The following is a 45,204-nucleotide window of genomic DNA, read 5'->3' on the forward strand; positions in this document are numbered from 1 at the left end:
GTGGCCGGAAACCTTCTCGGTTTCCGGCCACCCCGGCGGCACGTTTCTGCTGAGGGCTCCCGAACGGGCTCAGACTTCTTCGTGGGCGACGGCCCGGCGCGCGTCCGCGTCCAGGACGCCCCAACTGATGAGCTGCTCGGTGAGCACCGAGGGCGACTGGTCGTAGATCACGGCGAGGGTGCGCAGGTCGTCCTGGCGGATGGAGAGCACCTTGCCGTTGTAGTCGCCGCGCTGCGACTGGATCGTGGCGGCGTACCGCTGCAAGGGGCCCGCCTTCTCGGCCGGGACGTGGGCCAGGCGCTCCAGGTCCAGGACCAGCTTGGGCGGCGGCTCGGCGGCGCCGCCGGGCGGGGTGCCCGGAAGCAGTTCCTGCACGGGAACGCCGTAGAAGTCAGCCAGCTCGGCAAGGCGCTGCACGGTCACGGCGCGGTCGCCACGCTCGTACGACCCCACCACGACCGCCTTCCAGCGCCCCTGGGACTTCTCCTCCACGCCGTGGAGGGAAAGGCCCTGCTGGGTACGGATGGCGCGGAGCTTGGCCCCGAGCTGTTTGGCGTATTCGCTGGACATATAGCTCCCCGGACGCTGTGACAACGTGCGGCTCCGCCGCGCGGCTTGGTGACTCACTGTGAGGTTACGCAGCGTTACTTGGCTGCGTCAAGCCGAATGGGTCCGAGGGCCTCTTCCGGGGGGAGGTGACGGCCCGCGTTGCCGATGCTGGTACCGTGAAAGACGCTGTGGCGCCAGTCGGCGCACCTCAGCAGACATTCGACGTCCTTTAAAGTCCGTCCCGTGAGGCGGAGAAGGAGGTCCGTTTTCATGGACACGCATGCCTCCGGTGTGCCGCGGCCCGTTCTCGAAGGCCCGGACATCGCACGGGTGTTGACCCGTATCGCCCACGAAATCGTGGAGCGCGCCAAGGGCGCCGACGACGTGGTGCTGCTCGGCATTCCGACCCGCGGCGTCTTCCTCGGCCGCCGGCTCGCCGCGAAGCTCGAGGAGATCACCGGCCGCAAGGTCCCCGTCGGCTCGCTCGACATCACGATGTACCGCGACGACCTGCGCATGCACCCACCGCGTGCGCTCGCCCGTACCGAGATCCCCGGTGACGGCATCGACGGCCGCCTGGTCGTCCTCGTCGACGACGTGCTCTTCTCCGGCCGCACCATCCGTGCCGCCCTCGACGCCCTGAACGACATCGGCCGCCCGCGCGCGGTGCAGCTCGCCGTGCTCGTCGACCGCGGCCACCGGGAACTGCCCATCCGCGCCGACTACGTCGGCAAGAACCTCCCCACGTCGCTGCGGGAGACCGTCAAGGTCCAGCTCGCCGAGGAGGACGGCCGCGACGCCGTGCTGCTCGGTGCCAAGCAGGCCGCCCCGGCCGGCGAGCAGTAGCCTCCGCCCTTCCCCGACGCACCCCGCCCCCCGCGGACCGTGCGCGCGCTGCCGCGCGCCCGCGTGCCCGCCGTCCGGCACGGGGCGCCGCCAGGCACCCGCACACCCGTCATCCCTACGGAGCCCACCCGATGATGCGACACCTCATCTCGGCCGCCGACCTCACCCGCGACGACGCCGTCCTCATCCTCGACACCGCGGAGGAGATGGCCCGCGTCGCCGACCGGCCGATCAAGAAACTGCCGACGCTGCGCGGCCGTACCGTCGTCAACCTCTTCTTCGAGGACTCGACGCGCACCCGGATCTCCTTCGAGGCCGCCGAGAAGCGCCTGTCCGCCGACGTGATCAACTTCAGCGCCAAGGGGTCGAGCGTCTCCAAGGGCGAGTCCCTGAAGGACACCGCCCAGACCCTGGAGGCCATGGGTGTCGACGCCGTCGTCATCCGGCACGGAGCCTCCGGCGCGCCGTACACACTCGCGAACTCCGGCTGGATCGACGCGGCCGTGATCAACGCCGGTGACGGCACCCACCAGCACCCCACGCAGGCCCTGCTCGACGCCTTCTCCATGCGCCGCCGCCTGGTCGGCAAGGACGCCGGGATCGGCCAGGACCTCACCGGCCGCCGCGTCACGATCGTCGGCGACATCCTGCACAGCCGCGTCGCCCGCTCGAACGTCGACCTGCTGCACACCCTCGGCGCCGAGGTCACCCTGGTCGCCCCGCCCACGCTGGTGCCGGTCGGCGTCGGGAACTGGCCGTGCGAGGTCTCCTACGACCTGGACCGGGTGCTGCCCAAGTCCGACGCCGTGATGATGCTGCGCGTGCAGCGCGAGCGGATGAACGCCGCGTTCTTCCCGACCGAGCGCGAGTACTCGCGCCGCTACGGCCTCGACGCCGAGCGGATGGCGAAGATGCCCGAGCACGCCGTCGTGATGCACCCCGGCCCGATGGTCCGCGGCATGGAGATCACCGCCGAGGTCGCCGACTCGCCCCGCTGCACCGTCGTGGAGCAGGTGGCCAACGGCGTCTCCATCCGCATGGCCGTGCTGTACCTGCTGCTCGGCGGCCAGGAGCCCGCCGCCGCCTCCCACCCCCGTACCGAGGAGAAGTAAGACCATGAGCAAGATCCTGATCCGCGGTGCGCGCGTACTCGGCGGCGAGCCGCAGGACGTGCTGATCGACGGTGCCGAGATCGCCGAGGTCGGCCAGGACCTCGCGGCCGACGGCGCCGAGGTCGTCGAGGCCGGCGGCAAGGTGCTGCTTCCGGGCCTCGTCGACCTGCACACGCACCTGCGCGAGCCGGGCCGCGAGGACTCCGAGACCGTCCTCACCGGCACCCGCGCCGCCGCCAGCGGTGGCTACACCACGGTGTTCGCGATGGCCAACACCTTCCCGGTCGCCGACACCGCGGGCGTCGTCGAGCAGGTCTGGCGGCTCGGCAAGGAGTCCGGCTACTGCGACGTCCAGCCGATCGGCGCCGTCACCGTCGGCCTGGAGGGCAGGAAGCTCGCCGAGCTCGGCGCCATGCACGAGTCGGCCGCCGGGGTCACCGTCTTCTCCGACGACGGCAAGTGCGTCGACGACGCCGTGATCATGCGGCGCGCCCTGGAGTACGTGAAGGCCTTCGGCGGCGTCGTCGCCCAGCACGCCCAGGAGCCCCGGCTCACCGAGGGCGCCCAGATGAACGAGGGCGTCGTCTCGGCCGAGCTCGGGCTCGGCGGCTGGCCCGCCGTCGCCGAGGAGTCGATCATCGCCAGGGACGTGCTCCTCGCCGAGCACGTCGGCTCCCGCGTGCACATCTGCCACCTGTCCACGGCGGGCTCCGTGGAGATCGTCCGCTGGGCCAAGTCCCGCGGCATCGACGTCACCGCCGAGGTCACCCCGCACCACCTGCTCCTCACCGACGAGCTGGTGCGCAGCTACAACCCGGTCTACAAGGTCAACCCGCCGCTGCGCACGGAAGCCGACGTCATGGCGCTGCGCGAGGCCCTCGCCGACGGCACCATCGACATCGTCGCCACCGACCACGCCCCGCACCCGCACGAGGACAAGGACTGCGAGTGGGCCGCGGCCGCCATGGGCATGGTGGGCCTGGAGACCGCCCTGTCCGTGGTCCAGCACACGATGGTCGACACCGGCCTGCTGACCTGGGCCGGCGTCGCCGAACGCATGTCCGTCAAGCCCGCCGAGATCGGGCGGGCGACGGGCCAGGGCCGCCCGGTCGCGCCCGGCGAGCCCGCCAACCTCACCCTCGTCGATCCGGCATACCGTGGCACCGTGGACCCCGCGGGCTTCGCCTCCCGGAGCCGCAACACCCCCTACGAGGGCCGCGAGCTGCCGGGACGCGTCACCCACACCTGGCTGCGGGGTCGGGCCACGCTCGTCGACGGGAAGCTCCAGTGACACCGCACCTCCGCACCTCCTCCGCCCTGCCCCAGCTCGCCGCCGACGAGAAGTCGGCTCAGGTCACCGACTGGGCCGCCCGGCTCGGCTGGGTCGTCGGCATCCTGCTCTTCATCGCGCTCGTCTACTGGCTGATGCGCGAGGGCTGGAAGTGGCGCGGCACCCTCCAGAGCGACCTGCCGGATCTCCCTGGCGTGCCGTCCGACCCCGGCCCGGTGAGACTGGAGCTGACCGGCCGCTACCACGGCTCCACCACGGCGGGCCAGTGGCTGGACCGCATCGTGGCGCACGGCCTGGGCACCCGCAGCCGGGTGGAGCTGACCCTGACCGACGCGGGCCTGGACGTGGTCCGCCCCGGGGCGCGGGACTTCTTCATCCCGAGGCAGGCCCTGCGCGAGGCCCGGCTCGACAAGGGCATCGCGGGCAAGGTCCTCGCCGAGGGCGGCCTGCTGATCGTCACCTGGGCCCACGGCGACAAGCTGCTCGACTCCGGCTTCCGCTCCGACCGCGCCGCCGAGCAGGCGGAGTGGGTCGAGACCCTCAACAACATGATCAACAGCACCGAGATCACCGGCGCCGGCGCCGCGATCGACAGCACGACGGAAACGGAAGGCGCACGATGACGACCTCCACACGGGGAGCCACCAAGATCCCCGCCGTACTCGTCCTGGAGGACGGCCGAGTCTTCCGCGGCCGCGCCTACGGCGCGGTGGGGGAGACCTTCGGCGAGGCCGTCTTCTCCACCGGCATGACCGGCTACCAGGAGACCCTCACCGACCCGTCGTACCACCGCCAGGTCGTGGTGATGACCGCCCCGCACGTCGGCAACACCGGCGTCAACGACGAGGACCCCGAGTCCCAGAAGATCTGGGTCGCGGGCTACGTGGTGCGCGACCCCGCCCGGGTGCCGTCGAGCTGGCGCTCGCGCCGCACCCTGGACGAGGAGCTGGCGCGCCAGGGCGTCGTCGGCATCAGCGGCATCGACACCCGCGCCCTCACCCGCCACCTGCGCGAGCGCGGCGCCATGCGCGTCGGCGTCTTCTCCGGCGAGGCCCTCGCGCCCGACGCCGAGCTGCTCGCCCGGGTGCAGGGGCAGCCCCAGATGAAGGGCGCGGACCTGTCCGCCGAGGTCGCCACCAAGGAGGCGTACGTCGTCCCCGCGATCGGCGAGAAGAAGTTCACCGTCGCCGCGATCGACCTCGGCATCAAGGGCATGACCCCGCAGCGCATGGCCGAGCGGGGCATCGAGGTGCACGTGCTGCCCGCCACCGCGACCGCCGAGGACGTGTACGCCGTCGAGCCCGACGGGGTGTTCTTCTCCAACGGCCCCGGCGACCCCGCCACCGCCGAAGGACCCGTCGCCCTCATGCGCGAGGTCCTTCAGCGCGGCACGCCGCTGTTCGGCATCTGCTTCGGCAACCAGATCCTCGGCCGCGCCCTCGGCTTCGGCACGTACAAGCTGAAGTACGGCCACCGCGGCATCAACCAGCCCGTGCAGGACCGCACCACGGGCAAGGTCGAGGTCACCGCGCACAACCACGGCTTCGCCGTCGACGCGCCGCTCGACCGGGTCTCCGACACCCCCTACGGCCGCGCCGAGGTCTCCCACGTGTGCCTGAACGACCAGGTGGTGGAGGGGCTCCAGCTCCTCGACCGACCCGCGTTCAGCGTCCAGTACCACCCCGAGGCGGCCGCGGGCCCGCACGACGCCGCGTACCTCTTCGACCGTTTCACTTCCCTGATGGAGGGCCAGCGTGCCTAAGCGCACCGATATCCAGTCCGTCCTGGTCATCGGCTCCGGCCCGATCGTCATCGGCCAGGCAGCGGAGTTCGACTACTCGGGGACGCAGGCGTGCCGCGTCCTGAAGTCCGAGGGACTGCGCGTCATCCTCGTCAACTCGAACCCCGCGACGATCATGACCGACCCGGAGATCGCCGACGCCACGTACGTCGAGCCGATCACCCCGGAGTTCGTCGAGAAGATCATCGCCAAGGAGCGCCCCGACGCGCTCCTGCCCACCCTCGGCGGCCAGACCGCGCTCAACACCGCGATCTCCCTGCACGGGCAGGGCGTCCTGGAGAAGTACGGCGTCGAGCTGATCGGGGCGAACGTCGAGGCGATCAACAAGGGCGAGGACCGCGACCTGTTCAAGGAGGTCGTCGAGGCCGTCCGCGGCAAGATCGGCCACGGCGAGTCCGCGCGCTCGGTGATCTGCCACTCCATGGACGACGTCCTGAACGGCGTCGAGGAGCTCGGCGGCTACCCCGTCGTCGTCCGCCCCTCCTTCACCATGGGCGGCGCGGGCTCCGGCTTCGCGCACAACGAGGACGAGCTGCGCCGCATCGCAGGACAGGGCCTCACCCTCTCGCCGACCACCGAGGTGCTCCTGGAGGAGTCCATCCTCGGCTGGAAGGAGTACGAGCTGGAGCTGATGCGCGACAAGAACGACAACGTCGTGGTCGTCTGCTCCATCGAGAACTTCGACCCCATGGGCGTGCACACCGGTGACTCCATCACCGTCGCGCCCGCGATGACCCTCACCGACCGCGAGTACCAGATCCTGCGGGACGTCGGCATCGCGATCATCCGCGAGGTCGGCGTCGACACCGGCGGCTGCAACATCCAGTTCGCGGTGAACCCGGCCGACGGCCGCGTCATCGTCATCGAGATGAACCCGCGCGTCTCGCGGTCCTCTGCGCTCGCGTCGAAGGCCACCGGCTTCCCGATCGCGAAGATCGCTGCCAAGCTGGCCGTGGGCTACACCCTCGACGAGATCCCCAACGACATCACCGAGAAGACCCCGGCATCCTTCGAGCCGACCCTCGACTACGTCGTCGTCAAGGCCCCGCGCTTCGCCTTCGAGAAGTTCCCGCAGGCGGACTCGACGCTCACCACCACGATGAAGTCGGTCGGCGAGGCCATGGCCATCGGCCGCAACTTCACCGAGGCCCTCCAGAAGGCCCTGCGCTCCCTGGAGAAGAAGGGCAGCCAGTTCGCCTTCACCGGCAAGACCGGCGACAAGAACACCCTGCTGCGCGCCGCCGTGCGCCCCACCGACGGCCGCATCAACACCGTCATGCAGGCCATCCGCGCCGGCGCCACCCCCGAGGAGGTCTTCGACGCCACGAAGATCGACCCGTGGTTCGTCGACCAGCTCTTCCTGATCAAGGAGATCGCGGACGAGCTGGCCGAGGCCGACGAGCTCACCGCCGAGCTGCTCGGCGAGGCCAAGCGGCACGGCTTCTCCGACACGCAGATCGCCGAGATCCGCGGCCTGCGCGAGGACGTGGTGCGCGAGGTGCGGCACGCCCTCGGCGTGCGCCCCGTCTACAAGACGGTCGACACCTGCGCCGCCGAATTCGCCGCGAAGACGCCGTACTTCTACTCCTCCTACGACGAGGAGAGCGAGGTCGCGCCGCGCGAGAAGCCCGCCGTGATCATCCTCGGCTCCGGCCCGAACCGCATCGGCCAGGGCATCGAGTTCGACTACTCCTGCGTGCACGCCTCCTTCGCGCTCAGCGACGCGGGCTACGAGACCGTCATGGTCAACTGCAACCCGGAGACCGTCTCCACCGACTACGACACCTCCGACCGGCTCTACTTCGAGCCGCTCACCCTGGAGGACGTCCTGGAGATCGTGCACGCCGAGTCCGTCGCGGGTCCGGTCGCGGGCGTCGTCGTCCAGCTCGGCGGCCAGACCCCGCTCGGCCTCTCCCAGGCCCTGAAGGACAACGGCGTCCCGGTCGTCGGCACCTCGCCCGAGGCCATCCACGCCGCCGAGGACCGCGGCGCCTTCGGCCGCGTGCTCGCCGAGGCCGGCCTGCCCGCGCCCAAGCACGGCACCGCCACCACCTTCGCCGAGGCCAAGGAGATCGCCGACGAGATCGGCTACCCGGTGCTCGTACGGCCCTCGTACGTCCTCGGCGGGCGTGGCATGGAGATCGTGTACGAGGAGGCCCGCCTCCAGGCGTACATCGCCGAGTCCACCGAGATCAGCGCCGACCGCCCGGTCCTCGTCGACCGCTTCCTCGACGACGCCATCGAGATCGACGTGGACGCGCTCTACGACGGCCACGAGCTGTACCTGGGCGGCGTCATGGAGCACATCGAGGAGGCCGGCATCCACTCCGGCGACTCGGCGTGCGCCCTGCCCCCGATCACCCTCGGCGGCCACGACATCAAGCGCCTGCGCACCTCCACGGAGGCCATCGCGCGCGGCGTCGGCGTCCGCGGCCTGATCAACATCCAGTTCGCCATGGCCGGGGACATCCTGTACGTCCTGGAGGCCAACCCGCGCGCCTCGCGCACGGTGCCCTTCACCTCCAAGGCCACCGCGGTCCCGCTGGCCAAGGCCGCCGCCCGCATCTCGCTGGGCGCGACCGTCGCGGAGCTGCGCGCCGAGGGGCTGCTGCCCGCCCACGGCGACGGCGGCGAGCTGCCGCTGGACGCGCCGATCTCCGTCAAGGAGGCCGTCATGCCCTGGTCGCGCTTCCGCGACATCCAGGGCCGCGGCGTCGACACGGTGCTCGGCCCGGAGATGCGCTCCACCGGCGAGGTCATGGGCATCGACTCCGTCTTCGGCACGGCGTACGCCAAGTCGCAGGCGGGCGCCTACGGGCCGCTGCCGACCAAGGGCCGCGCGTTCATCTCCGTCGCCAACCGCGACAAGCGCTCGATGATCTTCCCGGCCCGGGAGCTGGTCGCCCACGGCTTCGAGCTGCTCGCCACGTCCGGCACGGCCGAGGTGCTGCGGCGCAACGGCATCAACGCCACCGTCGTGCGCAAGCAGTCCGAGGGCGAGGGCCCGAACGGCGAGCGGACCATCGTCCAGCTCATCCACGACGGCGAGGTCGACCTCATCGTCAACACGCCCTACGGCACCGGCGGCCGCCTCGACGGCTACGACATCCGCACCGCGGCCGTCGCCCGGTCCGTGCCGTGCCTGACGACGGTCCAGGGCCTCGCCGCCGCGGTGCAGGGCATCGACGCGCTCCACCACGGCGGAGTGGGCGTGCGCTCGCTCCAGGAACACGCACAGCACCTGATCGCCGCCCGCGACTAGGCGCTCCGCGGGTTGCGCTGCGCCCGGCGTCGTTCGTCCGCGACTCCGTCGTGGCTGGTCGCGCAGTTCCCCGCGCCCCTTCGGGGCGCATCCGTACCGCAGCCGACTTCGCACGCTCGCCCAGCAACCCATGAGGGGGACACCGAACGCGGTGTCCCCCTCCTCATGAGGACTCCAGCATGTACGTACTCTTCTTCCGGCTCTTCTTCCAGCGCATGGACCCCGAGCGCGCCCACCACCTCGCCTTCGGCTGGATCCGGCTCGCCGCGCGCGTCCCCGTCCTGCGCACGTTCCTCGCCGCCGCGCTCGCGCCCCGCTACAAGGAGCTGCGCACCGAGGCCTTCGGCCTGCGCATGCACGGGCCCTTCGGGCTCGCCGCCGGGTTCGACAAGAACGCCGTCGCGATCGACGGCATGGCGATGCTCGGCTTCGACCACGTCGAGATCGGCACCGTCACGGGCGAGCCGCAGCCCGGCAACCCCAAGAAGCGGCTGTTCCGCCTGGTCCAGGACCGCGCCCTGATCAACCGCATGGGCTTCAACAACGACGGCTCGGCCGCGGTGGCCGCCCGCCTCGCCGCCCGCGAGCCCGTCTTCAAGGGCGTCGTCGGCGTCAACATCGGCAAGACCAAGGTCGTCCCGGAGGCCGAGGCCGCCGCCGACTACGTGAAGTCCACCGAGCGCCTGGCCCGCCACGCCGACTACCTCGTCGTCAACGTGTCCTCGCCCAACACGCCCGGCCTGCGCAACCTCCAGGCCACCGAGTCCCTGCGCCCGCTCCTGACGGCCGTGCGCGAGGCCGCCGACCGCAGCGTCGAGGGCCGCCGCGTCCCGCTGCTCGTGAAGATCGCGCCCGACCTGGCCGACGAGGACGTCGACGCGGTCGCCGACCTCGCCGTCGAACTCGGCCTCGACGGCATCATCGCCACCAACACGACCATCGCCCGCGAGGGCCTCGGCCTCGTCTCCGACCCGGCGCTCACCGCCGAGACCGGCGGACTCTCCGGCGCGCCCCTGAAGGAGCGCTCCCTGGACGTCCTGCGGCGCCTCTACGCGCGCGTGGGCGACCGGATCACCCTCGTGGGCGTCGGCGGCGTCGAGACCGCCGAGGACGCCTGGCAGCGCATCCTCGCCGGCGCCACCCTGGTGCAGGGTTACAGCGCCTTCGTCTACGAGGGCCCGTTCTGGGCCCGCGCGATCCACAAGGGGCTCGCCGCCCGGCTCGCCGCCTCCCCGTACGCCACGCTCGCCGAAGCGATCGGCGCCGACACGCGAAAGGCCTCCACCGCATGAGCCATCAGGAACCCTTCGGTACGCGGCTGCGCCACGCCATGGACACCCGCGGCCCGCTCTGCGTGGGCATCGACCCGCACGCCTCGCTCCTGGCCGCGTGGGGCCTGGACGACGACATCCAGGGCCTGGAGACCTTCACGCGCACCGTCGTGGAGGCCCTCGCCGACCAGGTCGCCGTCTTCAAGCCACAGGCGGCCTTCTTCGAGCGCTTCGGCTCGCGCGGCGTCGCCGTCCTGGAGCGGGCCGTCGCCGACCTGCGCGCCGCGGGCGGCCTCGTCGTCATGGACGCCAAGCGGGGCGACATCGGCTCCACCATGGCCGCGTACGCTGAGGCCTTCCTGCGCCCGGGCGCGCCGCTGTTCTCGGACGCCCTGACGGTCTCGCCGTACCTCGGCTACGAGTCCCTGCGGCCCGCCGCGGACCTGGCCCGCGAGAGCGGCGCGGGCCTGTTCGTGCTCGCCCTGACCTCCAACCCGGAGGGCGCGGAGGTGCAGCGCGCGCAGCGCGCCGACGGGCGCACGATCGGCGCGACCATGCTGGCGCACCTCGCGCGCGAGAACGCCGGGGCCGAGCCCATGGGCTCCTACGGCGCGGTGGTCGGCGCCACCCTCGGCGACCTGTCCTCCTTCGACCTCGCCATCAACGGCCCGCTCCTCGCCCCCGGCATCGGGGCGCAGGGCGCGACCCCCGCCGACCTGCCCCGCGTCTTCGGCGCGGCCGTGCGCAACGTCGTACCGAACGTGAGCCGCGGCGTGCTCACGGCGGGCCCCGACGCGGGGGCGCTGCGCGGGGCGGCCGCGCGGTTCGCGGACGAGGTACGGCGGGCGGTCGGCGGGGCGTAACCGTCCCGAACTGACACGTTGTTTACGCGACACCCGGCCAAATCCGGGGCATTTTGTCCGGTATGCCTGGCTCGACAGAGGCTGACCTGGACTTTTCGCTTGTTCTCGCTGACTCCGGCGGCCATGGCCGCTAGTCTCCGAGCAGAGCCAACGGGCAAGCGCGTTGCACGTTGCTCCCCTGGTGTGGGGCGACTAGGTTCCTCACCGGTCCGTATCCGACAGTTCGATCTTCGAGGTGACGTAGGCGTGGCTCTTCCGCCCCTTACCCCTGAACAGCGCGCAGCCGCGCTCGAAAAGGCCGCCGCGGCTCGCCGGGAGCGGGCCGAGGTCAAGAATCGACTCAAGCACTCCGGCGCCTCCCTTCACGAGGTCATCAAGCAGGGCCAGGAGAACGACGTCATCGGCAAGATGAAGGTCTCCGCCCTCCTTGAGTCCCTGCCGGGCGTGGGCAAGGTCCGCGCCAAGCAGATCATGGAGCGCCTCGGCATCTCCGAAAGCCGCCGCGTGCGGGGCCTCGGCTCCAACCAGATCGCCTCCCTGGAGCGCGAGTTCGGCGGCAGCGGCGCCTGACGGCTCCGAGCCGTCGCGCGAACCTGGTCTCGGGCACCCCTGAGAACCTGGATAATCGCTGCATGAGTGAACGTCCGCGGCTGACCGTGCTCTCCGGCCCCTCCGGGGTCGGCAAGAGCACGGTCGTCGCCCATATGCGCAAGGAACACCCCGAGGTCTGGCTCTCGGTCTCGGCGACGACCCGCAAGCCGCGCCCCGGCGAGCGCCATGGTGTGCACTACTTCTTCGTCTCCGACGAGGAGATGGACAAGCTGATCGCCAACGGCGAGCTCCTGGAGTGGGCGGAATTCGCGGGCAACCGCTACGGCACGCCCCGGCGCGCGGTCATGGACCGGCTCGAGGCGGGCGAGCCCGTCCTGCTGGAGATCGACCTCCAGGGCGCGCGGCAGGTCCGGGCGTCGATGGCCGACGCCCAGCTCGTCTTCCTCGCCCCGCCGAGCTGGGACGAGCTGGTGCGCCGCCTCACCGGCCGCGGCACCGAGGCCGCCGAGGTGATCGAGCGCAGGCTCCGGGCCGCGCGCGTGGAGCTGGCCGCGGAGCCCGAGTTCGACACCACCCTGGTCAACACCTCGGTCGAGGACGTGGCGCGCGAGCTGCTAGCCTTGATGAAAGTTGTTTGATCTTCACCCCCTTCGGAAGGCAGAGAGTGTCCTCTTCCATCACCGCGCCCGAGGGCATCATCAACCCGCCGATTGATGAACTGCTCGAGGCCACCGACTCGAAGTACAGCCTCGTGATCTACGCCGCCAAGCGCGCCCGTCAGATCAACGCGTACTACTCGCAGCTCGGCGAGGGCCTCCTCGAGTACGTCGGCCCGCTCGTGGACACCCACGTCCACGAGAAGCCGCTGTCGATCGCGCTCCGCGAGATCAACGCGGGCCTGCTGACGTCCGAGGCCGTCGAGGGCCCGGCGCAGTAAGCAGTCATACGTTCACCACAGGCCCGGCAGCGCGACTGCCGGGCCTGTGGTGTGTCATGGAGTCGTGCGCGCCCGTGAGCGCGTACGCGTCGGAGTGCGGGCAAGTGCGGGGAGGCACCGTGGACAAGCCGAAGGTCGTTCTGGGGGTCAGCGGCGGGATCGCCGCCTACAAGGCGTGCGAGCTGCTCAGGCGGCTCACGGAGTCCGGCCACGACGTGCGCGTCGTGCCGACGCGGTCGGCGCTGCAGTTCGTCGGCGCCCCGACCTGGTCGGCGCTGTCCGGCCACCCCGTCTCCACGGAGGTCTGGTCCGACGTCCACGAGGTCCCCCACGTCCGCATCGGCCAGGGCGCCGACCTGGTGATCGTGGCGCCCGCCACCGCCGACATGCTCGCCAAGGCCGCCCACGGCCTCGCCGACGACCTCCTGACGAACACCCTGCTCACGGCGCGCTGCCCGGTGGTCTTCGCGCCCGCCATGCACACGGAGATGTGGGAGCACCCGGCCACCCAGGAGAACGTGGCGACCCTGCGCCGCCGCGGCGCCCTCGTCGTCGAACCCGCCGTCGGCCGCCTCACGGGCGTCGACACCGGCAAGGGCCGCTTCCCCGAGCCGGCCGAGCTGTTCGAGGTCGTACGCCGGGTCCTTGCGCGCGGCACCGGCGGCCAGGACCTCGCCGGCCGCCACGTCGTGGTCAGCGCGGGCGGCACCCGTGAGCCCCTCGACCCCGTGCGCTTCCTCGGCAACCGCTCCTCCGGCAAGCAGGGCTACGCCCTCGCCCGCAGCGCCGCCGCGCGCGGCGCCCGGGTCACGCTCGTCTCGGCCAACGCGGCGCTGCCGGAGCCGGCGGGCGTCGACGTGGTGCCCGTGGGCACCGCCGTACAGCTCCGCGAGGCCGTCCTGAAGGCCGCCGCCGACGCCGACGCGGTGGTGATGGCCGCGGCCGTGGCCGACTTCCGCCCGGCCGCGTACGCCGCCGGGAAGATCAAGAAGAAGGACGGCGAGGACCCCGCCCCCGTCGCCCTCGTCCGCAACCCCGACATCCTCGCCGAGCTCGCGGCCGACCGCCCGCGCCCGGGCCAGGTCGTCGTCGGCTTCGCCGCCGAGACCGACGACGTCCTGGCCAACGGGCGCGCCAAGCTCGCCCGCAAGGGCTGCGACCTGCTCGTGGTCAACGAGGTGGGCGAGCGCAAGACCTTCGGCTCCGAGCGGAACGAGGCCGTGGTGCTCGGCTCCGACGGCAGCGAGACCCCGGTGCCGTACGGCCCCAAGGACGACCTCGCGGACACCGTCTGGGACCTCGTCGCCCCCCGCCTCGCCGGCCCGCCCCTCGACTGAGGCCGCGAGTGCGACGCCGGACGGCCCGTGCCGAAGGCCGTGCACGGGCCCAAGGCATCTGCGTTGCCCTGATCCGACCCGCATGGACCCGTGACGGCCTGCTCCATCCAGTACCGATGGAATCAGTCGCGTACTGACCGGATTCGGCCCGAAGCGACCTGAGTGACCTGATCCGACCCGATTGACCTGATCCGGCCTGAGTGACCTGATCCGGCCTGAACGGCGCGGCGGTGGCACAACCGGAAGGCGCTATTCACCCCACGGGGCGCCGTGGGCCCGCCTTAAACACGTCCTGAACCCGTCGTACGCGGGCCCCGGACCCTCTGGTGGAGACCGATCGTCGTATCGCACAATGCAGTGCCGCAGGTCACAGGCCTCGACTGGGACGAGGCGGGTGGCCCTGCGGCCCTGCACGACCGATAAACTGGTCTCGGACGACGTCGAGCGCAGCTCTCGGCCCGTCCGCCAATGATCAGCCAGCAGCCGCTGCAACCACAGGGAGCGATGTGTCCCGCCGTCTCTTCACCTCGGAGTCCGTGACCGAGGGCCACCCCGACAAGATCGCTGACCAGATCAGCGACACCATTCTCGACGCGCTTCTGCGCGAGGACCCGACGTCCCGGGTCGCCGTCGAAACGCTCATCACGACCGGCCTCGTGCACGTCGCCGGTGAGGTCACGACCAAGGCGTACGCGCCGATCGCGCAGCTCGTGCGCGACAAGATCCTCGAGATCGGCTACGACTCCTCGAAGAAGGGCTTCGACGGCGCCTCCTGCGGCGTGTCGGTGTCCATCGGCGCGCAGTCCCCGGACATCGCGCAGGGTGTCGACACGGCGTACGAGCAGCGTGTCGAGGGCGACGAGGACGAGCTGGACAAGCAGGGCGCCGGCGACCAGGGCCTGATGTTCGGCTACGCCTGCGACGAGACCCCGGAGCTCATGCCGCTCCCGATCCACCTCGCGCACCGCCTCTCGCGCCGCCTGTCCGAGGTCCGCAAGAACGGCACCATCCCCTACCTGCGCCCCGACGGAAAGACGCAGGTCACCATCGAGTACGACGGCGACAAGGCCGTCCGCCTCGACACGGTCGTGGTCTCCTCCCAGCACGCCTCGGACATCGACCTGGACTCCCTGCTCGCCCCGGACATCCGCGAGTTCGTGGTCGAGCCGGAGCTGAAGGCCCTGGTCGACGACGGCATCAAGCTGGAGACCGAGGGCTACCGCCTGCTGGTCAACCCCACCGGCCGCTTCGAGATCGGCGGCCCGATGGGTGACGCCGGTCTGACCGGCCGCAAGATCATCATCGACACGTACGGCGGCATGGCCCGCCACGGCGGCGGCGCCTTCTCCGGCAAGGACCCGTCCAAGGTCGACCGCTCCGCCGCCTACGCCATGCGCTGGGTCGCGAAGAACGTCGTCGCGGCCGGCCTCGCCGCCCGCTGCGAGGTCCAGGTCGCCTACGCGATCGGCAAGGCCGAGCCGGTCGGCCTGTTCGTCGAGACCTTCGGCACCAACACGGTCGACACCGACAAGATCGAGCAGGCCATCGGCGAGGTCTTCGACCTCCGCCCGGCCGCGATCATCCGCGACCTCGACCTGCTCCGCCCGATCTACTCCCAGACCGCCGCGTACGGCCACTTCGGCCGGGCGCTGCCGGACTTCACCTGGGAGAAGACGGACCGCGTCGACGCCCTGCGCAAGGCCGCGGGCCTGGAGGGCTGACACCCTCCCCTCCGGCTCCACCGAGGCCCGGCGCCCCTGTTCGGGGGCGCCGGGCCTCGGCGCGTCAGGAGGGGGCGGCCGGTCGCGGCGGGTCCGTGTCCGGTGCCGCCCCGTCCCCGTTCCTGTCCCGTGCCCGCCGTCGTACGGCGACGAGATGTCCTGCCACCGGGACGGGGACCCCTGCCCGCCCGCGCCGGCGGATGTCGAGAAGGCGAAAGCAGCCAGTCGGCGGGCGCGGGAGGTGGGGTGTCCCGGCGGGCTGGGGTGTCGGAGTCGTCTGGTAGGAATGCTGCTGTGAGCAGCGAGAACGAGGAGGGTGAGCGGTCCGCCGGGGTGCAGCCCGAGCAGCTCGCGCTCATCAGGGACAGCGTGCGCAAGGCCAAGGTGCCGCGGGCCAAGCCGCGGACGTGGCGGGGGGCCGCGCTGGCCGGGTCGCTGCCGGTGGCGCGGGTGGTGGTGGACAAGGGGGTGCTGCACCTCGACCGGTACTTCGACTACGCGGTGCCCGAGGAGCTGGACGCGCAGGCGCAGCCCGGGGTGCGGGTGCGGGTGCGGTTCGGCGCCGGGACGCGGAACGTGCGCGACGGGCGGCGCGAGGGCGGCGGCCTCGTCGACGGCTTCCTCGTCGAGCGCGTCGCCGAGTCGGACTACACGGGCCCGCTGGCCGCGCTCGCCCAGGTCGTGTCGCCCGAGCGCGTGCTCGACGAGGAGCTGCTCGGGCTCGCCCGCGCCGTGGCCGACCGGTACGCGGGCAGCCTCGCCGACGTCCTGCAGCTCGCGGTGCCGCCGCGGCACGCGCGCGCGGAGGGGCTCCCGTCGCCGCCTCCGACCGCCGCGCGCCCGGAGCCGGACCCCGGCTCGTGGCGGAGGTACGCGCGCGGGCCGGAGTTCCTCGCTGCGCTGGCCGCGGGCGGGGCGCCGCGGGCCGTGTGGACCGCGCTGCCGGGGCCCCTGTGGGCCGAGGAGATCGCCCGGGCCGTGCAGGCGACGCTGGCCTCGGGGCGCGGCGCGCTCGTCGTCGTACCGGCCGGGCGGCCCGCCGCGCGTGTGGACGCGGCGCTGCGGGCGCTGCTCGGCGAGGGGCAGCACGCCCTGCTGACCGCCGACGCCGGTCAGGAGAGGCGGTACCGGGAGTGGCTCGCGGTGCGCCGCGGCGCCGTGCGCGCCGTCGTAGGCACGCGGGCCGCCATGTTCGCGCCGGTCAGGAAGCTCGGTCTGGTCGTCGTGTGGGACGACGGCGACCCCGGCCACGCGGACGAGAACGCCCCGTTCCCGCACGTGCGCGAGGTCCTTGAACTGCGCGCCTCACGGGACAAGTGCGCGTTCCTGCTGGGGGGTTGGAGCTGTACGGTCGAGGGGGCCCAGCTCGTCGAGAGCGGCTGGGCCGCGCCGCTCGCCGCCGACCGGGAGCAGGTACGCGCCGCCGCGCCGCTGGTACGGACCGTGGGGGACGGCGACCTCGCCCGGGACGAGGCCGCGCGGGCCGCCCGGCTGCCGAGCCTGGCCTGGCAGATCGCCCGGGACGGACTGCGGCGGGGCCCCGTCCTCGTCCAGGTGCCCCGGCGGGGCTACGTACCGCGGCTCGCGTGCGAGCGCTGCCGGGAGCCCGCCCGGTGCCGCCACTGCGCCGGGCCGCTGGAGGCCCGGGACGCCGGGCCCCTGGTGTGCGGCTGGTGCGGGCGGGACGAGGCCGCCTGGCACTGCCCGGAGTGCGGTGGCTTCCGGCTGCGCGCGCAGGTCGTGGGCGCGCGGCGCACCGCGGAGGAGCTGGGCCGGGCGTTCCCGGCGGTCCCGGTGCGCACCTCGGGGCGCGAGCAGGTCCTGGACACGGTGGGCCCGGCCCCCGCCCTGGTGGTGAGCACGCCGGGCGCCGAGCCGGTGGCCGAGGGCGGGTACGCCGCCGCGCTGCTCCTGGACGGCTGGGCCATGCTCGGGCGGCCGGACCTGCGGGCCGGTGAGGACGCGCTGCGGCGGTGGATCGGCGCTGCCGCGCTGGTACGGGACCAGGGTGAGGGCGGCACCGTGGTGGTGGTCGCCGAGCCGACGCTGCGGCCGGTGCAGGCGCTGGTGCGCTGGGACCCCGCCGGGCACGCCGTGCGGGAGCTGGCCGAGCGGGCGGAGCTGGGGTTCCCGCCGGTGTCGCGGATGGCGTCGGTGACGGGTACGCCCGAGGCGCTCACCGAGTTCCTGGGCCAGGCCCACCTGCCCCCGGACGCCGAGGTGCTCGGCCCGGTGCCGGTGCCCGCCGTCGAGCCCGGCCGTCCGCGCCGCCCCGGCGACGCGCCGCCGGGGGAGCGGTGGGAGCGGGTCCTGGTGCGGGTGCCGCCGGGCAGCGGCGCGGCGCTGGCCCGCGCCCTGAAGACGGCGCAGGCCGCGCGGATGGCGCGGGGCCTGGGGGCGCAGCAGGCGGTGCGGGTGCGGATCGATCCGGCGGACATCGGGTGAGACGGCCTCGGGCCGGGGCCCGCGGGGGCGGCCGGTGCGGGTCCATCGGTACAGCGGGCCCCCGGGCGCGGCGCGTGCCCGGGGACCGGAGCCCGAGCCCCCGGACACACCGGAGCCTCCGGATACACCGGAGCCTCCGGATACACCGGAGCCTCCGGATACACCGGAGGCCCCGGACACACCGATGCCCCCGCCCGCCGTCGACGTGACGGCGGGCGGGGGCACTCGTGTGGTCAGCCGTTGCGCGGGCCGGGGAAGGCGCTGGGGCGGACGTCGTCGCGCAGGCCGGGGCTGCCCGCTGTCGGCTGGGTCGGCATGGCCCTGGCCGCGGGGACGGAGGGGAGCGGGGGGCCCATGGGGACCGTGCGGGCGGTGGCGGCGGCGGTGGCCGGCTCGGCTGCGCGCTCCGGCTCGGCGGTGGTCGTGGCCTGCGGAGTGGTCCGCCGGGCGCCGTACCGGCGGTGCACCGCCTGCTTGGTGACGCCGAGCGCGGAGCCCACCGCGTCCCACGAGAAGCCCAGGGAGCGGTCGAAGTCGACCGCGGCGGTGACCAGCGTCTCGACGCTGTCCCGCAGTTCCTGGGCGAGGCGGACGGTCGGAGCGGGTGCGCGCCCGTACACGACGAAGCCCGCGGAGGGGCTGGAGCGACGCGGGCGGTAGACGTTGCCGAGCTGCGCGGTGAGGGTGCGCAGCGCGTCCACCTGCCGGCGGACCCGCTCGATGTCCCGCACCAGCAGGTGCAGGCTGGCCCGTGCCTGGGCGTCGTGGGTTGCGTGGTCGGCCATGAACAAGCCTCTCGAACCGGCGTTGAGGGATCGGGGTCGGGGAGTTGTCGACAAGGAAGGTCTGTGGTGCGGGGGAGTTCGGTGGTGCGGGGAGTTCTGTGGTGCGCGGGCGTTCGGTGGTGCGGGGACGGGCGGAGCGGGGGGACGTCGGTGTCCTGACTGCCTGACTGCCTGCCTGACCGCCGGGACGTACGGGAGGGAACTTTTGTGGTGATTGGTGGTGCTGGTAGGGGGTATGGGGAGTGGGCCGCGTCTGCCTCGTGCGGCCCGTTCCGGTCAACCTTTTCTTGACCAACGCGCTACGCCGTGTGTGGTCACGGTTGCAGGGCGTATCCGCATATGCGCAGGGCGCACGAGCGTGCGTACGCCCCCGGGGCGCCGCATAGGGCCGTGCGCCGTCGGGGCGCCACCGACGGGGCATCCCCCGGACGGCTCAGCGGCCGCCGCCGCGCTCGGCGCGGGCGGACGTGGGCGGCGGGCCCGTGGCGACGGCGCGGACCGGGCCCCGTGGTGAGGGCGGGCGGCCCGCAGGGGGCGGCACCGTGGCGGCCTAGACTGGTGCGCCGCCGTGCCCGCACGGCGCGTCGCCGCCGAGAGCCGCCGCCGACCCCCAGAAATCCGAGGTAGCACCCAGTGAAGCTGGTCTTCGCAGGCACCCCCGAGGTCGCCGTCCCCGCCCTGGACGCCCTGATCGCCTCCGGCCGGCACGAGGTGGCCGCCGTCGTCACGCGCCCCGACGCCCCCGCGGGCCGGGGCCGCAGGCTGGTGGCGAGCCCGGTGGCCGAGCGCGCGCAGGAGGCCGGCATCGAGGTCCTGAAGCCCGCGAAGCCGCGCGACGAGGAGTTCCTGGCCCGGCTGCGCGAGATCGCGCCCGACTGCTGCCCGGTCGTCGCCTACGGCGCGCTGCTGCCGAAGGCGGCCCTCGACATCCCCGCCCACGGCTGGGTCAACCTGCACTTCTCGCTGCTGCCCGCCTGGCGCGGCGCGGCCCCCGTACAGCACGCGATCATGGCCGGGGACGAGATCACCGGTGCCTCCACCTTCCTGATCGAGGAGGGCCTGGACTCCGGCCCGGTGTACGGCACGGTCACCGAGGAGATCCGCCCCACCGACACCAGCGGCGACCTGCTGACCCGGCTCGCGTTCGCGGGCTCCGGGCTGCTGGCCGCGACGATGGACGGCATCGAGGACGGCACGCTGACCGCCGTGCCGCAGCCCGCCGACGGCGTCACCGTCGCGCCGAAGATCACCGTCGAGGACGCCCAGATCGACTGGGCGGCCCCGGCGCTGCGCGTGGACCGCGTGGTACGCGGCTGCACGCCCGCCCCGGGCGCCTGGACCGTCTTCCGCGGCGAGCGCCTGAAGCTGATCCAAGCCGTGCCGGTGCCCGACCGGACCGACCTCGCGCCCGGCGAGCTGTCCGCGGGCAAGAAGAACCTGTACGTCGGTACGGGCTCGTACGCCGTGGAGCTGCTCTGGGTGCAGGCGCAGGGCAAGAAGCCCATGGCCGCCGCCGACTGGGCACGCGGGGTGCGGATCGCCCCGGACGAGCGGCTCGGCGCGTAGGTCCGCCGCCGGGGCCGGGGCCGGGGCCGGGGGACCGGTGGGCCGGGAGGCGGGTGGGAGGGCCGGGGCGGCCGACGTACGCTGAGGGGGTCCGCCCCGTGGCGCGCGCCCCGCGTACGCGCCGCCCGCCGCCCGGGACGCTCGCGCGTACCCGCGCCCGCACGCGGACCCCGTACCCACGCTCGTACCCCATCAGCGGAGCACCTTTGAACGACCAAGCCAAGCGCCGTCCGCGCAAGCCCGGCAAGCCCTACCGGCGGCCGCAGAAGGACCCCGTGCGCATCCTCGCCTTCGAGGCGCTGCGGGCCGTGGACGAGCGCGACGCGTACGCGAACCTCGTCCTGCCGCCGCTGCTGCGCAAGGCCCGCGAGCGCGACGAGGGGTTCGACGCGCGGGACGCGGCGCTCGCCACCGAGCTCGTGTACGGCACGCTGCGCCGGCAGGGCACGTACGACGCGATCGTCGCCGCCTGCATCGACCGGCCGCTGCGCGAGGTCGACCCGCCCGTGCTCGACGTGCTGAACCTCGGGGTGCACCAGCTCCTCGGCACCCGCATCCCCACGCACGCCGCCGTGTCCGCGTCCGTGGAGCTGGCGCGCGTGGTGCTCGGCGACGGGCGGGCGAAGTTCGTCAACGCCGTGCTGCGCAAGGTCGCGGGCGACGACCTCGACGGGTGGCTGGAGAAGGTGGCCCCGCCCTACGACGACGACCCCGAGGACCACCTCGCCGTGGTGCATTCGCACCCGCGATGGGTCGTCTCGGCCCTGTGGGACTCGCTCGGCGGCGGCCGGGGCGGCATCGAGGACCTGCTGGAGGCCGACAACGAACGGCCCGAGGTGACCCTCGTGGCCCGCCCCGGACGGTCCACCGCCGACGAGCTGCTGGACACGCTGGGCGAGGACAGCGCGGTGCCGGGGCGCTGGTCGCCGTACGCCGTGCGGCTCGCCGAGGGCGGCGAGCCCGGGCGCATCGACGCGGTGCGCCTCGGCCGTGCCGGGGTGCAGGACGAGGGCAGCCAGCTCGTCGCACTCGCGCTCGCGAACGCCCCGGTCGACGGGCCCGACACGAAGTGGCTGGACGGGTGCGCCGGGCCCGGCGGCAAGGCCGCGCTGCTCGCGGGGCTCGCCGCTGAGCGCGGGGCGGTCCTGCTCGCCTCCGAGAAGCAGCCGCACCGGGCCGGCCTCGTGGGCCAGGCCCTGGCCGGGAACCCGGGGCCGTACCAGGTCATCGCCGCCGACGGTACGCGCCCGCCGTGGCGGCCCGGCACGTTCGACCGGGTCCTGATGGACGTGCCCTGCACGGGGCTCGGCGCCCTGCGGCGGCGGCCCGAGGCGCGGTGGCGGCGCAGGCCCGAGGACCTGGAGGGGTTCGCCCCGCTGCAACGGTCGCTGCTGCACAACGCGTTGGAGTCCGTACGCGTCGGGGGAGTCGTGGGGTACGCCACGTGCTCGCCGCACCTCGCGGAGACCCGGGCCGTGGTGGACGACGTGCTCAAGCAGCGGGGCGGCGCCGAGTTGCTCGACGCGCGGCCGCTGCTGCCCGGGGTGCCGGGGCTGGGGGAGGGGCCTGATGTGCAGTTGTGGCCTCATGTTCATGGCACCGATGCGATGTACTTGGCGGTCATGCGGCGGGTGAACTGACCGGGGCCCTGGCGGGCCCCGGGCCCCGGGCTCGGGCCCGCCGGGGCTTCGCCCCTGGGCCCCCTTTTCGCGCTGCGCGCTTGTCCTCAAGCGCCGGACGGGCTGATTTGCCGTGCGCTTGTCTTCGCGTGCCGGACGGGCTGGGTTGTCGCGCTGCGCGCTTGTCCTCAAGCGCCGGACGGGCTGATTTGCCGCGCGTTTGTCGTTAAGTGCCGGACGGGCTGGGTTGTCGCGCGCTTGTCTTTGAGTGCCGGACGGGCTGGGTTGTTGCGCTGCGCGCTTGTCCTCAAGCGCCGGACGGGCTGATTTGCCGTGCACTTGTCTTTGAGTGCCGGACGGGCTGAGTTCTGTGCTGGTGTGTGGGGGAGTTATCCCGGGGTGTGGGTGGGGGGCTTTCGGGGCCACCAGACTTTTTCTCCTGCGTCCAGGAACAGGCTGGTGACCAGGATCGAGCGGACGATGAAGGTGTCCAGGAGGACGCCCAGGGCGACCGCGAAGCCTATTTCCACGAAGGCGACCATGGGGATGGTGCCGAGGACGGCGAAGGTGCCCGCGAGGACCAGGCCCGCCGAGGTGATGACCGCGCCGGTGGCGGCCAGGGCGGTCACCACGCCGGGGCGGGTGCCCTGGAGCCCTGCCTCCTCGCGGATGCGCGTGGTGAGGAAGATGTTGTAGTCGATGCCCAGGGCGACGAGGAACACGAAGACGAACAGTGGGAAGTCCGTCGTCTCGCCGGGGAAGTCGAAGACGTGGCGGAAGACGAGCGCGCTGATGCCGAGGGCCGCGGAGAACGACAGGATGACCGTGGCGATGAGCAGCAGCGGCGCCACGACCGCCCGCAGCAGCACGGTGAGGATCAGCAGCACCACCACGAGCACGAGCGGGATCACCACCTTGTCGTCGTGAATGGTGGCCTTGTCCATGTCGAGCAGTGTCGCGGTGCCGCCGCCGACCTTCGCGTCCGCGTCCGGGATCGCGTGCACCGCGTCCCGGACGCGCTCGACGGTGTCCTTGGCCTCGTCGCTGTCGGACGGGTCGGTGAGGACCGCCTCGTACAGGACCTTCCCGTCGTGCTCGGGCTTCGTGCCGGGCGGTACGGCGACCCCGGCCGGGTCCACGCCCTCGGTGCCCGCGACGACGCGGGCGACCTCCTTGGCCCGCGCCCGGTCGGCGACCACGACCAGGGGGTCGCCGGAGCCCGCCGGGAAGTACTTGGCCTGCACCTCCTGGCCCGTGACGGAGTCCGGCTTGTCGAGGAAGGCGTCGTCGTTGCTGACCCCGGCCGCGCGGAGCTGGAGCAGGCCGAGGGAGAGCGCCGCGAGCGCCACGGAGGTGAGGACCCAGGTCATGCGGGGGCGGCGCGCGACGAGGCGGCCCGTGCGGGCCCAGAAGCCCTTCTCGGCGGGGTCGGCGGAGCCGTGGTGCGGGATCTTCGGCCAGAACAGCCAGCGGCCGCAGATCACCAGCAGGGCGGGGAACAGCGACAGCATCGCGAGCAGCGCCACGGCCACGCCGATCGCGGCGACCGGGCCGAGGCCGCGCGTGGAGTTCATCTCGGCCGTGAGCAGCACCAGCATGCTCAGGACCACCGTCGCGCTGGAGGCGATCACGGCGGGCCCCGCCCGGTGCAGGGCGAGCGCCATGGCCTCGTGCCGGTCCTCGTGGCGGCGCAGCTCCTCGCGGTAGCGGGCCACCAGGAGCAGGGCGTAGTCCGTGCCGGCGCCGAAGACGAGCACGGTGAGGATGCCCGCGCTCTGGCCGTTGACCGTCAGGCCCGCGTGCTCGGCCAGGAGGTAGATCAGCGCCTGGGCGACGTAGAGGGAGACGAACGCCGAGAGGAGGGGCACCAGGAGCAGGACGGGGCTGCGGTACGTGATGAGCAGGGCGACCACGACGACGGCGCCCGCGGCGAGCAGCAGCGTGGAGTCGAGGTCGCCGAAGACCTCCGCGAAGTCGGCGTTCACGCCGGCCGGGCCGGTGATGTGGACGTCCAGCCCGCCCGCGCTGCCGCCCACGCGGTCGCGGACGTCGTCGACGGCTTTCGGCAGGTCGTTGTAGGTGTCGTTGTCCATGGTGAGCGGCACGTACACCTGGGCAGCCCGGGCGCCGTCGCCCTTCTTGTCGAACGCGGGACCGCGGGTCTCGTCGCCGCGGATCGAGTGGGACCGCAGTTGCTTGATCCCGGCGACGCCCTCCTGGACGCGCTCGCGGTCCGCGGCCGTCAGGGGGCCGTCCTCGCGCGCGTACACGACCACCATCGGCATGGACTCGGGCCGGAACTCCTCGGCGAGGTCGAGGACCTGGGTGGACTCCGCGGAGCGCGGCACCCAGGACGAGGTGGTGTTGTCCTGCTCGTCGGTGAGCTTCTGGGCGAACGGTGCCGCGACGACGAGGACGACCAGCCAGAACACGAGGACGAGCCATTTGGTGCGCCGGCCGCAGACCAGCCACGCCACTCCCTCGCGAGCCGCCCGGGGCCGCTCGCGTCCCGCCTTCCGCGTCCCTGGCATAGGTCCCCCCTGCCGCCCACGCGCCTCTGGTGGACGGCCAGCATGGCACGCGGCGCACGGGCGCGGGAGGCTGCCCGCAGACCATGGCGGGACCGGGGCGGGCGGGCGGCGCGGGGCATGGCAGGCTTGGGGCATGGCCGCGCAGATCAACCCGAGCATCCTGTCCGCAGACTTCGCCCGCCTCGCCGACGAGGCGAAGGCCGTCGACGGGGCGGACTGGCTCCACGTCGACGTGATGGACAACCACTTCGTACCGAACCTCACCCTCGGGGTGCCGGTCGTAGAGTCCCTGGCACGGGCGACGGAGACGCCGCTGGACTGCCATCTGATGATGGAGGACCCCGATCGATGGGCCCCGCAGTACGTCGAGGCGGGCGCGGGCTCGGTCACCTTCCACGCCGAGGCGGCCGCGGCGCCCGTACGGCTCGCGCGCGAGATCCGCGCCAAGGGGGCGCGCGCCTCCATGGCGCTCAAGCCCGCGACGCCCATCGAGCCGTACGAGGACCTGCTGCCCGAGCTGGACATGCTGCTGATCATGACGGTCGAGCCCGGCTTCGGCGGGCAGGCCTTCCTCGACATCATGCTCCCCAAGATCCGCCGCACCCGTGCGCTCATCGGCAAGCACGGCCTCGACCTGTGGCTCCAGGTCGACGGCGGCGTCTCCGCCGACACCATCGAGCGCTGCGCCGAGGCCGGGGCCGACGTCTTCGTCGCCGGGTCCGCGGTCTACGGCGCCGAGGACCCGGGCCGGGCGGTCCGCGCCCTGCGCGAGCGGGCCGAGGCCGCGACGGCGGACGCCGGGTGGGCCCCCGGTCACTGACCCCGCGCCGGCGGAGGGACCCCCTCCGCCGGTGACCGGGCCCTCGTCCGGCAGCGGGCCGGGGACCCGCCCGGCCAACGGCTTGGCCACGGGAACGTGAACGCAGTCCATCAGGGCTGATCACGTACGCGGGATCTGCGAGGATGAACAACGCATCCAGGTGTACGAATGTCGTGATCAGCAGTGAGCAGTCATGAGCAGTGAGGAGAGCGCCGTGTCGGCCATGTCGGCGGGTCGGTCAGCCATGCGGATGGGACCCGCGGAGCTGGTGCAGGCGGCGGCCATGGCCCGCCGCTTCTATCTCGAGGGCAAGTCCAAGATCCAGATCGCCGAGGAGTTCGGCGTCAGCCGCTTCAAGGTGGCCCGGGTCCTGGAGACGGCGCTCGAACGTGACCTTGTACGGATCGAGATCCGCGTGCCCGCGGAGCTGGACGCCGAGCGCTCGGACGCGCTGCGCGCCCGCTACGGCCTCCGGCACGCCGTCGTCGTCGAGTCCCCGACCTCCGCCGACGACCCCGACGACTCCCCCGATCCGGAGAACCTCGGCGAGGTCGCGGCGGGACTCCTCGGCGAACTGGTGACCGAGGGCGACGTGCTCGGCCTCGCCTGGGGCCGCTCCACCATCACCATGGCGGCGGCCCTCGAAGCACTGCCGCCGTGCACGGTCGTGCAGCTCACCGGCGTGTACGACGCGGGGACCGCCGAGCGCGGCTCGGTCGAGGCCGTGCGCCGCGCCGCGCAGGTCTCCGGGGGTGACGCCCACCCCATCTACGCGCCGATGCTGCTGCCCGACGCGGCGACGGCCGCCGCGCTGCGCCACCAGACCGGCATCGCCCGCGCCTTCGAGTACTTCGACAAGGTCACCGTCGCCGCCGTGTCCATCGGCTCCTGGGAGCCCGGCATCTCCACCGTGCACGACATGCTCACGGACGAGGAGCGCGCGCACTACGCCTCCCTCGGCGTCGCCGCCGAGATGTCCGCGCACCTCTTCGACGCCGAGGGCCGCCGCGTCGGCCGTGACCTCGGCGAGCGCTGCATCACGGTCGAGGCGGACCGGCTGCGCCGCATCCCGGAGGTCGTCGCGATCGCCGGGGGCCAGCGCAAGGCGGCGGCCATCGACGCGGTGCTGCGCTCCGGGCTCGTGACCAGCCTGGTCACCGACACGGCGGCCGCCGACCGCCTGCTGGAGGCCGGACCGGCGCCGCGCCCCGCGCTCGACCGCGCGGACCCCGACGGGAGCTGACCCGCTCCTTCGGAACGGCCCCGGCCGGACGCCCCGCACGGCGTCCGGCCGGGGCCGCTCCGGCCGTCGGCGGGTGCCGGGGCACGGCGGCTGTGGCAGCATCGGGCCCATGATCGTTCGGTCGGCCGGGCGGGTGCTCGGCGCGCTCCTGTGCTGCCTCGCGGTGCTCACCACGGGCTGCGGCACGGAGCGCGAGCAGGCCGGGCCCACGGCCTCGACGCCCGCCTGGGCGCGGGGCATGCCGGCCGTCACGGCCGAGCGGCTGCCCGCCGAGGCCCGCCGCACCCTGCGCCTCATCGACGAGGGCGGGCCGTACCCGTACCCGAAGGACGGCACGGTGTTCGGCAACTTCGAGGGCGAGCTGCCGCGCAAGCCGCGCGGCTACTACCGCGAGTACACCGTCCGCACCCCCGGCGAGCGCGACCGCGGCGCCCGGCGCCTGGTCACCGGGCGTGCGGGGGAGACGTACTACACGGACGACCACTACGCGTCGTTCACGGCCGTCCTCAGATGACGGAGGCGCAAGCGTGACGGAGGCAGGGAGCGTGACGGTGACGGAGGCGGGAGCGTGACGGGGGCCGGCGGGACGGACGGGCCGCTCGCGGGGGTGGCCGGGGCCGTGCGGGGCACGGGGTGGACCACGGTCGCCCTGGACCTGGGCGGCGTACGGGACAAAGGCGCGTTCATGGACCGGTGCGCCACCGCGTTCACGCTGCCGCGGTGGTTCGGGCGCAACTGGGACGCGCTGGCGGACTGCCTGACGGACCCGTCCTGGGCCCCGACGCCGCCCGGCCGCCTCGTGGTGGTCACCGGCTGGCAGGAGTACGCCCGTGAGGCGCCGGGCGACTGGGAGACCGCGCAGGACGTCTTCGCCGCGGCGGTGGACCACTGGCGCGCCACGGACGCGGCCCTGGAGGTCGTGCTTGCCCTCGGCACCTGACCGCGGCCCCGGATGCCGGGGCCGGTGCCGCCGCCCAGGCCGGGCCTGCGCGGGAAGGGCCTTTGGAGGATCTGACCAGCGCGTCCCGGGGGTGCCTGGGGGATCGTCCCAGGCGGCGCAGCACGTCCGGCATGGGACAATGAAGTACGTGCTTTTCCCCCGGCCGTCCGGTCCGGGGGCCACCTCTGATCGACTGGGATGAGCAGCACGTGCGTTTCCTCAATGACATCCAGCCTGCGTACGACCTGACGTACGACGACGTCTTCATGGTCCCGCGGCGCTCGGCCGTCGGCTCCCGCCAGGGCGTCGACCTCGCCTCGCCCGACGGCACCGGCACCACGATCCCGCTGGTCGTGGCCAACATGACGGCGATCGCGGGCCGTCGCATGGCCGAGACCGTCGCCCGCCGCGGCGGCCTCGTCGTCATTCCGCAGGACATCCCGATCGAGGTCGTCACCGAGGTCATCTCCTGGGTGAAGACGCGGCACCACGTCCTCGACACCCCCATCGTCCTCGCCCCCACGCAGACCGTCGCCGACGCCCTGTCGCTGCTGCCCAAGCGCGCGCACAACGCGGGCGTCGTGGTGGACGGTGACCACAGGCCGGTCGGCGTGGTCACCGACACCGACCTGAACGGCGTGGACCGCTTCACGCAGCTCTCCGAGGTCATGTCGAAGGACCTCCTGCTGCTGGACGCGGACATCGACCCGCGCGACGCCTTCAACAAGCTGGACGGCGCCAACCGCCGCTACGCGCCCGCCGTCGACAAGGACGGCCGCCTCGCGGGCATCCTGACCCGCACCGGCGCCCTGCGCGCGACCCTCTACAAGCCCGCCGTGGACGCCAACGGCAAGCTCCGTATCGCCGCCGCCGTGGGCATCAACGGCGACGTGGCGGGCAAGGCCAAGCAGCTCCTCGACGCCGGCGTGGACACGCTCGTCGTGGACACCGCGCACGGCCACCAGGAGTCGATGATCGCCGCGGTCAAGGCCGTGCGCGCGCTCGACCCGAAGGTTCCGATCGTGGCGGGCAACATCGTCGCCGCCGAGGGCGTGCGCGACCTGATCGAGGCCGGTGCCGACATCATCAAGGTGGGCGTCGGACCGGGCGCCATGTGCACCACGCGCATGATGACCGGCGTGGGCCGCCCGCAGTTCTCCGCGGTCCTGGAGTGCGCCGCCGAGGCCAAGAAGTACGGCAAGCACGTCTGGGCCGACGGCGGCGTGCGGCACCCGCGCGACGTGGCCATGGCGCTCGCCGCCGGCGCGTCCAACGTCATGATCGGCTCCTGGTTCGCGGGCACGTACGAGTCCCCGGGCGACCTCCAGCAGGACGCGAACGGTCGCTTGTACAAGGAGTCGTTCGGCATGGCCTCGGCCCGCGCGGTGCGCAACCGCACGGCCGAGGAGTCCGCCTACGACCGCGCCCGCAAGGCGCTGTTCGAGGAGGGCATCTCGCACTCCCGCATGTTCCTGGACCCGGCGCGCCCGGGCGTCGAGGACCTGATCGACTCGATCATCGCGGGCGTCCGCTCGTCCTGCACCTACGCCGGCGCCGCCTCCCTGGAGGAGTTCGCCGAGAAGGCCACCGTCGGCATCCAGAGCGCCGCCGGATACGCCGAGGGCAAGCCGCTGCACGCGAGCTGGAGCTGACCCCTTCCCGCCACGCCGACGGCCCCCCGCGAGCACGCTCGCGGGGGGCCGTCGGCATTTTCCCGGAGCTCCTGGGCAGACGGGTTCCCGGAGCCCCTGGGCGGGCGGGTTCCCGGAGCCCTGGGCGGACGGGAAAACGGAAGCCGGAGGTCCGTGCGCGCACCGGAGCAAAACGGGCGTCACGCAACGGACGAAAGGGGCGGCGCAACAAAGTCCCGCCAGGGCGGCAGTCACGCAACGATCTTGTGCTGATGCGCAACGTTGCTGCATTTCGGCTGGGAAGCGCAACCCCTTAGAGTCGGGCGCTGTACGTGGCGTGGCGGGGACTGCCTGCTCGGTGGGTTCCCGTGTTCTCCACGGGCTGCCGTGAGGTCCCGCCCACCGACCGACAGCGATTGAGGAGCCAGCCCGATGCTCGACCAGGGCGCACCCCCGCAGCCCCGCCCACGCCCCCAGGGCGTCGGTGGGCTCGGCAGCCGAATGACACGGCGCAAGCCGGTGGACCGCCTGATCGCCGAGGGTGGTCAGGGCGAGGGCGGCACGCTGCGCCGCACCCTCGGCATGTGGCAGCTCACCATGATCAGCATCGGTGCGACGCTCGGCACCGGCATCTTCGTGGTGCTCGGCGAGAGCGTCCCGAAGGCCGGTCCGGCCGTCACGATCTCCTTCGTGATCGCCGGTCTCACCGCCCTCTTCTCGGCCCTCTCCTACGCCGAACTGGCCGGCTCCATCCCGGTCGCGGGCTCCTCCTACTCGTACGCATACGCAACGATGGGCGAACTCGTCGCCTGGGTCTGCGGCTGGTGCCTGGTCCTGGAGTACGGCGTGTCCGTCGCGGCCGTCGCCGTCGGCTGGGGCGAGTACCTGAACGAGCTGCTCGACGGCACCATCGGCGTCACCATCCCGGACGCGCTCTCCGCGGCGCCCGGCGAGGCCGACGGCGCCCTCATCAACCTGCCCGGCCTGATCGTGGTGCTGCTCGCCATGGTGTTCCTGCTGGGCGGCGCCAAGGAGTCCGCCCGCGCCAACACGATCATGGTCATCGTGAAGATCGCGGCCCTGATCCTGTTCTGCGCCGTCGGCTTCACGGGCTTCAAGTCCGGCAACTACTCCGACTTCATGCCGCTCGGCGTCGCCGGCGTCAGCGCGGCCGGGGCCAGCCTGTTCTTCTCGTACATCGGCTTCGACGCCGCCTCCACCGCCGGTGAGGAGGCCAAGAACCCGCAGCGCGACCTGCCGCGCGCGATCATGCTCTCGCTGATCATCGTGACCGCGCTGTACGTCCTGGTCGCCGCGGTCGCCGTCGGCGCCTGGAACTGGAAGGACTTCGAGGGCTCCGAGGCGTCGCTGACCGCGATCATGAACGACGTCACGGGCCAGACCGTCTGGGGCACGCTGCTCGCCGCCGGTGCGGTCATCTCCATCGCCAGCGTCGTCCTGACCGTGCTCTACGGCCAGACCCGCGTGCTGTTCGCGATGTCCCGCGACGGCCTCGTGCCCAAGGCGTTCGCCCGGGTCAGCGGCAAGACCGGCACGCCCCGCGTGAACACCGTCCTGGTGTCGCTGTTCTGCGGCGCGCTCGCCTCCGTCGTCCCGCTCGGCAAGCTCGTCGACGCCACCAGCATCGGCACGCTCTTCGCCTTCGGCCTGGTCAACATCGCCGTGATCGTGCTGCGCCGCACCCGCCCGGACATGCCGCGCACCTTCCGGGTGCCGCTCGGCTGGCTCTTCCCGGTGCTCGGCTTCGGCTTCTGCGCCTACAACATGTACAACCTCGACGCGGTCACCTGGGCGGTCTTCGGTGTCTGGATGGCCGTCGGGCTCGTGTTCTACTTCCTGTACGGGATGCGCCGCTCCCGTCTGGAGACCGAGTCCGCCGCCGGGGAGGTCTCCACAGCGAAGTGACCCGCGTGCAGCGCCACGCAGAAAAGTGAACGACCCCCTGTGCGACTGAACGATCTCGACGAACGCATCGTGCACGCCCTCGCCGAGGACGCCCGCCGCTCCTACGCCGACATCGGCCAGCTCGTCGGCCTGTCCGCGCCCGCCGTGAAACGGCGCGTGGACAGGCTGCGGGCCACCGGAGCCATCACCGGGTTCACCGTCCGGGTCGACCCGGCCGCGCTCGGCTGGGAGACCGAGGGGTTCATCGAGATCTACTGCCGGCGCAACACCTCGCCGGAGGCGATCCAGCGGGGTCTGGAGCGGTACCCCGAGATCGCGTCCGCCTCCACCGTGACCGGGGAGGCGGACGCGATCGTGCAGGTCTTCGCCGCGGACATGCGGCACTTCGAGCGGGTGCTGGAGCGGATCGCGGGGGAGCCGTTCGTGGAGCGGACCAAGTCCGTGCTGGTGCTGTCGCCCTTGATGCGCCGGTTTTCTTCTGGTTCGCCCGCCTAGGGGGTGCCGTGGTTGGTTCGCTCGCGACTGCGGGTGCGATCGGGCTGGTCGCGCCCACGCGGCGGAGCCGCACAGGGAATCAGCCCCGCGCCCCTTCGGGGCGCTTCCCCCAAGGCGCCTCAGGGAGTCGGGTACGGCACCTTCCACGGGAGTACGTGAAAGTCGCCCGTGCCCTTCTTGACCTTCTCGAAGGGGGCGGCGCTGGTGCACTTCGTCAGCTTCTTCGTGCCGTCGGGGCCGCCGATCGCGGCCCAGCTATAGCCCAGCCGGTCCTGCTTGCCCTGGTCGTGGACGCTGAAGCCGACGCGGCTGCCCTTGATCTCCTTGATGTTGGACTCGGTGATGATGCCGGTCGCCGACGCCACCTTGCCGCCCGTCAGCAGGCAGTCGATGCGGCCCTTCGCCCAGCCGCCCTCGCCGCCCGGCCGGTCCAGGTGCACGAACCTGAAGATGCCGGTCGCCTTGTCCGGCCGTTTCCTGTCCTTGGCGGCCAGGTGCGCGTCGAAGGTGAACGTGACGTCCTCCGTCGTCTTGCGGAACAGCTTGGCCGAGCCGGTGAGCGCGGCGGCCTCGCGCGGCTTCGCCTCGGCGGCGGGTGCCGGGCGCGTACCGTCCTCGCCGGACGCCACGGCGGCGCCCGCCGCGCCCGCGGTGAGCAGGAGCGCGGCGCCCACGGCCAGGGCGCGGGTGCTGGAGCGGGTGAAGGTGATGCGGCTCATGGGAAGCCCTCCGGTCTGTCGGTCGGCCCGGTCGTTCCGGGTGACCTCACGATCTCCCGGAGCGGGGCCCCGGCACGTCGCGCCCGAGGCTGCTCTCCGCTTCCGCCGCGCGGGGGAGGGGCCGGGCGCCCGGCTGCGCCCCGGGGCGGACGGCGACGGCTACCGCAGGGCTACACCGCCCGTACGCGTTTCGTACGGCTTGCCCGCGAGGCCCGTACGCCCGTGCGCAACGAATCGCCGCCGGAGCGCCCCGACGCGCAACGGATCACGCAGGCAGCCGCAACGGTCGTGTCTTGTCCCGCCGCTCCCGTGAAACGTACGGTCTATCCGACTCACTCACCCCTTTCCCCGCGTCCTTGAGGTCAGCCATGCCGTCGCTGCGCACCGCCCTGCTCCAGAGCTCGGGGCGTCCCGGTTCCGTCGCCGCCAACCTCAAGGCCCTGGACGAGGCCGCCGCCCGCGCCGCCGCGGCCGGGGCGCGGCTCCTGGTGACGCCGGAGATGTTCCTGACGGGCTACGCGATCGGCGCCGACGTGCCGCGCCTGGCCGAGCCCGCCGACGGCGAGGCGGCCGACTCCGTCGCCGAGATCGCGGCCCGCCACGGCGTGGCCGTCGCCTACGCCTACCCGGAGCGCGACGGCGCGGACGTCTTCAACGCCGTCCAGCTCATCGGCGCCGACGGCACGCGCCTCGCCAACTACCGCAAGACCCACCTCTTCGGCTGCTTCGAGCGCGACCACTTCACACCGGGGGAGCGGGCCGTCGTCCAGGCCGAGCTCGACGGCCTCACGGTCGGCCTGATGATCTGCTACGACGTGGAGTTCCCGGAGAACGTCCGCGCGCACGCCCTCGCCGGCACCGACCTGCTGCTCGTCCCGACGGCGCAGATGCACCCCTTCCAGTTCGTCGCCGAGTCCGTCGTGCCGGTGCGCGCCTTCGAGAACCAGATGTACGTCGCGTACGTCAACCGCGTCGGGCAGGAGGGCGAGTTCGAGTTCGTCGGCCTGTCCACGCTCGCCGGGCCCGACGGTGTGGCCCGCGCCCGGGCCGGGCGCGGCGACGAGCTGGTGTTCGCCGACGCCGACCCGGAGTTCCTCGCCGCCTCCCGCGAGGCCAACCCCTATCTGCGCGACCGCCGCCCCGGCCTGTACGCGTCCCTGATGTGACACCTCCCCCCCCCGCACGAGCTTCCGTACCTTGCCGCAAGGAGTCCGTACCCCATGACGTCCACGGTGCCCACCGCCATCCAGCACACCGACGCCCAGCCGCCCATCACCATGTTCGGGCCGGACTTCCCGTACGCGTACGACGACTTCCTCGCGCACCCGGCCGGCCTCGGCCAGATACCCGCGACCGAGCACGGCGCCGAGGTCGCCGTCATCGGCGGCGGCCTGTCCGGCATCGTGGCGGCGTACGAGCTGATGAAGATGGGCCTCAAGCCCGTCGTGTACGAGGCCGACCAGATCGGCGGCCGGCTGCGCACCGTCGGCTTCGACGGCCCCGAGGCCGAGGGCCTGACGGCCGAGATGGGCGCGATGCGCTTCCCGCCGTCCTCCACGGCCCTCCAGCACTACATCGACCTGGTCGGCCTGAAGACCCGGCCGTTCCCGAACCCGCTCGCCGAGGCGACGCCGTCGACCGTCGTCGACCTCAAGGGCGAGTCGCACTACGCCGAGACCGTCGACGACCTGCCGCAGGTCTACCGCGACGTGGCCAAGGCGTGGGCGGACTGCCTGGAGGAGGGCGCGGACTTCTCCGACATGAACCGCGCGCTGCGCGAGCGCGACGTGCCGCGCATCCGGGAGATCTGGGCGAAGCTCGTCGAGAAGCTCGACAACCAGACGTTCTACGGCTTCCTCTGCGAGTCCGAGGCCTTCAAGTCCTTCCGCCACCGCGAGATCTTCGGCCAGGTCGGCTTCGGCACCGGCGGCTGGGACACCGACTTCCCGAATTCCATCCTGGAGATCCTGCGCGTCGTCTACACCGAGGCCGACGACCACCACCGCGGCATCGTCGGCGGCTCCCAGCAGTTGCCGCTGCGGCTGTGGGAGCGCGAGCCGCAGAAGATCACGCACTGGCCGCTCGGCACCTCCCTGGCCTCGCTGCACGACAACCGCGCGCCGAAGCCGGCCGTGACCCGGCTGCACCGCACCGCGGGCAACCGCGTCACCGTCACCGACGCCAACGGCGACATCCGCACCTACCGGGCCGTGATCTTCACCGCCCAGTCCTGGATGCTGCTCTCCAAGATCGAGTGCGACGACTCGCTGTTCCCCATCGACCACTGGACGGCGATGGAGCGCACGCACTACATGGAGTCGAGCAAGCTCTTCGTGCCCGTCGACCGGCCGTTCTGGCTGGACAAGGACGAGGAGACGGGGCGTGACGTCATGTCGATGACGCTCACCGACCGCATGACCCGCGGCACCTACCTGCTCGACGACGGGCCGGACAAGCCCGCCGTCATCTGCCTCTCCTACACCTGGTGCGACGACAGTCTGAAGTGGCTGCCGCTGTCGGCGAACGAGCGCATGGAGGTCATGCTCGACTCGCTCGGCAAGATCTACCCGAAGGTCGACATCAGGAAGCACATCATCGGCAACCCGGTGACCGTGTCCTGGGAGAACGAGCCTTACTTCATGGGCGCGTTCAAGGCCAACCTGCCGGGCCACTACCGCTACCAGCGGCGCCTGTTCACGCACTTCATGCAGGACCGCCTCCCCGAGGACAAGCGCGGCATCTTCCTCGCGGGCGACGACATCTCCTGGACGGCGGGCTGGGCCGAGGGCGCCGTGACGACCGCGCTGAACGCCGTGTGGGGCGTCATGCACCACTTCGGCGGCGAGACCGACCCGACGAACCCCGGCCCCGGCGACCTCTACGACGAGATCGCGCCGGTCGAGCTGCCGGAGGACTGAGGCCCCCGGGCTCCGCTCAGATCCCGGCCGTACGCGCCGCCGCGTACACCTCGGCGGCGACGTCGATGAGCTCCTTGGCGTCGCGCACGCCGCTCTGGAGGTCGATCAGGATCTCGTCCAGGCCCACCTCGGCGTGCGCGGCCAGGTCCTCGACGATCTGCTCCACGTTCCCCTGGAACGGGGAGCGGTCGTCGCCGTCGTACGGCTCGGGCGTGTAGCGCGTGTTCACGCGCAGCACGGTCCGCAGGGGCCGCTCGCGGCCGCGCTCGGCGGCCGCGTCCCGCACCCGGCGCCACTGCTCGGCGAGCGCGCCGGCACCCGTGGCCACGGGCATCCAGCCGTCCGCGCGGTCCACGAGGCGGCGCAGGGCGCGCGGGCTGCTCGCGGGCAGCAGGACGGGGATGGGCCGCGCGGGCTTCGGACCCACCTCGGCGGACGCGATCCGGGTCAGCTCGCCCTCGTACGCCACCGGGTCCGGGCCCCACACCGCGCGGCACACGTCGATCAGCTCGTCGAGCACCTTGCCGCGCCGCTCGAAGGGGGCCACCGAGGCCGCCGCGTACTCGTCCAGGGACCAGCCGGTGCCGAGCCCCGCCACCACCCGGCCGCCGCTGGCCGCGTCGAGCGACGCCAGCGAGCGGGCGAGCTGCAACGGCACGTGCAGCGGGGCCACCAGGACGCTGGTGCCGAGCACGGCCCGCTCGGTGGCCGCGGCGGCGAGCGTGAGCGTGACCAGCGGGTCGGCGACCGAGCGGTAGCTGTCCGGCCAGGGCAGGCCCGGGACGCCGAAGAGGCCCTGCGTGGGCGGGTCGGGGAACAGGACGCGCTCGAAGACCCACAGGCTGTCGAAACCGGTCCGCTCGGCGGCGCGGGCCACGTCGGGCACGTCGCGCCCCAGGTGGGTCCACTTCATCTGCGGAAGGCCGAGCCCCAGTCGGGTCGCCATGGATGTCCTCCTGCGTCGGTTCGTGGTTGAGCGGTGCAACGTACAACGAACGCAGGGGTGTGCAGGAGGCTGCCGATAGCGGCGTGGCTGGATCCGGCGGCCGGTGCGGGGTGACCCAACGGGTGGTGCGGGATGACCCGGCAGGCGGTCCGGAGCGAGCCGGTGGGCGGTGAGTCGGCGGCCGGTGCGGGGTGGTCCGGCAGGCGGCGCCAGGTGTGTGGTGTGTCAGTCCGGCAGCGGGGTGATCCGGCTCAGGCGGCGCGAGGTGTGTCAGTCCGGCAGCGGGGTGAGCAGCATCCGCCCCACCACGCCCACCGCCCCGTCGAGCCGCTCGCGCAACTCCTCGGCGACGCCCGGGAACGGGCGCAGCGTCCACAGGGTCCGCGCGGCCGACCAGGCGCCGTCCCGGGCCCGCTCCAGGCTCCAGGAGCCGAGCAGATGGGTCAGCGGGTCGGCGACCTGGAACACGTCGGGGCCCGGCATCAGCTCCTCGCGGACCCGCTCCTCCAGGGCCACGAGGATGTCGCCCACGCGGTCGAACTCGTCCTCCAGGTCGGCCGGTTCGCAGCCGATGCCGCGGCAGGTGTCCACGACGGCGAGCGCCAGGTCGTGGCCGATGTGCGCGTTGATGCCCGCCAGGGCGAACTGGACCGGCCGTACGCCGGGATGGCGCCGGAGCTGGAACAGCGGGCGCCAGCACGCGGGCGGGCGCCGGTCGGCGGCCACCGCGTCCACGGCCGCCAGGTAGCGCTCGGCGAACCGGACGCCCAGCGTGGCGGCGGCCTCGGCGTCCGGGAAGGCCCCCGCGCCGACGTGTCGTCCGAGCTCCTGGGTCACCGCCAGGTACACGCGGTTGAAGACCGCCACGCCGTCGCCGCGCGCCCATGTCCCGTCCAGCGCGCGCATGCGCGCGACCACCGTGTCCACTCCGTGCGCCGGGTGCGTGCACTCGGCCAACCGCTCCAACCGCGCCATGGGGGCAGGGTCCCAGCCCCGGCCCGGCGGGCGGGGCCGCCGGGCGGGCGCTTCCCCGAAACGGGGGACGGCGGGCGCCCCTGGCTCGCGGGGCCTACGGCTCGGCGGGCGGCTGCGGCTCGCCGGGGTGCCGGGCGCCCCGCCCGTCCGTCTCCCGCTCGTCGTACGAGGACGTCCCCGCGTCCAGGAGCGGCTCCTGGGTCTTCAGGTGGGCGGGGGCGAACGCGCGCAGCACGTGGTAGCCGGTGATCACCACGAGGGTGCCGAGGGCGATGCCGCTGAGGGAGAAGGTGTCGGTGAACTTCAGGGAGACGTTGCCGACGCCGATGATGATGCCCGCGGCGGCCGGGACCAGGTTCAGCGGGTTGCGCAGGTCCACCCCGGCGTTGATCCAGATCTGGGCGCCGAGCAGGCCGATCATGCCGTACAGGATGACGGTGATGCCGCCGAGCACGCCGCCCGGGATCGCGGCGACGACCGCGCCGAACTTCGGGCACAGGCCGAAGAGCAGTGCGAAGCCCGCCGCCGCCCAGTACGCGGCGGTGGAGTAGACGCGGGTCGCGGCCATCACGCCGATGTTCTCGGAGTACGTGGTGTTCGGCGGGCCGCCGACGGCCGTGGACAGCATGGACGCGGCGCCGTCCGCGGAGATCGCGGTGCCCAGCTTGCCGTCCAGGTCGTCGCCGGTCATCTCGCCGACGGCCTTGACGTGGCCCGCGTTCTCGGCGACGAGGGCGATCACCACGGGCAGCGCGACGAGGATCGCCGACCACTCGAAGGCCGGGGCGTGGAAGGAGGGCAGGCCGATCCAGTCGGCGTCGCCGACCGCCGAGAAGTCCAGGCGCCAGTGGTCGGTGACCTTGCCGGAGCCGTCCGCCGAGTGGATCCTGCCGAAGACCGTGTCGAGCACCCAGGACAGCGCGTAGCCGAAGACCAGGCCGAGGAAGATGGCGATCCGGGACCAGAAGCCGCGCAGGCACACCACGGCCAGACCGGTGAACAGCATCACGAGCAGCGCCGTCCACTGGTCCTGCGGCCAGTAGGTCGAGGCCGTCACCGGCGCGAGGTTGAAGCCGATGAGCATGACGACCGCGCCGGTGACGATCGGCGGCATCGCCGCGTGGATGATCCGCGCGCCGAACCGCTGCACCGCGAGGCCCACCACGAAGAGGGCCGCGCCCACCACGAACACGGCCCCGGTCACCGTCGCGCTGGAGCCGCCCTGGGCGCGGATCACCGCGGCCACGCCCACGAACGACAGCGAGCAGCCGAGGTAGCTGGGCACGCGGCCGCGGGTGGCGAGCAGGAAGATGACGGTCGCGACGCCCGACATCATGATCGCGAGGTTCGGGTCCAGGCCCATGAGCACCGGGGCGACGAACGACGCCCCGAACATCGCCACCACGTGCTGGGCGCCGAGCCCGGCCGTGCGGGGCCACGAGAGCCGTTCGTCGGGGCGGACGACGGCCCCGGGCGCGGGGGTGCGCCCGTCGCCGTGCAGTCTCCAGCGCACGCCGAGATCCATGGTGAGTTCACTTTCTGTGCGCGGGACGATCAGCGTCGACATGTTAATGCGACATAAGGACCAGGTCTCTTCGAGCCCCGCGCGGCCCGCCCGCTCACCCCCCTGGTCAGGGCCCTGTGCCCGGCCCGGCGCCGCCCCCCGCGGAGGAGGGTCCCGGCGGCCGGGCCGGGGCCGGTCAGCCCTTCCGCTCCGCCGTCGCCGCCTCCGGGGCGCCCGCGCCCGCCGCCGGGCGGCCGTTCGTGCGCATCACCCCGGCGAACGCCATCAGCCCGCACGCGAGGACCGTGACCAGGCCGAAGGAGGCGACCAGGCTGGTGGCGTCGGCGAGCGCGCCGATCGCCGACGGGGCGACGAGGCTGGAGGTGTACGTGATGGTGGCGACGCCCGCGATGGCCTGGCTCGGGTTCGGCCCGCTGCGCCCGGCCGCCGCGAAGGCCAGCGGGACGACGACCGCGATGCCGAGGCCCAGGAGCGCGAAGCCGGTCATGGCGAGGGCCGCGTGCGGCGCGGTCACCACGAGGAGGCCGCCGAGCGCGGCGCACGCCCCGCCCACCCGCACGGTGCGGACCGCGCCGAACCGGTCGACCACCTTGTCGCCCGCGAACCGGGCCACGGCCATCGTCAGCGTGAAGCCGGTGGTGCACGCCGCGGCCAGGCCCGCCGAGGAGTCCAGCACGTCCTTGAGGTACACCGCCGACCAGTCCAGGCTCGCGCCCTCGGCGAACACCGCGCAGAACCCGACCGCGCCGATCAGCAGCGCCGACCTCGGCGGCAGCGCGAAGCGCGGCGGCGGCTCCTCCTCCGGGGTGCTGCGCAGGTCGAGCACGCCCTGGCAGACGACGAGGCCCGCCACGGTGAGCACCGCCGCCGCGAGGGCGTGGTGCAGCCGCGCGTCCGCGCCCAGGTGGGCCGCCACGGTGCCGCCCGCCGAGCCGATCAGGGCGCCCGCGCTCCACATGCCGTGCAGCCCCGACATGATGGACTTCTCCAGGCGGTTCTCGACCTCGACGCCCAGCGCGTTCATCGCGACGTCCGCCATCCCGGAGGTCGCGCCGTACACGAAGAGGGCCGCGCACAGCGTGACCATGTTCGGCGCGAGCGAGGGCAGCGTCAGCGCCAGCGTCCACAGCGCGAGCAGCCCGCGCAGCGCCGTACGGGCGCCGAAGCGGTGGCTCACCCAGCCCGCCAGCGGCATCGCGAGCGAGGCGCCGATCGCCGGGAAGGCGAGCGCCAGGCCGAGCATGCCGGCGCTGACGCCCGCGTGGTCCTGGATCCACGGCACCCGGGTCGCGAACGACCCGGCGACCGCTCCGTGCACGCAGAAGACGACCGCCACGGCCAGCCGCGCCCGGCTCAACCGTTCCTTGCTGTACGCCACTTGGCCCTGCCCACTCATGCGCTCCACCCCTCCACGGTCCCGGTCGGACCGGCCGCAGTAAACTATCAGGAACCCTGCCTGATAGAAGAGAGGCGGGAAACCGAATATCGCGCGCGACCGCGCGGCCGCCCCGGCGGACCGGCGTGAGCGCTGTGGAAGGATCCGGCCATGCCCGCATCACCGAGCACCGCACGGGCCATCAACGACCGGCTCGCGCTGCGCCTGCTGCAGCGCGAGGGCCCGCTGACGGCGGGGCAGTTGAAGGAGCTCACCGGCCTGTCCCGGCCCTCCGTCGCCGACCTCGTCGAGCGGCTGCGGGACGCCGGCCTGATCACGGTGGTCGGCGAGGCGGGGGAGCGCCGCCGGGGCCCGAACGCGCGCCTGTACGGGATAGTCGCCGACCGCGCCCACCTGGCCGCCCTCGACGTCCGCACCGAGAGCGTGGCCGTCGTCGTCGCCGACCTGCTCGGCCGGCCGCTCGCCGAGGCCTCGCTGCCCATGGGCGACGGCACCGGCACGGGGCGCGCCGTCGAGCGGGCCGTCGCCCTGGTCGAGCGCACCGCGGCCGCGGGCGGCGCCACCCGGCTGCACACCGTCGGCGTCGGCGCCCCCGGCCTCATCGACCCGGCCACCGGGGACCTGCGCGACTCGGCGGGCCTGCCGGCCTGGCACCGGCGCCTGGTGACCGCGCTGACGGAGCGGCTGCCCGCGCGCGTCCTGGTGGAGAACGAGACCAACCTCGCGGCGCGCGCCGAGCAGCGCGACGGCGCCGCCCACGACCGGGACACCTTCGTGCTCCTGTGGCTCGGCGCGGGCGCGGGCGCGGCCGTCGTGCTGGACGGGGTGCTGCGCAGGGGCGCCTCGGGCGGCGCCGGCGAGATCGGCTTCCTGCCGGTGCCCGGCACGGACGGCCTGCCGACGGCGACCGCCTGCGACGGCGGCTTCCACTCGCTCGCCGGGTCCGCGGCGGTGGCCGACCTCGCGGCCGGCCACGGCCTGAAGGCCGAGCCGGAGCCGGGCGAGCTGCCCGCGGCCGCGCTGGTGCGGTACGCCGTCGACACCGGTCACGCGCCGTTCCTGGCCGCGCTCGCGGACCGGGTGGCCATCGGCGCGGCGTCCGTCGCGGCCGTGCTCGACCCGGGGTGCCGGGGGATCGACGGGGAGCTGGGGCGGGCGGGCGGCGAGGCCCTGGCCGCGCGCGTGGCCGAGCGGGTCGCCGTGATGTCGCCGCTGCGCACGGAGGTGCGGGCCAGCGCGCTGGGCGGCGCGGCGGTGCTGCGGGGCGCCCTGCTCACGGCCCGGGACGCGGCGCAGGAGGAGCTGTTCGCGACGGGGGCGTGAGAGGCCCGACCGAAGCCCCTGAAGCAGCCGGCCCCGGGCCCCCGACGAGCCGAAGGCCCCGGCCCGCGGGGAGGAGCGGGCCGGGGCGGGGTGGAAGCCCGGCGGCGGGGCAAGGGCACGTTCTTCCCGCCGCCGGGCGTCTGCGGGAGGGGGCGGGGGAGCGGCTCCCCCGGGCCCCCTCGGTCACGGGTGCCCGGTCAGGGCGTCAGCAGGCTCCCAGGTCCTGCCAGACCCCCCACTGCCCGGTGGAGCCGGGCTCCTCGCCCTTCGTCCACCACTTGGCCTTCCAGGTGTGCGCCTTGTGGGACACGGTCGTCCCGGAGCCGTACTCCGAGGTCGCGCTCCACGCGGGCGCGGTGCACTTCCCGGGCGGGTCCGTCGGCCCGGGCGGATCGGTCGGACCGCCGCCGGGCTCGACCACGGTGGTGCCGCGGGCCAGGTCACCGGCGAGCGCGTACGTCGTGCCGCCGATGGTCACGGTCCAGTTGGAGGGGGTCGACACCGGCAGGTAGTAGTTGAAGGACAGGTCCACGGACGCGCCGGGCGCCAGCGTCTGCCAGGCCGGGAGCTTCAGCGAGACCCGGTGGAAGTCGCCCTTCAGGCCGCCGACGTTGTTCCCGGTGTGGCCGCTGCTGATCACCTTCGTGCCGAAGCCGGACTGGTCGGAGGCGTTGGCCGGGGCGGAGGTGGAGTAGTCGAACTGGAACTCCGTGCCGCCGGGCAGCGTCGTCCTCGTGTTGTTGGTGATCTTCAGCTTCGGCGTGATCGGGTAGTTGGAGTCGCCGAGCTTGAAGTCGCCGAACTCCACGCCGATGTCCACGGCCTTGGCCGGCAGCTCCTTGCCCGCCACCTTCGCGCCGTACGGGGTGGCCGACTTGAACTTCTCGTACATCGCCGTCGTCAGCGTGTCGCCGATCTCGTACTGGCCCTTGGCGGCGTTGTACCCGTAGTCACCGGCCAGCTCCCAGACCATCGTGCCGCCGATGCCCTTGTCGACCACGTAGTCGGCCTTGGCCTTCACCGACTGCTCGTCCTCGGTGGACAGGAAGACCTTCTTGTCGGCGTTCCACAGCCAGGGCGCGACCAGCGTCGAGTCGTACTTGCGCGCGTAGGTGCCGGTGAGCTTGGTGTCGGCGGGGAAGCCGTACTTGGTCACGTAGTCCCCGACGACGCCCTTCTCCAGGTTCTTCGCGTGCCACATCGGGTTCGAACCGGCCGGGGACTCCTTGCCGTTGTCGTCCTTGTCGTGCCACAGGTTGTCGATGCCGACGGCGCCGTCACCGCACTTGGTCAGGCCGGACCCGGCCGGGCAGTTCGTCGTGGCCGCCTTGCCCCACAGCCCGTCGGTGCCGCCCTGCACGTTCTTGAAGCCGCGCGTGTAGTACGGCAGGCCGATGTTGATCCGGCCCGCGGGCATCGAGCCGCGGAAGTAGTGGTAGGCCCAGTCGGTGTTGAGGTAGCCGAGGCCGCCGTACTGCTGGCTGCCGTACACGCCCGCCGCGGCCAGCTCGGAGTCCTTGCCGTCGTCGTACAGCGAGGCGTTGGGGCCGACGTGCTCGTTCCAGGCGCCGTGCAGGTCGTACGACATGATGTTGACGTAGTCCAGGTACTTCTGGACCTGGAAGGTCTCCATGCCGCGCAGCAGGTAGCCGGAGGAGGGGGCCGCCACCGTGAGCAGGTAGTGCCTGCCGTCGGCCGCGCCCGCCCGGTCGAGCTTCTGGCGCAGCGTCTTCATCAGCGCGGCGTAGCCCTTGACCAGGCCCGCGCGGCGGCCGTTGGCGAGCTGCCAGTCCAGCGGGTTGCCCGCGTCCTTCATGGTCGTCGGGTACTCGTAGTCGATGTCGACGCCGTTGAAGCCGTACTTCTTGATGAACGCGACGGTCGAGTCGGCGAAGGTGTCGATGCCCGCCTGGTTCACCGAGCCGTCGGCGTTGGTGGCCATCGAGTAGAAGCCGCCGGAGTTCACGCGCTTGCCGTCGTCGCCGAAGTAGCCGCCGGTCTCGGCCCAGCCGCCCACGGAGACCAGGGTCTTCACGTCCGGGTGCTTCTTCTTGAACTTGTTCAGGAGGTTGAAGTGGCCCTTGTAGGAGAAGCCCGGGTCCATCTCGGCGCCCGCGACCCCCGGCCAGGTCATGCCGGTGGCGGGGTTCTTCTCGCCGTCGGAGCCGACGGAGATCTTGTGGTCCTTGCCGATGTGCGCGAAGGCGTAGTTGAGGTGGGTGACCTTGTCCCAGGGGATGTCGGAGGCGAGGTAGGCGGGCTCGCCGTTCTTGCCGGTGCGCCAGCCGGTGAAGTAGCCGATGACGCGGCGCTGGTGGTCGGCGCCCATCTTCTCGCGGCCGTCGGCGTCGTAGACGGAACAGTAGGGGACGTCGACGCCTGGTGTGCTGTACAGGCCGTCGGGTCTGCAGGACGCGTTGTCCGCGGCGTGCGAGGTCGTCGCGGTGAGCGTGCTCAGGAGCAGACCGGCGGCGGCGGTGCCGGCGGCCAGGAGCGTGACTCTCGCGCGTGTGGGGGTGGGCACGTGGTTCCTCCTGGGGAGGGTGGTGTCACACAACGAACGGGGACGGCGGCCCGAGGCGTGCACACCGGGCGGGCCACTCCTCGGAGGTGACGCAGACGCTAAGAGGACTAGACCAGAGCGTCAATAGGTATGGACCAATAGAAATCCGGAAGGCCGCCTGCCAGTTCTTGGCCGGATCCCGACCACGGCCTGGCGGAGTCCTGACGGAGCCCCGGTGGATCCGGAGCGCGTTTCTGGCGCATCTCTGATGTACCGGTGACGGATCGCTGACGTACTTCTGACCGGATTGGGCCCGGATTGGGCCGCGAATCGGACTCCGGGTCTGATAAGGGAACTCGCTGTGAGCCAGTCCACAGAAGGCGCCCCGCACGCCCGCGACCAGCCGTGGCACACTGGCTGGGTACCAAAAGCAGCGCACTCCGGGGTCGGTGCAATTCCGAACCGGCGGTTAAAGTCCGCGACCCGGCCACCTCCAGTGGCCGGTTGACCAGGTGAAACTCCTGGACCGACGGTGAAAGTCCGGATGGGAGGCAGTGCGCGGCGAGCGGGCACACCCCTGTGTGCCGACCCGCCGTAGTGGCTTGTTCCGTACCCGGGACAGGTCTCCTCCGGCGTCGTCGGCCCCGTGTGCTCCCGCTCGTCCTTGCCGTCGTCTTCTCGACGCGCCCCGGAGTCCGTGCCCGAAGAGGCAGGAGGACCCGGTGGCCACCCAGGCCGAAGCAGCCGCCATGCGGCACGCCCTCGCGCTCGCCGCGCGCGGACTCGGCTTCACCAGCCCCAACCCGGTCGTCGGCTGCGTCGTCCTCGACGCCGCGGGACGGACCGTCGGCGAGGGCCACCACCAGCGCGCGGGCGGCCCGCACGCCGAGGTCCACGCCCTGCGCGCGGCCGGCGAGAAGGCCCGCGGCGGCACCGCCGTCGTCACCCTCGAACCCTGCAACCACACCGGTCGCACCGGCCCCTGCGCCCAGGCGCTGCTCGACGCCGGGATCGCCCGCGTCGTGTACGCCGTCGGCGACCCGAACCCGGCCGCGACCGGCGGCGGCGCCGCCCTGCGCGCGGCCGGCGTGGACGTCGAGGCGGGCCTGCTCGCGGCCGAGGCCGAGGAGGTCAACGCCGCCTGGCTCACCTCCGTGCGCCACGGCCGCCCGCACGTCACCTGGAAGTACGCCGCCACCCTCGACGGCCGCACCGCCGCCGCCGACGGCACCAGCCGCTGGATCACCTCCGCCGCGGCCCGCGCCGACGTGCACCGGCTGCGCGCCGCGGACCACACCGTCGTCGTCGGCTTCGGCACCAACCTCGCCGACGACCCGCACCTGCCCGACCGCGGCC

At 72.9% G+C, this 45,204-nt stretch carries 36 protein-coding genes and 1 riboswitch; of the genes, 27 read left to right on the top strand and 9 right to left on the bottom strand.

What is annotated here, in order from left to right; all coding sequences use genetic code 11:
• Window positions 1-69: 69 nt before the first annotated feature.
• Window positions 70-570, bottom strand: a complete 501-nt coding sequence (bldD, locus tag IE330_RS19410) for a transcriptional regulator BldD (RefSeq protein ID WP_016638847.1) — start codon at window positions 568-570, stop codon at window positions 70-72.
• A gap of 249 nt (window positions 571-819) precedes the next feature.
• Here bldD and pyrR point away from each other — a divergent pair, with 249 nt between their 5' ends.
• From pyrR to IE330_RS19480, 14 genes are all read left to right on the top strand, one after another.
• Window positions 820-1,395, top strand: coding sequence for a bifunctional pyr operon transcriptional regulator/uracil phosphoribosyltransferase PyrR (gene pyrR, locus IE330_RS19415; protein ID WP_190137324.1), 576 nt, complete (start codon window positions 820-822; stop codon window positions 1,393-1,395).
• Between the two features lie 131 nt (window positions 1,396-1,526).
• Window positions 1,527-2,507, top strand: a complete 981-nt coding sequence (locus IE330_RS19420; RefSeq protein WP_190137325.1) for an aspartate carbamoyltransferase catalytic subunit — start codon at window positions 1,527-1,529, stop codon at window positions 2,505-2,507.
• A gap of 4 nt (window positions 2,508-2,511) precedes the next feature.
• A complete protein-coding gene (locus IE330_RS19425) occupies window positions 2,512-3,798 on the top strand; it encodes a dihydroorotase (RefSeq protein WP_190137326.1) in 1,287 nt (428 codons plus the stop codon).
• Window positions 3,795-4,421, top strand: a complete 627-nt coding sequence (locus tag IE330_RS19430; protein WP_229925775.1) for a PH-like domain-containing protein — start codon at window positions 3,795-3,797, stop codon at window positions 4,419-4,421. Before IE330_RS19425 ends, IE330_RS19430 begins: the two co-directional genes overlap by 4 nt.
• Complete coding sequence (gene carA / locus IE330_RS19435) at window positions 4,418-5,560, top strand: glutamine-hydrolyzing carbamoyl-phosphate synthase small subunit (protein ID WP_190137327.1); 1,143 nt, start codon at window positions 4,418-4,420, stop codon at window positions 5,558-5,560. The genes IE330_RS19430 and carA overlap by 4 nt, the downstream gene beginning before the upstream one ends.
• On the top strand, window positions 5,553-8,861 hold the full coding sequence (gene carB / locus IE330_RS19440) for a carbamoyl-phosphate synthase large subunit (RefSeq protein WP_190137328.1): 3,309 nt from the start codon (window positions 5,553-5,555) through the stop codon (window positions 8,859-8,861). Before carA ends, carB begins: the two co-directional genes overlap by 8 nt.
• A gap of 179 nt (window positions 8,862-9,040) precedes the next feature.
• Complete coding sequence (locus IE330_RS19445) at window positions 9,041-10,153, top strand: quinone-dependent dihydroorotate dehydrogenase (protein ID WP_190137329.1); 1,113 nt, start codon at window positions 9,041-9,043, stop codon at window positions 10,151-10,153.
• Complete coding sequence (gene pyrF, locus IE330_RS19450; RefSeq protein ID WP_190137330.1) at window positions 10,150-10,995, top strand: orotidine-5'-phosphate decarboxylase; 846 nt, start codon at window positions 10,150-10,152, stop codon at window positions 10,993-10,995. The genes IE330_RS19445 and pyrF overlap by 4 nt, the downstream gene beginning before the upstream one ends.
• Window positions 10,996-11,241: 246 nt before the next feature.
• Entirely contained in the window at window positions 11,242-11,565 is a 324-nt protein-coding gene (locus tag IE330_RS19455; protein ID WP_016638838.1) for an integration host factor, read from the top strand.
• A 62-nt stretch (window positions 11,566-11,627) separates the two neighbouring features.
• The gene (gmk, locus tag IE330_RS19460; RefSeq protein WP_190137331.1) at window positions 11,628-12,185 is read left to right on the top strand and encodes a guanylate kinase; all 558 of its coding nucleotides are present in this window, start codon (window positions 11,628-11,630) and stop codon (window positions 12,183-12,185) included.
• 26 nt (window positions 12,186-12,211) lie between these two features.
• Window positions 12,212-12,484: a DNA-directed RNA polymerase subunit omega gene (gene rpoZ / locus IE330_RS19465; RefSeq protein WP_003982715.1), complete on the top strand. Its 273-nt coding sequence runs from the start codon at window positions 12,212-12,214 to the stop codon at window positions 12,482-12,484.
• Window positions 12,485-12,603: 119 nt separating this feature from the next.
• Window positions 12,604-13,821, top strand: coding sequence for a bifunctional phosphopantothenoylcysteine decarboxylase/phosphopantothenate--cysteine ligase CoaBC (gene coaBC, locus IE330_RS19470; RefSeq protein WP_190137332.1), 1,218 nt, complete (start codon window positions 12,604-12,606; stop codon window positions 13,819-13,821).
• 506 nt (window positions 13,822-14,327) lie between these two features.
• Window positions 14,328-15,542 carry a methionine adenosyltransferase gene (gene metK / locus IE330_RS19475; RefSeq protein ID WP_190137333.1) on the top strand — a complete coding sequence of 405 codons (1,215 nt, stop codon included), beginning with the start codon at window positions 14,328-14,330 and terminating at the stop codon, window positions 15,540-15,542.
• A 294-nt stretch (window positions 15,543-15,836) separates the two neighbouring features.
• A complete protein-coding gene (locus IE330_RS19480; RefSeq protein ID WP_190137334.1) occupies window positions 15,837-17,987 on the top strand; it encodes a primosomal protein N' in 2,151 nt (716 codons plus the stop codon).
• Window positions 17,988-18,220: 233 nt separating this feature from the next.
• Here the strand turns inward: IE330_RS19480 and IE330_RS19485 are convergent, their stop codons facing one another.
• Complete coding sequence (locus tag IE330_RS19485; RefSeq protein ID WP_190137335.1) at window positions 18,221-18,772, bottom strand: hypothetical protein; 552 nt, start codon at window positions 18,770-18,772, stop codon at window positions 18,221-18,223.
• A 633-nt stretch (window positions 18,773-19,405) separates the two neighbouring features.
• Here IE330_RS19485 and fmt point away from each other — a divergent pair.
• A complete protein-coding gene (gene fmt / locus IE330_RS19490) occupies window positions 19,406-20,338 on the top strand; it encodes a methionyl-tRNA formyltransferase (RefSeq protein ID WP_190137336.1) in 933 nt (310 codons plus the stop codon).
• A 206-nt stretch (window positions 20,339-20,544) separates the two neighbouring features.
• Window positions 20,545-21,978, top strand: a complete 1,434-nt coding sequence (locus tag IE330_RS19495) for an RsmB/NOP family class I SAM-dependent RNA methyltransferase (protein WP_190137337.1) — start codon at window positions 20,545-20,547, stop codon at window positions 21,976-21,978.
• Window positions 21,979-22,346: 368 nt separating this feature from the next.
• On the opposite strand, the gene IE330_RS19500 is transcribed toward IE330_RS19495, so the two are convergent.
• Window positions 22,347-24,488 (bottom strand): MMPL family transporter, encoded by a 2,142-nt coding sequence (locus IE330_RS19500; protein WP_190137338.1) that lies wholly within the window; start codon window positions 24,486-24,488, stop codon window positions 22,347-22,349.
• Window positions 24,489-24,621: 133 nt separating this feature from the next.
• Between IE330_RS19500 and rpe the strand changes: the two genes are divergently transcribed.
• The 7 genes from rpe (at window position 24,622) to IE330_RS19535 (ending at window position 31,543) form a co-directional block, all read left to right on the top strand.
• The gene (gene rpe / locus IE330_RS19505) at window positions 24,622-25,308 is read left to right on the top strand and encodes a ribulose-phosphate 3-epimerase (RefSeq protein WP_190137339.1); all 687 of its coding nucleotides are present in this window, start codon (window positions 24,622-24,624) and stop codon (window positions 25,306-25,308) included.
• A 193-nt stretch (window positions 25,309-25,501) separates the two neighbouring features.
• Window positions 25,502-26,551 (top strand): sugar-binding transcriptional regulator, encoded by a 1,050-nt coding sequence (locus tag IE330_RS19510; protein WP_190137340.1) that lies wholly within the window; start codon window positions 25,502-25,504, stop codon window positions 26,549-26,551.
• A 109-nt stretch (window positions 26,552-26,660) separates the two neighbouring features.
• Window positions 26,661-27,065, top strand: coding sequence for a guanyl-specific ribonuclease (locus tag IE330_RS19515; RefSeq protein ID WP_190137341.1), 405 nt, complete (start codon window positions 26,661-26,663; stop codon window positions 27,063-27,065).
• A 54-nt stretch (window positions 27,066-27,119) separates the two neighbouring features.
• Window positions 27,120-27,491, top strand: a complete 372-nt coding sequence (locus IE330_RS19520; RefSeq protein WP_190137342.1) for a barstar family protein — start codon at window positions 27,120-27,122, stop codon at window positions 27,489-27,491.
• 209 nt (window positions 27,492-27,700) lie between these two features.
• Window positions 27,701-29,143 carry a GuaB1 family IMP dehydrogenase-related protein gene (locus IE330_RS19525; protein WP_190137343.1) on the top strand — a complete coding sequence of 481 codons (1,443 nt, stop codon included), beginning with the start codon at window positions 27,701-27,703 and terminating at the stop codon, window positions 29,141-29,143.
• A gap of 411 nt (window positions 29,144-29,554) precedes the next feature.
• The gene (locus IE330_RS19530) at window positions 29,555-31,048 is read left to right on the top strand and encodes an amino acid permease (protein WP_190137344.1); all 1,494 of its coding nucleotides are present in this window, start codon (window positions 29,555-29,557) and stop codon (window positions 31,046-31,048) included.
• A 39-nt stretch (window positions 31,049-31,087) separates the two neighbouring features.
• Window positions 31,088-31,543: an Lrp/AsnC family transcriptional regulator gene (locus IE330_RS19535; RefSeq protein WP_030360443.1), complete on the top strand. Its 456-nt coding sequence runs from the start codon at window positions 31,088-31,090 to the stop codon at window positions 31,541-31,543.
• Window positions 31,544-31,662: 119 nt separating this feature from the next.
• Here the strand turns inward: IE330_RS19535 and IE330_RS19540 are convergent, their stop codons facing one another.
• Window positions 31,663-32,262 (bottom strand): Repetin, encoded by a 600-nt coding sequence (locus IE330_RS19540; protein WP_190137345.1) that lies wholly within the window; start codon window positions 32,260-32,262, stop codon window positions 31,663-31,665.
• A gap of 377 nt (window positions 32,263-32,639) precedes the next feature.
• On the opposite strand from IE330_RS19540, the gene IE330_RS19545 reads away from it, so the two are divergent.
• Both IE330_RS19545 and IE330_RS19550 read left to right on the top strand, forming a co-directional pair.
• Window positions 32,640-33,428 (top strand): carbon-nitrogen hydrolase family protein, encoded by a 789-nt coding sequence (locus tag IE330_RS19545; RefSeq protein WP_190137353.1) that lies wholly within the window; start codon window positions 32,640-32,642, stop codon window positions 33,426-33,428.
• A gap of 54 nt (window positions 33,429-33,482) precedes the next feature.
• Window positions 33,483-35,180, top strand: coding sequence for a flavin monoamine oxidase family protein (locus tag IE330_RS19550; protein ID WP_190137346.1), 1,698 nt, complete (start codon window positions 33,483-33,485; stop codon window positions 35,178-35,180).
• A gap of 16 nt (window positions 35,181-35,196) precedes the next feature.
• Here IE330_RS19550 and IE330_RS19555 read toward each other — a convergent pair whose 3' ends face one another.
• From IE330_RS19555 to IE330_RS19570, 4 genes are all read right to left on the bottom strand, one after another.
• Window positions 35,197-36,126 carry an LLM class F420-dependent oxidoreductase gene (locus IE330_RS19555; protein WP_190137347.1) on the bottom strand — a complete coding sequence of 310 codons (930 nt, stop codon included), beginning with the start codon at window positions 36,124-36,126 and terminating at the stop codon, window positions 35,197-35,199.
• Between the two features lie 270 nt (window positions 36,127-36,396).
• Entirely contained in the window at window positions 36,397-37,101 is a 705-nt protein-coding gene (locus tag IE330_RS19560; protein WP_190137348.1) for a DUF5995 family protein, read from the bottom strand.
• A 94-nt stretch (window positions 37,102-37,195) separates the two neighbouring features.
• A complete protein-coding gene (locus IE330_RS19565) occupies window positions 37,196-38,626 on the bottom strand; it encodes a uracil-xanthine permease family protein (protein ID WP_190137354.1) in 1,431 nt (476 codons plus the stop codon).
• A 175-nt stretch (window positions 38,627-38,801) separates the two neighbouring features.
• A complete protein-coding gene (locus IE330_RS19570) occupies window positions 38,802-40,022 on the bottom strand; it encodes an MFS transporter (RefSeq protein WP_190137349.1) in 1,221 nt (406 codons plus the stop codon).
• A 150-nt stretch (window positions 40,023-40,172) separates the two neighbouring features.
• On the opposite strand from IE330_RS19570, the gene IE330_RS19575 reads away from it, so the two are divergent.
• A complete protein-coding gene (locus tag IE330_RS19575; RefSeq protein ID WP_190137350.1) occupies window positions 40,173-41,345 on the top strand; it encodes an ROK family transcriptional regulator in 1,173 nt (390 codons plus the stop codon).
• A 205-nt stretch (window positions 41,346-41,550) separates the two neighbouring features.
• Here the strand turns inward: IE330_RS19575 and IE330_RS19580 are convergent, their stop codons facing one another.
• The gene (locus IE330_RS19580; protein WP_190137351.1) at window positions 41,551-43,869 is read right to left on the bottom strand and encodes a chitinase C-terminal domain-containing protein; all 2,319 of its coding nucleotides are present in this window, start codon (window positions 43,867-43,869) and stop codon (window positions 41,551-41,553) included.
• Window positions 43,870-44,279: 410 nt separating this feature from the next.
• Window positions 44,280-44,410, top strand: a riboswitch (FMN riboswitch).
• A gap of 187 nt (window positions 44,411-44,597) precedes the next feature.
• Here IE330_RS19580 and ribD point away from each other — a divergent pair.
• The coding region (gene ribD, locus IE330_RS19585) for a bifunctional diaminohydroxyphosphoribosylaminopyrimidine deaminase/5-amino-6-(5-phosphoribosylamino)uracil reductase RibD (RefSeq protein ID WP_190137355.1) at window positions 44,598-45,204 on the top strand (607 nt) is incomplete at its 3' end.

Source organism: Streptomyces longispororuber (assembly GCF_014656095.1).
Taxonomy (GTDB): Bacteria; Actinomycetota; Actinomycetes; order Streptomycetales; family Streptomycetaceae; genus Streptomyces; species Streptomyces longispororuber.

Coding starts and splice junctions, on each gene's coding strand:
- bldD (WP_016638847.1), bottom strand. CDS start 570: ATGTCCAGCGAATACGCCAAACAGCTCGGGGCCAAGCTCCGCGCCATC.
- pyrR (WP_190137324.1), top strand. CDS start 820: ATGGACACGCATGCCTCCGGTGTGCCGCGGCCCGTTCTCGAAGGCCCG.
- IE330_RS19420 (WP_190137325.1), top strand. CDS start 1,527: ATGATGCGACACCTCATCTCGGCCGCCGACCTCACCCGCGACGACGCC.
- IE330_RS19425 (WP_190137326.1), top strand. CDS start 2,512: ATGAGCAAGATCCTGATCCGCGGTGCGCGCGTACTCGGCGGCGAGCCG.
- carA (WP_190137327.1), top strand. CDS start 4,418: ATGACGACCTCCACACGGGGAGCCACCAAGATCCCCGCCGTACTCGTC.
- IE330_RS19445 (WP_190137329.1), top strand. CDS start 9,041: ATGTACGTACTCTTCTTCCGGCTCTTCTTCCAGCGCATGGACCCCGAG.
- pyrF (WP_190137330.1), top strand. CDS start 10,150: ATGAGCCATCAGGAACCCTTCGGTACGCGGCTGCGCCACGCCATGGAC.
- gmk (WP_190137331.1), top strand. CDS start 11,628: ATGAGTGAACGTCCGCGGCTGACCGTGCTCTCCGGCCCCTCCGGGGTC.
- IE330_RS19485 (WP_190137335.1), bottom strand. CDS start 18,772: ATGGCCGACCACGCAACCCACGACGCCCAGGCACGGGCCAGCCTGCAC.
- IE330_RS19500 (WP_190137338.1), bottom strand. CDS start 24,488: ATGCCAGGGACGCGGAAGGCGGGACGCGAGCGGCCCCGGGCGGCTCGC.
- rpe (WP_190137339.1), top strand. CDS start 24,622: ATGGCCGCGCAGATCAACCCGAGCATCCTGTCCGCAGACTTCGCCCGC.
- IE330_RS19510 (WP_190137340.1), top strand. CDS start 25,502: ATGAGCAGTGAGGAGAGCGCCGTGTCGGCCATGTCGGCGGGTCGGTCA.
- IE330_RS19515 (WP_190137341.1), top strand. CDS start 26,661: ATGATCGTTCGGTCGGCCGGGCGGGTGCTCGGCGCGCTCCTGTGCTGC.
- IE330_RS19530 (WP_190137344.1), top strand. CDS start 29,555: ATGCTCGACCAGGGCGCACCCCCGCAGCCCCGCCCACGCCCCCAGGGC.
- IE330_RS19540 (WP_190137345.1), bottom strand. CDS start 32,262: ATGAGCCGCATCACCTTCACCCGCTCCAGCACCCGCGCCCTGGCCGTG.
- IE330_RS19550 (WP_190137346.1), top strand. CDS start 33,483: ATGACGTCCACGGTGCCCACCGCCATCCAGCACACCGACGCCCAGCCG.
- IE330_RS19555 (WP_190137347.1), bottom strand. CDS start 36,126: ATGGCGACCCGACTGGGGCTCGGCCTTCCGCAGATGAAGTGGACCCAC.
- IE330_RS19560 (WP_190137348.1), bottom strand. CDS start 37,101: ATGGCGCGGTTGGAGCGGTTGGCCGAGTGCACGCACCCGGCGCACGGA.
- IE330_RS19565 (WP_190137354.1), bottom strand. CDS start 38,626: ATGGATCTCGGCGTGCGCTGGAGACTGCACGGCGACGGGCGCACCCCC.
- IE330_RS19570 (WP_190137349.1), bottom strand. CDS start 40,022: ATGAGTGGGCAGGGCCAAGTGGCGTACAGCAAGGAACGGTTGAGCCGG.
- IE330_RS19575 (WP_190137350.1), top strand. CDS start 40,173: ATGCCCGCATCACCGAGCACCGCACGGGCCATCAACGACCGGCTCGCG.